This window comes from Paracoccus salipaludis (assembly GCF_002287065.1).
Classification (GTDB): Bacteria; Pseudomonadota; Alphaproteobacteria; order Rhodobacterales; family Rhodobacteraceae; genus Paracoccus; species Paracoccus salipaludis.
In genome coordinates this window covers 445,971-499,839 of the sequence record NZ_NSJZ01000002.1, presented here as the reverse complement: position 1 = coordinate 499,839, position 53,869 = coordinate 445,971, and the positions used below count along the sequence as shown (strand labels likewise).

The 53,869-nt window shown below is 68.4% G+C and carries 49 protein-coding genes, 2 tRNA genes, 1 other RNA gene and 1 pseudogene (1 of these 53 running past the window's edge); 29 read left to right on the top strand and 24 right to left on the bottom strand.

Annotated features, from left to right (window positions below):
- Window positions 1-16: 16 nt before the first annotated feature.
- Window positions 17-193 (top strand): annotated as a pseudogene (locus tag CK240_RS05035) (IS5/IS1182 family transposase); the annotation flags it as partial.
- A 152-nt stretch (window positions 194-345) separates the two neighbouring features.
- Here CK240_RS05035 and CK240_RS05030 read toward each other — a convergent pair.
- The 3 genes from CK240_RS05030 to CK240_RS05020 all read right to left on the bottom strand — a co-directional run bounded on the left by CK240_RS05030 (window position 346) and on the right by CK240_RS05020 (window position 1,252).
- Window positions 346-422: transfer RNA gene (locus tag CK240_RS05030), tRNA-Arg, on the bottom strand.
- Between the two features lie 48 nt (window positions 423-470).
- Entirely contained in the window at window positions 471-944 is a 474-nt protein-coding gene (locus tag CK240_RS05025; RefSeq protein WP_420818603.1) for a GNAT family N-acetyltransferase, read from the bottom strand.
- A complete protein-coding gene (locus CK240_RS05020) occupies window positions 941-1,252 on the bottom strand; it encodes an ETC complex I subunit (protein ID WP_095639215.1) in 312 nt (103 codons plus the stop codon). The genes CK240_RS05025 and CK240_RS05020 overlap by 4 nt, the downstream gene beginning before the upstream one ends.
- A gap of 208 nt (window positions 1,253-1,460) precedes the next feature.
- Here CK240_RS05020 and CK240_RS05015 point away from each other — a divergent pair, with 208 nt between their 5' ends.
- Both CK240_RS05015 and uvrB read left to right on the top strand, forming a co-directional pair.
- A complete protein-coding gene (locus CK240_RS05015) occupies window positions 1,461-2,147 on the top strand; it encodes a superoxide dismutase family protein (RefSeq protein ID WP_240517293.1) in 687 nt (228 codons plus the stop codon).
- A 115-nt stretch (window positions 2,148-2,262) separates the two neighbouring features.
- Entirely contained in the window at window positions 2,263-4,452 is a 2,190-nt protein-coding gene (gene uvrB / locus CK240_RS05010; protein ID WP_095639213.1) for an excinuclease ABC subunit UvrB, read from the top strand.
- A 29-nt stretch (window positions 4,453-4,481) separates the two neighbouring features.
- On the opposite strand, the gene parA is transcribed toward uvrB, so the two are convergent.
- Window positions 4,482-5,138, bottom strand: a complete 657-nt coding sequence (gene parA, locus CK240_RS05005; protein ID WP_095639212.1) for a ParA family partition ATPase — start codon at window positions 5,136-5,138, stop codon at window positions 4,482-4,484.
- Between the two features lie 152 nt (window positions 5,139-5,290).
- Between parA and CK240_RS05000 the strand changes: the two genes are divergently transcribed.
- The gene (locus CK240_RS05000; RefSeq protein ID WP_095639211.1) at window positions 5,291-6,340 is read left to right on the top strand and encodes a dipeptidase; all 1,050 of its coding nucleotides are present in this window, start codon (window positions 5,291-5,293) and stop codon (window positions 6,338-6,340) included.
- Window positions 6,341-6,345: 5 nt separating this feature from the next.
- Here CK240_RS05000 and CK240_RS04995 read toward each other — a convergent pair.
- Window positions 6,346-6,420 (bottom strand) — tRNA-Thr (locus tag CK240_RS04995).
- 158 nt (window positions 6,421-6,578) lie between these two features.
- Between CK240_RS04995 and CK240_RS04990 the strand changes: the two genes are divergently transcribed.
- Window positions 6,579-7,454, top strand: a complete 876-nt coding sequence (locus CK240_RS04990) for a hypothetical protein (RefSeq protein ID WP_095639210.1) — start codon at window positions 6,579-6,581, stop codon at window positions 7,452-7,454.
- 151 nt (window positions 7,455-7,605) lie between these two features.
- On the opposite strand, the gene CK240_RS04985 is transcribed toward CK240_RS04990, so the two are convergent.
- Window positions 7,606-7,857, bottom strand: coding sequence for a DUF2312 domain-containing protein (locus CK240_RS04985; protein WP_095639209.1), 252 nt, complete (start codon window positions 7,855-7,857; stop codon window positions 7,606-7,608).
- 103 nt (window positions 7,858-7,960) lie between these two features.
- Between CK240_RS04985 and CK240_RS04980 the strand changes: the two genes are divergently transcribed.
- A complete protein-coding gene (locus tag CK240_RS04980; RefSeq protein WP_095639208.1) occupies window positions 7,961-8,185 on the top strand; it encodes a hypothetical protein in 225 nt (74 codons plus the stop codon).
- 7 nt (window positions 8,186-8,192) lie between these two features.
- Entirely contained in the window at window positions 8,193-8,642 is a 450-nt protein-coding gene (gene dtd, locus CK240_RS04975) for a D-aminoacyl-tRNA deacylase (protein ID WP_095639207.1), read from the top strand.
- Window positions 8,643-8,645: 3 nt separating this feature from the next.
- On the opposite strand, the gene ligD is transcribed toward dtd, so the two are convergent.
- The 4 genes from ligD to CK240_RS18610 all read right to left on the bottom strand — a co-directional run bounded on the left by ligD (window position 8,646) and on the right by CK240_RS18610 (window position 13,163).
- On the bottom strand, window positions 8,646-11,063 hold the full coding sequence (ligD, locus tag CK240_RS04970) for a DNA ligase D (RefSeq protein ID WP_095639206.1): 2,418 nt from the start codon (window positions 11,061-11,063) through the stop codon (window positions 8,646-8,648).
- Window positions 11,064-11,954: a non-homologous end joining protein Ku gene (ku, locus tag CK240_RS04965; RefSeq protein WP_095639205.1), complete on the bottom strand. Its 891-nt coding sequence runs from the start codon at window positions 11,952-11,954 to the stop codon at window positions 11,064-11,066.
- Window positions 11,955-12,027: 73 nt separating this feature from the next.
- Window positions 12,028-12,390 carry a cell division protein ZapA gene (locus CK240_RS04960; protein ID WP_095639204.1) on the bottom strand — a complete coding sequence of 121 codons (363 nt, stop codon included), beginning with the start codon at window positions 12,388-12,390 and terminating at the stop codon, window positions 12,028-12,030.
- Complete coding sequence (locus CK240_RS18610) at window positions 12,390-13,163, bottom strand: hypothetical protein (protein WP_167649961.1); 774 nt, start codon at window positions 13,161-13,163, stop codon at window positions 12,390-12,392. Before CK240_RS18610 ends, CK240_RS04960 begins: the two co-directional genes overlap by 1 nt.
- A gap of 219 nt (window positions 13,164-13,382) precedes the next feature.
- Between CK240_RS18610 and ileS the strand changes: the two genes are divergently transcribed.
- Window positions 13,383-16,307: an isoleucine--tRNA ligase gene (gene ileS, locus CK240_RS04950; RefSeq protein WP_095639203.1), complete on the top strand. Its 2,925-nt coding sequence runs from the start codon at window positions 13,383-13,385 to the stop codon at window positions 16,305-16,307.
- A gap of 130 nt (window positions 16,308-16,437) precedes the next feature.
- Here ileS and folE2 read toward each other — a convergent pair whose 3' ends face one another.
- A complete protein-coding gene (gene folE2 / locus CK240_RS04945; protein ID WP_095639202.1) occupies window positions 16,438-17,400 on the bottom strand; it encodes a GTP cyclohydrolase FolE2 in 963 nt (320 codons plus the stop codon).
- Between the two features lie 61 nt (window positions 17,401-17,461).
- Window positions 17,462-18,628 carry an O-succinylhomoserine sulfhydrylase gene (metZ, locus tag CK240_RS04940; RefSeq protein ID WP_095639201.1) on the bottom strand — a complete coding sequence of 389 codons (1,167 nt, stop codon included), beginning with the start codon at window positions 18,626-18,628 and terminating at the stop codon, window positions 17,462-17,464.
- A 150-nt stretch (window positions 18,629-18,778) separates the two neighbouring features.
- Here metZ and CK240_RS04935 point away from each other — a divergent pair, with 150 nt between their 5' ends.
- The 3 genes from CK240_RS04935 (at window position 18,779) to CK240_RS04925 (ending at window position 22,914) form a co-directional block, all read left to right on the top strand.
- On the top strand, window positions 18,779-19,822 hold the full coding sequence (locus CK240_RS04935) for a TerC family protein (RefSeq protein ID WP_095639200.1): 1,044 nt from the start codon (window positions 18,779-18,781) through the stop codon (window positions 19,820-19,822).
- A 71-nt stretch (window positions 19,823-19,893) separates the two neighbouring features.
- Window positions 19,894-22,290 (top strand): ATP-dependent helicase, encoded by a 2,397-nt coding sequence (locus CK240_RS04930; RefSeq protein ID WP_095639199.1) that lies wholly within the window; start codon window positions 19,894-19,896, stop codon window positions 22,288-22,290.
- 21 nt (window positions 22,291-22,311) lie between these two features.
- On the top strand, window positions 22,312-22,914 hold the full coding sequence (locus CK240_RS04925; RefSeq protein WP_095639198.1) for an inner membrane-spanning protein YciB: 603 nt from the start codon (window positions 22,312-22,314) through the stop codon (window positions 22,912-22,914).
- A gap of 237 nt (window positions 22,915-23,151) precedes the next feature.
- On the opposite strand, the gene rpmG is transcribed toward CK240_RS04925, so the two are convergent.
- From rpmG to CK240_RS04910, 3 genes are all read right to left on the bottom strand, one after another.
- Window positions 23,152-23,319 (bottom strand): 50S ribosomal protein L33, encoded by a 168-nt coding sequence (gene rpmG, locus CK240_RS04920; protein ID WP_011750518.1) that lies wholly within the window; start codon window positions 23,317-23,319, stop codon window positions 23,152-23,154.
- A 126-nt stretch (window positions 23,320-23,445) separates the two neighbouring features.
- Window positions 23,446-23,840, bottom strand: an RNA gene (gene rnpB, locus CK240_RS04915) — RNase P RNA component class A.
- 41 nt (window positions 23,841-23,881) lie between these two features.
- Window positions 23,882-24,835: a DUF1223 domain-containing protein gene (locus tag CK240_RS04910; protein WP_167649960.1), complete on the bottom strand. Its 954-nt coding sequence runs from the start codon at window positions 24,833-24,835 to the stop codon at window positions 23,882-23,884.
- 229 nt (window positions 24,836-25,064) lie between these two features.
- Here CK240_RS04910 and acnA point away from each other — a divergent pair, with 229 nt between their 5' ends.
- The 5 genes from acnA to CK240_RS04885 all read left to right on the top strand — a co-directional run bounded on the left by acnA (window position 25,065) and on the right by CK240_RS04885 (window position 31,827).
- Complete coding sequence (acnA, locus tag CK240_RS04905; protein ID WP_095639196.1) at window positions 25,065-27,848, top strand: aconitate hydratase AcnA; 2,784 nt, start codon at window positions 25,065-25,067, stop codon at window positions 27,846-27,848.
- 151 nt (window positions 27,849-27,999) lie between these two features.
- A complete protein-coding gene (locus CK240_RS04900; protein WP_095639195.1) occupies window positions 28,000-29,217 on the top strand; it encodes a glutathionylspermidine synthase family protein in 1,218 nt (405 codons plus the stop codon).
- A gap of 4 nt (window positions 29,218-29,221) precedes the next feature.
- Window positions 29,222-29,881: a DUF1190 domain-containing protein gene (locus CK240_RS04895; protein WP_095639194.1), complete on the top strand. Its 660-nt coding sequence runs from the start codon at window positions 29,222-29,224 to the stop codon at window positions 29,879-29,881.
- 81 nt (window positions 29,882-29,962) lie between these two features.
- A complete protein-coding gene (eda, locus tag CK240_RS04890) occupies window positions 29,963-30,604 on the top strand; it encodes a bifunctional 4-hydroxy-2-oxoglutarate aldolase/2-dehydro-3-deoxy-phosphogluconate aldolase (protein WP_095639193.1) in 642 nt (213 codons plus the stop codon).
- A gap of 5 nt (window positions 30,605-30,609) precedes the next feature.
- Complete coding sequence (locus tag CK240_RS04885) at window positions 30,610-31,827, top strand: MFS transporter (RefSeq protein ID WP_095639192.1); 1,218 nt, start codon at window positions 30,610-30,612, stop codon at window positions 31,825-31,827.
- Window positions 31,828-31,830: 3 nt separating this feature from the next.
- Here the strand turns inward: CK240_RS04885 and xseA are convergent, their stop codons facing one another.
- Window positions 31,831-33,516 (bottom strand): exodeoxyribonuclease VII large subunit, encoded by a 1,686-nt coding sequence (gene xseA, locus CK240_RS04880; protein ID WP_095639191.1) that lies wholly within the window; start codon window positions 33,514-33,516, stop codon window positions 31,831-31,833.
- Between the two features lie 177 nt (window positions 33,517-33,693).
- Between xseA and purD the strand changes: the two genes are divergently transcribed.
- Window positions 33,694-34,956 (top strand): phosphoribosylamine--glycine ligase, encoded by a 1,263-nt coding sequence (purD, locus tag CK240_RS04875; protein WP_095639259.1) that lies wholly within the window; start codon window positions 33,694-33,696, stop codon window positions 34,954-34,956.
- 59 nt (window positions 34,957-35,015) lie between these two features.
- Here the strand turns inward: purD and CK240_RS04870 are convergent, their stop codons facing one another.
- Window positions 35,016-36,035, bottom strand: a complete 1,020-nt coding sequence (locus CK240_RS04870) for a ribose-phosphate pyrophosphokinase (RefSeq protein WP_095639190.1) — start codon at window positions 36,033-36,035, stop codon at window positions 35,016-35,018.
- A 100-nt stretch (window positions 36,036-36,135) separates the two neighbouring features.
- On the opposite strand from CK240_RS04870, the gene CK240_RS04865 reads away from it, so the two are divergent.
- On the top strand, window positions 36,136-36,726 hold the full coding sequence (locus CK240_RS04865; protein ID WP_095639189.1) for a 2-hydroxychromene-2-carboxylate isomerase: 591 nt from the start codon (window positions 36,136-36,138) through the stop codon (window positions 36,724-36,726).
- Window positions 36,723-37,496: an alpha/beta fold hydrolase gene (locus CK240_RS04860; RefSeq protein ID WP_095639188.1), complete on the top strand. Its 774-nt coding sequence runs from the start codon at window positions 36,723-36,725 to the stop codon at window positions 37,494-37,496. The genes CK240_RS04865 and CK240_RS04860 overlap by 4 nt, the downstream gene beginning before the upstream one ends.
- 3 nt (window positions 37,497-37,499) lie before the next feature.
- On the opposite strand, the gene CK240_RS04855 is transcribed toward CK240_RS04860, so the two are convergent.
- The 7 genes from CK240_RS04855 to CK240_RS04825 form a co-directional block, all read right to left on the bottom strand.
- A complete protein-coding gene (locus CK240_RS04855; protein WP_240517281.1) occupies window positions 37,500-37,877 on the bottom strand; it encodes an H-type lectin domain-containing protein in 378 nt (125 codons plus the stop codon).
- 91 nt (window positions 37,878-37,968) lie between these two features.
- Complete coding sequence (locus CK240_RS04850) at window positions 37,969-38,418, bottom strand: F0F1 ATP synthase subunit epsilon (protein WP_095639186.1); 450 nt, start codon at window positions 38,416-38,418, stop codon at window positions 37,969-37,971.
- A 9-nt stretch (window positions 38,419-38,427) separates the two neighbouring features.
- A complete protein-coding gene (atpD, locus tag CK240_RS04845; protein WP_095639185.1) occupies window positions 38,428-39,897 on the bottom strand; it encodes a F0F1 ATP synthase subunit beta in 1,470 nt (489 codons plus the stop codon).
- A 22-nt stretch (window positions 39,898-39,919) separates the two neighbouring features.
- Window positions 39,920-40,798: a F0F1 ATP synthase subunit gamma gene (locus tag CK240_RS04840; RefSeq protein WP_095639184.1), complete on the bottom strand. Its 879-nt coding sequence runs from the start codon at window positions 40,796-40,798 to the stop codon at window positions 39,920-39,922.
- 13 nt (window positions 40,799-40,811) lie between these two features.
- On the bottom strand, window positions 40,812-42,347 hold the full coding sequence (gene atpA / locus CK240_RS04835) for a F0F1 ATP synthase subunit alpha (protein WP_090754713.1): 1,536 nt from the start codon (window positions 42,345-42,347) through the stop codon (window positions 40,812-40,814).
- On the bottom strand, window positions 42,347-42,913 hold the full coding sequence (locus CK240_RS04830; RefSeq protein ID WP_095639183.1) for a F0F1 ATP synthase subunit delta: 567 nt from the start codon (window positions 42,911-42,913) through the stop codon (window positions 42,347-42,349). Before CK240_RS04830 ends, atpA begins: the two co-directional genes overlap by 1 nt.
- Window positions 42,914-43,238: 325 nt before the next feature.
- Window positions 43,239-44,048 (bottom strand): methyltransferase domain-containing protein, encoded by an 810-nt coding sequence (locus tag CK240_RS04825; protein WP_095639182.1) that lies wholly within the window; start codon window positions 44,046-44,048, stop codon window positions 43,239-43,241.
- A gap of 97 nt (window positions 44,049-44,145) precedes the next feature.
- On the opposite strand from CK240_RS04825, the gene gloB reads away from it, so the two are divergent.
- From gloB to CK240_RS04775, 10 genes are all read left to right on the top strand, one after another.
- Window positions 44,146-44,886, top strand: coding sequence for a hydroxyacylglutathione hydrolase (gene gloB / locus CK240_RS04820; RefSeq protein WP_095639181.1), 741 nt, complete (start codon window positions 44,146-44,148; stop codon window positions 44,884-44,886).
- A 186-nt stretch (window positions 44,887-45,072) separates the two neighbouring features.
- Window positions 45,073-47,388 (top strand): ATP-dependent Clp protease ATP-binding subunit ClpA, encoded by a 2,316-nt coding sequence (gene clpA, locus CK240_RS04815; RefSeq protein ID WP_095639180.1) that lies wholly within the window; start codon window positions 45,073-45,075, stop codon window positions 47,386-47,388.
- Window positions 47,389-47,551: 163 nt separating this feature from the next.
- Window positions 47,552-48,448, top strand: coding sequence for a polyphosphate kinase 2 (ppk2, locus tag CK240_RS04810; RefSeq protein ID WP_205957753.1), 897 nt, complete (start codon window positions 47,552-47,554; stop codon window positions 48,446-48,448).
- Between the two features lie 9 nt (window positions 48,449-48,457).
- Complete coding sequence (locus tag CK240_RS04805) at window positions 48,458-48,775, top strand: DUF1330 domain-containing protein (protein ID WP_095639178.1); 318 nt, start codon at window positions 48,458-48,460, stop codon at window positions 48,773-48,775.
- Window positions 48,776-48,821: 46 nt separating this feature from the next.
- Window positions 48,822-49,277 (top strand): tellurite resistance TerB family protein, encoded by a 456-nt coding sequence (locus tag CK240_RS04800; protein WP_095639177.1) that lies wholly within the window; start codon window positions 48,822-48,824, stop codon window positions 49,275-49,277.
- A gap of 66 nt (window positions 49,278-49,343) precedes the next feature.
- Window positions 49,344-50,159 carry an ABC transporter ATP-binding protein gene (locus CK240_RS04795; protein WP_095639176.1) on the top strand — a complete coding sequence of 272 codons (816 nt, stop codon included), beginning with the start codon at window positions 49,344-49,346 and terminating at the stop codon, window positions 50,157-50,159.
- Between the two features lie 23 nt (window positions 50,160-50,182).
- A complete protein-coding gene (locus CK240_RS04790) occupies window positions 50,183-50,980 on the top strand; it encodes a transporter substrate-binding domain-containing protein (RefSeq protein WP_095639175.1) in 798 nt (265 codons plus the stop codon).
- 50 nt (window positions 50,981-51,030) lie between these two features.
- A complete protein-coding gene (locus CK240_RS04785) occupies window positions 51,031-51,915 on the top strand; it encodes an ABC transporter permease subunit (protein WP_095639174.1) in 885 nt (294 codons plus the stop codon).
- Complete coding sequence (locus tag CK240_RS04780) at window positions 51,912-52,739, top strand: ABC transporter permease (protein WP_095639173.1); 828 nt, start codon at window positions 51,912-51,914, stop codon at window positions 52,737-52,739. The genes CK240_RS04785 and CK240_RS04780 overlap by 4 nt, the downstream gene beginning before the upstream one ends.
- A gap of 4 nt (window positions 52,740-52,743) precedes the next feature.
- Window positions 52,744-53,869, top strand: the 5' portion of a protein-coding gene (locus CK240_RS04775) for a glutamine synthetase family protein (RefSeq protein WP_095639172.1). Its footprint extends 209 nt past the window's final position; the window shows 1,126 of its 1,335 coding nt (coding positions 1-1,126); it begins with the start codon at window positions 52,744-52,746; its stop codon lies beyond the right edge, outside the window.

Genomic DNA, 53,869 nt, shown 5'->3' with positions numbered 1-53,869 from the left:
AACCATCTGACGATGATGGAGCGGCTACCACCGCCGGAGCCGCGTCGAAACGAAGACGCATTGTGTGAAGCTGCTGGGCCAGCGTCTGAATGCCAGGGACTTCGACCGACAGGTTGCCGAGTTTCAGATCCGGGTCGCCGTCCTGAACGGCTTCACCGCACTTGGCATACCCCTCACTGAAGCCGTGGGATGAGTCTGCCCCGGCAAAAGGGAAACCTCGACCCGCAGCCGATTTGTGCAACAGAGCCACGCTGGCCGCGTCCGTTCAGGTCATGATCATCCGCATCCGGCCCCGATCAAGGCCGTGCCCCCTTGAAACCTGACTACTCTGCAACGTTCGTGTCCTGGCGACCCCGGGAGGGCTCGAACCCCCAACCTTGGACTTAGAAGGTCCCTGCTCTATCCAGTTGAGCTACGGGGCCGCGCAGTGCCGTGATTGCGGCAAAGCGGGCCTTGGCGCAAGGCGGAAGCTACAGGGAACGGCTCATGAAGACGCTGTTGGGGTCGGCGCCATAACCCTCGAACGGGCCGCATTCCGCGAAGCCTGCCCCGGCATACAGCGCACGGGCCGCGCGGAAGCTGTCCTGCGCGCCCGTTTCCAGCGACAGGCGCGTCAAGCCGCCTGCCCGCGCCTCGGCGACCAGGGCCTGAAGCATCAGGCGGGAAAGCCCCTGCCCCCGCCGCTCGGCCAGAACATGCATCGACTTGATCTCGCCACCGCTCCCGGACAGCCGCTTCAGCGCCCCCATGCCGACCGGCTCGCCCGTCTCGCGCATCACCAGGAAGGTGATGGAGGGCGAGGCCAGTTCCCCGCGGGGCAGCATGTGGATGGACTCGGGCGGCGTGTCGGCGTGCATCGCCTGCACATGCCGTGCGAACAGAAGGTCAAGATCCGGCGACAGGGGGCTTTCGGCCGCGATCGTGACCGGGCCCCGGTCCCTCAATGCGTCCACGGCAGGCGACGATCGGTGGCGAAGTTCTCGCCATAGCCGCGCGGCCGGACGTTCGGCGCGCGGGGCTTCGGCTCGGTCACGATATAGTCCAGCCCCTTGGACTTCGCATAGGCCTCGGCCTCGGCGCGGGTGTCGAAGCGCAGCCGCACCTGCGACTGGGTGTCCTCGGAGGTCGTCCAGCCCATCAGCGGGTCGAGCGACGGATGGTCCTCGCGGACGAATTCAAGCACCCAGCCCTTGGTGCGCGCCACGCCGGACTGCATGGCATTGCGGGACGGCTGGTAGATGCGGACGCGCATGGGTTCCCCTTCGGCGGCTTGACGCGGGCTGGCCTCTTTTGGCGCAGGTCGCGTGCGCGATCAAGCCGCGTTCCGGATCGGCCAAAGCGGGAACGGCGCGGCCCCCCGGGGCGTTGAGACGGCGCAAGGACAGACAGGAGGATCCTCGATGACCCGTTCCCGCGCACAGGCCCGCACCCTGCCTCACCCTCATGCCCTCGGGGTGCTGATGCTGGGCGCGGCACTCGCCCTGGTTCCCTTTGCAGGCCATGCACAGACAGCGCAGCCCGGTGATGCCGCAGGCGGGCAGGCAGCGCCGATCAAGAACGCATCACCCGCCGCGAACACGGCGGGGCAATCCGCGGGCGGGGCCGCGACCGGTGCAGAGGGCAGCGGCGACTCGGGCCAGGCGGCTTCGGGTTCGGCCGCCGCAGGGGACGCGGCAGCTTCCGGCACGGGTCAGCTTCGGCAGGCGGGCGGGGTCCTGCACAATGCCGAAGGCGGCGACATGGGCACCATCCTTGTTACCGAGACCGAGTCGGGCGTGATGCATTTCGTGCTCGACGTGACCGAGGGCGCGTTGCCGGCTGGTGCCCAGCGGGCGATCCACATCCACGAGAATGGCGTCTGCGAGAGCCCGACTTTCGAAAGCGCGGGCGGCCATCTTCCCGGCGACAACGAACACGGCGTGCACTCGGGCAACGGCCCGCACCCCGGCGATCTGCCCAACATCACGATGGGCGCGGCGGGTGCGCTGCATGTCGAGTATTTCCTGCCCGGCGTGCTGATGGACAATATCCTCGATGACAACGGATCGGCCGTGATCATCCATTCGGGTGTCGACGACTACACGTCGCAGCCTTCAGGGAATGCGGGCGACCGCATCGCCTGCGCAGTGCTCGAACCGGAAAGCTGACGCCCGCACCAGCACCACGCAGGGGGCCGCCTTCCAGGGCGGCCTTTCGCCTTGAAGGGGGCGGGCGGGCGCCCCATCTTCCGTGATCGCCCCTGCTCCGTCCCTCAGGATCGCCATGGCCCACAACAACACGAACGCCCCGATGCCCATGCTGCTGCAGCCACAGCGCCGGGTGAAGCTGGAAGGCGGCAAGCGCTTCGTGATGCAAAGCGAGTTTTCCCCGGCCGGCGACCAGCCCACGGCCATCGCCGAGCTTTCCCAGGGTGTCCTGAACGGAGAGCGGGACCAGGTGCTGCTGGGGGCGACGGGCACCGGCAAGACCTACACCATGGCCAAGGTGATCGAGGAAACCCAGCGCCCGGCGATCATCCTTGCCCCGAACAAGACGCTGGCTGCGCAGTTGTACGGCGAGTTCAAGGGCTTCTTCCCCGACAACGCGGTCGAATACTTCGTCAGCTACTACGACTACTACCAGCCCGAGGCCTACGTCCCGCGCAGCGACACCTATATCGAGAAGGAATCGCAGATCAACGAGGCCATCGACCGGATGCGCCACTCGGCGACGCGCGCGCTTCTGGAACGCGACGACGTGATCATCGTGGCCTCGGTGTCCTGCATCTACGGCATCGGCTCGGTCGAGACCTATTCGGCCATGACGCAGGACATGGTCGTGGGCCAAAGCTACGACCAGCGGGGCTTCATCAACGAGCTGGTGGCGCAGCAGTACAAGCGGCTGGACACGGCCTTCCAGCGGGGTGCCTTCCGGGTGCGCGGCGACGTGGTCGAGGTCTGGCCCGCCCACCTCGAAGACCGCGCCTGGCGGTTCAGCTTCTTCGGCAACGAGCTTGAGGCGATCATCGAGTTCGACCCCCTGACCGGCGCACGCGAGGGCGATTACAAGCAGATCCGCATCTACGCCAACAGCCACTACGTCACGCCTCGGCCGACATTGCAGCAGGCGATCAAGGGGATACGGTCCGAACTTCAGGCGCGACTGCAACAGCTGACCGACGAGGGCAAGCTGCTGGAAGCCCAGCGGCTGGAACAGCGGACGAACTTCGACATCGAGATGCTCGAGGCCACGGGCGTCTGCAACGGCATCGAGAACTACAGCCGCTACCTGACCGGGCGTGCGCCGGGCGAGCCGCCGCCGACGCTGTTCGAGTTCATCCCCGACAACGCCATCGTCTTTGCCGACGAAAGCCACGTCAGCGTGCCGCAGATCGGCGGCATGTATCGGGGCGACTTCCGGCGCAAGTTCACGCTGGCCGAGTTCGGCTTCCGCCTGCCGTCCTGCATGGACAACCGCCCCCTCAAGTTCGAGGAATGGGATGCGATGCGCCCGCAGTCGGTTTTCGTGTCGGCCACTCCCAGCCAGTGGGAACTGGACCAGACCGGCGGCGTCTTCACCGAGCAGGTGATCCGCCCCACCGGCCTGCTGGACCCGGTGATCGAGATCCGCCCCGTCGAGACCCAGGTGGACGACCTGCTGGACGAGGTGCGGCAGGTATCCAGGCAGGGCTACCGCACGCTGGTCACGACCCTGACCAAGCGCATGGCCGAGGACCTTACCGAGTACCTGCACGAGCAGGGCATCCGCGTCCGCTACATGCATTCGGATATCGACACGATCGAGCGGATCGAGATCCTGCGCGACCTGCGGCTGGGCGCCTATGATGTTCTTGTGGGCATCAACTTGCTTCGCGAAGGCCTTGATATCCCTGAGTGCGGCCTTGTCGCTATTCTCGATGCGGACAAGGAGGGCTTCCTGCGGTCCGAGACCTCGCTGATCCAGACCATCGGCCGCGCAGCGCGGAACGTGGACGGGCGCGTCATCATGTATGCCGACCACATCACCGGCAGCATGGAACGCGCCATGCGCGAAACCGAACGCCGCCGCGCCAAGCAGCAGGCCTATAACGAGGCGCATGGCATCACCCCCCAGACCGTCCGCAAGAACGTGGACGACGTGCTGGCGGGGCTGTGGCAGGGCGACACCGACCAGTCGCGGATCACGACCAAGGTGGACAAGCCCCTGGTCGGGTCCAACCTTCAGGCCCATCTGGACGCGCTGCGCACGCAGATGCGCAAGGCCGCCGAGAACCTCGAGTTCGAGGAGGCCGCCCGCCTGCGCGACGAGGTCAAGCGGCTCGAGGCGGTCGAGCTGGTCGTCTCGGACGATCCGTTGGCCCGCCAGACCGCCGTCGAGGAAGCGGCCGAAGCCGCCGTCCGCTCGCAGGGTCGTTCCACTGCGGGCCGCGCCGGCCAGCGCGGCGGGAACAAGCGCAGCAAGCGGCGGGGATAACCCGGGCCCGGCAGGCCGCGACCGGCTGACTAGCGGATGGTGGCAGCGCCCTCGATCCCGGCATGGGCCATGACTTCCTCGGCCAGCGCCGTGATCTCGTCCCGACCGGGACCTGCCGGACCCTCGGCGACGGTGCCGCCGCGCCCCAGGCTTTCGGCGTAGGCCACGCGGTTGGCCAGTTGTCCGTGGGCGACATTCACGCCAAGGGCGGCCGCACTGGCAGCAACCTCGACGCCCAGCCGGGTGCCGGGCCGCGTCCGGTTCAGGACGATCATCACCGGACGCTTCTCGCGCGAGGCGAGATCCAGCACGCCCTCGGTCGCCCACAGGTCCACCTGGCTAGAGGCGACGGGAACCAGCACCAGGTCGGCCACCCGCAACGCCGGGCGCAGGTCGCTTTCGATCTTCGGCGGCGTGTCGATCAGAACCACGTCGAAGCGGCGCTTGAGCTTCTCGCCCTCGTAGCTCGCCCCCCAGGCCGACGAGGTCGAGAACTCGAGCGCGCCGTCCTCGCCGATGGCCTGCAGCCGCTCCATGAACCAGCGGCCAAGGCTGCCCTGCGGGTCGGTGTCCAGCACGGCGACCCTGAACCCCTTGCGCCGCAAGGCGACGGCAAGGTTCACGGTCAGCGTCGTCTTGCCCGAGCCGCCCTTCTGCTGCGCCACGGTGATGATCCGTCCCGCCATGCTGTCCCCGCTGCGAACCCACTCATCCTTGGGTCGCATGCACCCGGCCTCAGGGCAAGCCCGAGGGGCCGGTCCGCATGGCCCGGCTTGCATCCGCGCCGCCGTGGTGGTCTTCGTGCCTGCGCCAGACACAGCCTTGGGACCCGCGCCGCATGATCCCCGTATTCGACGGACACAACGACTTCCTGCAACGCGCGGTGGCTGCGGGCCCCGAGGCCGGTCGGCTCTGGACCCAGGGGGACGGCAGCGGTCACATGGACCTGCCCCGGCTGCGTGCGGGCGGCATGGTCGGCGGCTTCTTCGCCATGTGGGTGCCCGATGCCGAAACCGGCGACGTGGCCGAGTTGCTGCGGCAGAAGGAAAACCCGCCCTTCGACCTGCACCTGCCGCCCGAAGTCCCTTGCGACCAGGCCCTGCCCATGGCCTTCGCCCAGGCCTCGGCGCTGTTCGCGCTGGAACGAACGGGGACCCTGTCGGTCTGCCGCACCGCCGCCGAGATCCGCGCCGCGACCGAAGCCGGCCGTATCGCCGCCATCCTGCACATGGAGGGCGCAGAGCCGCTGGCCGACCTGGATGCGCTGCACCTGTGGCACGCGATGGGCTTGCGCTCGATGGGCTTTGTCTGGTCGCGGCCCACGGCCTACGGCCATGGCGTGCCGTTTGCCTTCCCGTCCCTGCCCGACCGGGGCGAGGGGCTGACCGAGCGCGGCAAGGCCCTTGTGCGCGAATGCAACGCCCTGCGAATCATCATCGACCTGTCGCACCTCAACGAGAAGGGCTGCGACGACGTGGCCCGGCTGACCAACGCCCCGCTGGTCGCCACCCATTCGGGCGTCCATGCGATCTGCGCCAGTTCGCGCAACCTGACCGACCGGCAGCTGCGCCAGGTCGCCGACACGGGCGGCGTGGTCGGCCTGAACTTCAACACCGGCTTCCTGGCCCTCGATGGCCGGCGCGAGCAGTTCCGCGGCTTCGACATCCTCTTGCGCCACCTCGACCACATGCTGGCAATCCTGGGCGACGACGGGGTGGCTCTGGGTTCGGACTTCGACGGCGCGGTGATGCCGGCCGACCTGTCCGACGTCGCCGCCCTTCCCCGGCTGCTCGACGCGATGCTGGCCCACGGCTACGGCCGCGAACTGGTCGAGAAGATCGCCTGGAAAAACTGGCTGTCCCTGGTCGAGCGCAGCTGGGGCGGGTGACTGGTTGGTGCCGGTTGAGGGATTTGAACCCCCGACCCCCTGATTACAAATCAGACGCTCTACCACTGAGCTAAACCGGCCTCGCTTTCAGATACGCGCACGCCTGGGGTGGCGCAAGCGCGGGACCACCTTGCCGCGCATTCCTCGCAAGTTTTTCCCCGCAGCACCGTTCACCCCCTTGACCCTGCGCCGCTGCAAGGCGACGGGACGGGTCGGCAGCAAAGATGAGGTCTGGCCCATGCAGGTCGCCATCCATTTCGGCACCCACGGCACCGAGCCCGAGCGGATGATCCGCACGCTGATGGAAAACCGCGACTGGCTGCTGGCCAACGGGGTCGAGGTGGTTCCCCCGGGCCGCTACAAGGGCGTGCTGGACGAGGCGCTGAGTTCGCTGAAGGGCGGCGAAGCGCCCCCCGAGATGGAGGAGGTCATCTATGACGCGCTGCTCGAGGCTGACAACGTCCAGCGCATGGTGCTGTCGCAGGCCTCGCTGATCGGCGCGCCGGTGCGCTGCCTGTCCGACAGCGGCCTGTTCCCGCAGGCGGCCGCGCGGATGCGGGCGGTGACAGCTCTGTTCCCCTCGGCCGAGGTCGAGGTGTCGCTGGCGATCCAGAACCCGGCGCTGCAGATCCCGCACCTCGTCTCTCGCATGCCCGACCCCTCGTTCGAACGCGTGCTGGGCAAGTGCGACCCGCGGCAGTTGCGCTGGGGCCCCGCCATGCAGCGCATCGTCGAGGCCATGCAGGGTCGCCGGGTGATCGTCTGGTGCTACGAGGACACGCCCCTGATCTGGCCCGAGGCCGTGCGCCGCATCGCCCGGATGCCGGCGGACGTGCCGCTGAAGTCGGGCCTTGCCGTGCTGGGCGACCTGCTGCCCCCCGAGGGCATGGCCGAGCTGAAGGAGGCGCTGACGAAATCCGGTCGCCTGACGGTCGAGGCCCGCCGCGCGATCTTCGCCGAGATGCTGGGCCGCCACGCCAAGCCGGACTCGGTACGCCAGGAAGTCGCGGTGCCGGGCTGGACGCAGGACCTGGTGGACGAGATCACCGACGCCTACGAGGAGGACGTCGCCCTGATCGCCGCCCTTCCCGGCGTCGAGTTCCTCAGCCCCTGACGAGCGCGGGCCAAAAGGAACCTCAACCGCCGCCCCTCAAGCGCGAGCAGTTTCTTCTTCGTGCAAATATCCTCGGGGGTGCGGGGGCAGACAGCCCCCGGCTCCGGCCCATCCGGCTGGCGCTCCGGCGGCTGCCCGAGCGCTCCTGCCGTCAGGCCATCCCTAGGGCGCTCTTGTACATCTCCAGGATCGCCTCTTCCTCGGCGACATCGTCCTTGTCGCGCTTGCGCAGCGCCACGATCTTGCGCATCACCTTGGTGTCGTAGCCGCGCGCCTTGGCCTCGGCCATCAGCTCCTTCTGGCGCTCGGCCACGTCCTTCTTCTCGGCGTCGAGCTGTTCATACTGTTCGATGAACTGGCGCAGCTCTCCGGCTGCGATGCCATAGGCCTGATCGTCGCTCATGTCGCTGTCCTTCGCCGCGGGAATGAGGCGCTGCAATAGGCCGTCTTGCCCGGACGCGCAATCGCCGCTAGGCCGGCAGGGCTTGAGGACTGACGGAGGCGCCATGACCATCCACGACATCCTGATCTGGGGCGGCGCGGTTCTGACTGCGCTGGGACTGGGCGGCATCGTCTGGTGCATCACGGCCGTCGCGCGGGCCAAGCGCGCGCGGCAGGACGACGCGGCCATGCGGGCCACCATGCAGCGCGTGGTGGCGGTGAACATGGGCGCGCTCGCGGCCTCGATGCTGGGGCTGATGGCGGTCGTTCTCGGCATCATGCTGCGCTGAAACGGCAATGCGGGCCCTGATCCAGCGCGTGTCGCAGGCCGAGGTCACGGTCGAGGGCCGCTCGACGGGCCGCATCGGCGCGGGCCTTCTGGTGCTGGTCTGCGCAATGGGGGGCGACGACCATGCCACGGCCGAGCGGCTGGCGGGCCGGGTCGCGCGGCTGCGCATCTTCCGCGACGAGCAGGACCGGATGAACCGCTCGGTCCAGGATATCGGCGGCGCGGTTCTGGTCGTCAGCCAGTTCACCCTGGCCGCCGACACCCGCACCGGCAACCGGCCCGGCTTTTCCACCGCCGCACCGCCGGACGAAGGTGAGCGGCTCTATCTCGCCTTTGCCGAGGCGCTGCGCGCCCAGGGGCTGCCGGTCGAGACGGGCGAGTTCGGGGCCGACATGAAGGTTTCGCTGGTCAACGACGGGCCGGTGACGATCTGGATGGACTCGGCCGACCGGAGCTGAGCCTCACGCTTCGATCAACCTCCGCGCCACGGCTTCAAGCGAGACCGGCTTCCCGCGCCGGGGGGCGATCTTCGGGGCAATCTCGGCAGCCGTCCGCAGGTCGTAACCGTTGGCCGAACTCTCGCTTTCCAGCGCCTCCCAGGACAGCGGCATGGCGACCGGCGCCCCTGCCCTTGCGCGGACGGAAAACGGAGAGATCGCAGTGGCTTGCTCCTCATTCCTCAGCCAGTCCACGAAGATCTTGCCGCTCCGCTTGGCTTTGGACATCGTGGCGACGTAGCGCTCGGGCTCTTGGGCCGCCATGAGGTGGGCGAAGGTGCGGGCGAACAGCTTGACCGTTTCCCAGGTCGCCGTTCGACGCAGGTCGGCGACGACATGGATGCCCTTGCCGCCCGTCACCATGGGCCAGGTCGGCAGGCCCAGCGCCGCAAGCCGGTCGCGGAACTGAAAGGCCGCCGCCTTGACCGCGTCGAAGCCCAGCCCTTCGTCGGGGTCGAGGTCGAAGACCAGCCGGTCGGGCCGGTCCGTGCGGTCGCGCCGCGTGCCCCGGATGTGGTATTCCACCACGCCCATCTGCGCCCCCGCAACCAGCCCGGGGACGGAGGCAACGTAGATCGCGGGCTCCTCCTCGCCTTCGATCTGGGTCTGGCGCATCTCGGCGGGAAAGCCCCTGCCTGCGTGCTTCTGGAAGAACCGCTCGCCGCCCATGCCCTCGGGCAGACGCACCAGCGCCAGCGGACGGTCGGCGCAATGGGGCAGCATCAGGGGCGCGATCCGCTCGTAATAGGCGGCGAGGTCGCCCTTGGTCACGCCTGCCTTGGGGAAGACCACGCGGTCGGCGCTGGTGACGGTCACGCCCGCGATCTTGAGGCTGCGGCCCGAGGGCTTCTCGACGCGGATGACAGGACCGGGCGGAGTCGGCGGCATCTTGTCCTCGCGCAGTCCCAGAAAGCTTGCGTGGCGCAGGATGTCATCGCGCGTCATTTCCGCATAGCGGACTTCGGCGACCAGCCGGGGCTCGATCCAGCTGGCGCCACGGGATTCCGCCTTCGGGACCCGTGTGGGCGCCGTCCTGCGGACCAGCGGGCGCATGAGCGCGGCAAGCTCCGCCTGCGTTTCCGCCGAGAACCCGGTGCCGACGCGCCCGCGATAGCGCAGGGCGCCGTCCGGCCCGTCGGGGCTGGCCAGCAGCAGCGAGGCGAAGGGTCGCCCGGCGCTTTCCGACGGCGTCCAGCCGATCACGGTCATGGCCGTGCGGTGTTCGCATTTCGTCTTGCGCCATGCGTCGCTGCGACCCGGCACATAGGGCGCGCGGGCGAGCTTGCTGACGATCCCCTCGCCCCCCGCCGCGCAGATCGCCCCCAGCGCGGCGGCTCCGTCGCCCGGCACCGCCTCACTCAATTGAACCAGCCCCAGCGGCGGAACATCGGCCAGCAGCCGCTCCAGCGCGGCGCGACGCTCGACCAGGGGCTGGTCGCGCAGGTTGTGGCCTTCCAGTTCCAGCAGGTCGAAGGCCACGAAGCCGAAGGGCCCGCCCGCCGTGATCGCCTGTTGCAGCGCCGAAAAGCCGAAGGCGCCCGCGCCCGCCACGATCTCGCCGTCAATCAGCGCGGACCGGGGCGGCAGTTCGGCCAGCGCCGGGATCAGCGAGGCAAAACGGGCCGTCCAGTCCAGCCCGTTGCGGGTGCGGATGACCGGCCCGCCCTCGCCCAGATGCACCAGCCCGCGATAGCCGTCGATCTTGATCTCGTGCAGCCAGTCCTGCCCCGAGGGCGGCGCCTCGACCAGCCGCGCGAGCATCGGTTCGGCCTGCTCGGGCAAGGGCAGCGGCTCGGTGGGGCCGAAAGGCTTTGCAGGCGCCTCGCCTGCGATTTCGGCGAAGCTGCGGTTGGTCGAGACGCTGGTCCTGTAGCGCTCCACCGGGTCGGGTCGATGAGCGGCCGCATCCTCGGCCTTGACCAGCAGCCAGTTCTCGCGCCGCTCGGACGGCTTGCCCTTGATCCGCACCAGATCCCAGGTGCCCGTCAGCCGCCGCCCGTAAAGCTGGAAGCGCAGATGGCCCTTGGAAAGCCCGCGCTCCGCGTCCTCGAGGGGGCGCCAGTGGCCCAGGTCCCACAGCATGACCGTGCCCGCGCCATACTGCCCGCCCGGGATGACGCCCTCGAAGGTGAGATAGGGGATCGGGTGGTCCTCGGTCCTGACCGCCAGCCGCTTTTCGGCGGGGTCAAGCGAGGGGCCGCGCGTGACGGCCCAGCTCAGCAGCACGCCGTCCCATTCCAGCCGCAGGTCCCAGTGCAGCCGCGTGGCGTCGTGGTTCTGCATCGAATAGCGCAGCGCCCCGGCCGAGGGCGCGCCGGCCTCGAAGGGCTCGGGCGTGGCCCCGGGGTCACGCCTGGCGCGATAATCGTCCAGCCGCGCCAATCAGCTTGCCTTGCGCGCCGGACGCTTGGCCGGGGCCTTGGCGGGCGCGTCCTCGGCCTTGGACTTCGCGCGCGAGGGTGCCTTGCCCTCCTTCTCGGGCGCGGACCCGCCCGAGGCCTTCAGGCTTTCCCGCAGCGCCTGCATCAGGTCCACGACGTTGTCCGACGACGGCTTGTCGTTGCCGGCGGTCACGCGGGGCGCACGGCCCTTGCGCTTGTCCTCGATCAGCTGCCGCAGGGCGCGGTCGAAGTTGTCATGGAAGGCCGAGGCGTCGAAGGGCGCGGTCTTCTTGTCGATCAGCGCCGTCGCCACCGTCAGCAGGTCCGAGTCGGTCTCGTCATCCTCGATGGTGTTGAACAGGGGTTCCGCGTCCTTGATCTCGTCGGCGTAGAACAGCGTCTCCATCAGTAGCCCGTCGCCGCAGGGGCGCACGGCGCACAGGTGTTCGCGCCCGTGCAGGGTCAGTTGCCCGAGGCCCGTCTTCTCGGACTTGCGCAGGGCGTCGCGCACGACGCGATAGGCATCCTCGGCCAGTTCGTCCGCGGGCACGATGTAATAGGGCTGGTCGTAGTAGAGCGGCGAGATCTCGTTGGTGCCGACGAACTGCACGAGTTCGAAGGTCTTCTTCGTTTCCAGCTTGATCGCGTCGATCTCCTCGGGCTGGATCAGCAGGTATTCGTTGTCGCCCAGCGCATAGCCCTTGAGGATCTCGTCGGTCGAGACCTTGCCGACGCCGGGCACGACCTTCTCATAGTTCACCGGCTTGCCCGAGGGACCGTGGATCTGGCGGAAGCTGATGCGCCGGCCCGATTTGGTGGCGGCGTGGATCTCGACCGGGATCGACACCAGCGACAGCCGAAGCTGGCCCTTCCAGATCGCGCGCGACGCCATGTGCCATCCCCCTGTCCGTTCCAGGGGGAAACGCCGCGTCCTGTCCGGCGGTTTCCTGTGCCGCCGCGGGCGCTTAGGGGACGAGCGATTCTTCCGCCTTGTCGGCCAGCGACTCGGCGCGCGCGGCAAGCTCGGCCATCGCCTCGGCGACGCGGGGCGGGATCACCGGCACCTCGACGCGCGGCGGGTTGGCCTTGAGCCGCCCCAGTTCGCGCTCGGCCGAGGCCAGGCGGTCTTCCAGCGTCGAGGTGCGGTCGGCCAGCATCAGCCCCGCCAGCAGCAGCAGCCGCTGTTCCGGCATCCGCCCGGCCTGTTCCAGGATCGTGCGCGCCTCGGTGTCCAGCATGGCGGCGGCGCGCTTCAGCAGCCGCTCTTCGCCTTCCTGGGCACTCAGCTCATACTGCTTGTGGCCGATGGTGAACTCGACGACGGGCATCAGCGGTAATCCTTTTCACTGTCGGCGGCTTCGGGACGGGCCGCGCCGGTGCGGGGCGGCTGGTCCTCGGCCCCGAGGTCCAGCACAGGCTCATCCTCGGGCAGCGGGTCCTCGTCGAGCACCACGCTGAGTTCCCGCACCGATGCCGTGAACTCCTCCTCGGGCAGTTCCGCCTCGTCCTCGTCATCCGGCAGGGGACGGGGCGGCGGTTCATGACCGGGGAAGGTCGCGTCGGACGCGTCGGCGTCTGCCCGCGCCCAGTTCCGCGTGGAATGGCTGCGCGGGGTCGTGGTCACGCCCAGCATCCGGTCCAGCGCGTCGAGGATCTCGCCCATCTGGGCGACCTCGGCCTCGCGCGCGGCCCGCAGCGCCTCGACCTCGGCCTGCAGCGCGGCCAGCGCCGCGGCCTCGCCGTGCTCGGCCCAGACCTCGGGGCTGGCCGACGCCTCGATCAGCGCGCGGTTGGCCTGCGCCAGTTCGTCATTCGCGGCCGCCAGGCGCGCCGCCTGCCCGCCCGCCGCCGCAAGCCGTTCGTGCGCCTCGGCCAGCCGCGCCTGCATCGCCTCGAGCGTGGCGGCCTGCCGGTCGTGCAGCGCGGCGATCTGCGGGGAAAGACCCGCGTCCGTCCCCTGGGCGGATGCGGAACTGGCGGGCCGTGGGGCGGGCGCCTGGGTCTGCATCGTGGCCATGCGGTGGGCCGCACGTTCGACGACATCGTCCAGGCGGTCCAGGGCGGCGATCAGCCGTCGCTCGGCGGCGGAAAGGTCTTTCATCGACTGGCCTCAATCTGCTCGTCCCTTTGTGGCAAAGCCGGGCGGGCAAGACAAGGCAGCGGCGTTTCCCAAGGCGCTTGCCGCCACGCGGCGCGGTTCCTATAACGCGGCCGATGCATTTTGTGGCGCGGATATCCCGAATTAGCGGCCCGGTGGCGTGAGGTTTCGCGCCGCCGGGATGACGCCTGCCCGACCGCTTTTCCCAAGGATCCCTGCCGCATGAGCGCCGACCAGACCACCCCCGACTACCGCGACACCGTCTTTCTTCCCGAAACCGATTTCCCAATGCGCGCGGGCCTTCCCCAGCGCGAGCCCGAGTGGCTGGCCCGCTGGGAGCGCCTCGGCGTCTACGACCGGCTGCGCGCCCAAGCCGGGGATCGCAAGCCCTTCGTGCTGCATGACGGCCCTCCCTATGCGAACGGGCATCTGCATATCGGGCACGCGCTGAACAAGGTGCTCAAGGACTTCATCGTCCGCAGCCAGCAGATGATGGGGCGCGATGCGCGCTATGTGCCCGGCTGGGACTGCCATGGGCTGCCGATCGAATGGAAGATCGAGGAGGAATACCGCAAGGGGGGCCGCGACAAGGACGCCGTGGACGTGGTCGAGTTCCGCCAGGAATGCCGCCGCTTCGCGGAAGGCTGGGTGGACGTCCAGCGCGAGGAGTTCAAGCGCCTCGGCATCACCGGCAAGTGGGACGACCCCTATCTGACCATGGACTATCACGCCGAGGCGGTGATCGCGGGCGAGTTCATGAAGCTCCTGATGAACGGCTCGCTCTACCAGGGCTCGAAGCCCGTGATGTGGTCGCCGGTCGAACAGACCGCCCTGGCCGAGGCCGAGGTCGAATACCACGACCATACCAGCCATCAGGTCTGGGTGGCCTTCCCCGTCGCCTCGCAGCGCGACTTCGCGCCCCTGGACGGCTGCATGAGGACGGACCTGCTGGGCGCCTCGGTCGTGATCTGGACGACGACGCCTTGGACCATCCCGCAGAACCGCGCCGTCGCCTTCGGACCGGGGATCGCCTACGGACTGTATCAGGTGACCGGAGACAAGGCGGGCACCTACCTGCTGGCCGACCAGCTTGCGCCCGGCGTTTTCGCCGCCGCCAAGCTGGAGGCCGACGCATGGCAGCGCCTGCGCGATGTGTCGTCCGAGGAACTGGCCTCGCTGGTCCTTTCCCACCCTTATCGCGGGATCGAGGGCGGCGCGGGCGAATGGGATTATGACGTGCCCCTGCTGCCCGGCGATCACGTGACCGAGGACGCGGGCACCGGCTTCGTCCACACCGCCCCCAGCCACGGCGAGGACGACTATCAGATGGGCCTGAAATACGGCCTGCCGATGACCTACAACGTCCTGCCCGACGGTAGCTACCGCGCCGACCTGCCGGTCTTCGGCGGGCAGGCGATCCTGACGCCGGACGGCAAGGAAGGCCCCGCCAACGTCGGCAACATCAAGGCGCTGGCGGCTCAGGGCGCGCTGCTGGCCAAGGGCAAGCTCAAGCACTCCTATCCGCATTCGTGGCGGTCAAAGGCCCCGCTGATCTACCGCAACACGCCCCAGTGGTTCGCCGCCATCGACAAGCCGCTGGCCGACGGCATGGGCCAATACGGCGACACGATCCGCGCCCGGGCGCTCGCCTCGATCGACCAGCTGGTACAGTGGACGCCGCAGACCGGGCGCAACCGCATCTTCTCGATGGTCGAGAACCGCCCCGACTGGGTGCTGTCGCGCCAGCGCGCCTGGGGCGTGCCGCTGACCTGCTTCACCCGGCGCGGCGCCAGGCCCGACGATGCGGACTTCCTGCTGCGCGATGAGACCGTCAACGCCCGCATCTTCGAAGCCTTCGAGAAGGACGGCGCAGATGTCTGGTATCGTTCCGATTTCAAGAACCAGGTTCTGTCCGGCATCGTGAACCCCGACGACTACGACCAGGTCACGGACGTGCTGGACGTGTGGTTCGATTCCGGCTCGACCCATGCCTTCGTGCTGCGCGACCGCGCCGACGGCTCGCCCGACGGGATCGCGGACCTTTATCTCGAAGGCACCGACCAGCATCGCGGCTGGTTCCAGTCCTCGCTGCTGCAGGCCTGCGCGACCCGGGGGCGCGCGCCCTATCGCGGCGTGCTGACCCACGGCTTCACGCTCGACGAGAAGGGCATGAAGATGTCCAAGTCGCTGGGCAACACCGTCGTCCCGGCCGAGATCATCAAGCAGTATGGCGCCGACATCCTGCGGCTGTGGGTGGCGCAGTCGGACTATACCGCCGACCAGCGGATCGGACCCGAGATCCTGAAGGGCACCGCAGACGCCTATCGCCGCCTGCGCAACACCATGCGCTTCATGCTGGGCGCGCTGGCCGGGTTCTCGGATGCCGAGCGGATCGCCCCCGCCGAGATGCCGGAACTGGAACGCTGGGTCCTGCACCGGCTGGCAGAACTGGATGCCCGCGTGCGCGAGGGCTACACCGCCTATGACTTCCAGGGCGTGTTCCGGGCGCTGTTCGACTTCGCCACGGTGGACCTGTCGGCCTTCTGGTTCGACATCCGCAAGGACGCGCTTTACTGCGACGCGCCCGACAGCCCCCGCCGCCGCGCGGTCCGCACGGTGATGGACGCGCTGTTCCACCGCCTGACGCTGTGGCTGGCGCCCATGCTGCCCTTCACGACCGAGGACATCTGGCTGTCGCGCCGCCCGTCCGAGGAGGACAGCGTCCACCTGCACGACTTCCCCGAGACTCCCGCCGAGTGGCGCGACGAGGCACTCGCCGCCAAGTGGGACGCGATCCGCCGCGCTCGCCGCGTGGTGACGGCCGCGCTGGAACTCAAGCGCGCGGACAAGACCATCGGCGCAAGCCTCGAGGCCGCGCCCGTGGTCCATGTCGAGGATGCCGCACTGCTCAAGGCGCTGCGCTCGGTCGATTTCGCCGATATCTGCATCACCAGTGCGATCAGCCTGACCGCCGACCCGGCCCCGGCCGAGGCCTTCCGCCTGCCCGAGATCCCCGGCATCGGCGTCGTCTTCGAGGAAGCCGAGGGCGAGAAATGCCAGCGCTGCTGGAAGATCCTGCCGGACGTGGGCAGCCACGATCATCCGGCCACCTGCGCCCGCTGCGACGAGGTGCTGGACGCGGCGTGAAAGAAACCGGGTGCGCGGAGAACGCGCACCCGCCCCGCAGCTCGAGGCGCGGCCCGAGCCCGGACGGATCTTCCGTTCTTCCTGACCCAAATACCCCGGGGTCCGGGGCAGCGCCCCGGCCTTGACTGGCTCAGGCCCGCAGCCCCGCAAAGGTCATCGGGTCAAGGCTGACCTGGGCGAAGGTCGGGCCCTCGGTCAGCAGGCTGACGGCATCGTGGGAATGCAGCGATTCCTGGTGGCTGGCGATCACGCGGAAGTCGCCCACGCGGGGTTCCAGTTCAAGCTCGTGGGCGAAGGCGCGCACGGCATCCTCGACGAAGATCGGGTTCGCGGCGTTCAGTTCCGCGAAGGCCTGCTCGTCCTCGCGCTTGACCATCACCTGCGTTTCCGTGGCCACGGCGCGGCGGCACAGCGCCACCATGTCCTCGAACCACAGCTTTTCCTCGCCCTCCATCACCGCCGAGATGCGGGCGACGGACCGCTGGGAATGGGGCGTCGCCAGCTGGCTTCGGGACTCGCGGGCATGTTCGGACAGTTCCAGCGAACAGGGGCAGGTCGAGGAATAGACATAGTCGAAGTGCATGACCTTCAGGCGCTGCCCGCCCTGGTCGATAAGCTCCATCGCGATGTCATAATACTGCCAGCCTTCCAACCCCGACCGCAGCGATTCGACCCGCATCGGATAGGACAGCCGCATCTGCAGCCGGGCGTCGAAGGAATCGAGGTGGTCCTTGTAGTCGCTGACCGCCGCCGCCAGCACGCCCAGCGAGAACTGCTTTTCCGCATGGGCGTAGAAGGACCGCATGATGCGGCTCATGTTGATGCCCTTGCGGTCGGCGTCCAGGCTGACGGTGCCGGTCACGCTGGTTTCCAGCACGATCTCGCCCCCGTCCTTCCGGCGATAGCGGATCGGCAGGCGGAAGTTCGAGATGCCGACGTGCTGGATGACCTTGCGGGCGCCCACGATCAGGCTCGCCGGGCCGTTCTGCAGGTCGGGCAGGCTGGCGCGATACTGTTCGTCCACCTTGAAGTCGGCCGGATAGGTCCGGCTGAGCGCGGGATAGACGGGAACGAACGGCTTGTTGCGGGTCATGGGCGCGTCCAGGGCAAGGGTTGGCCCGAATATGGTGAACCGGCCCCGAAAGGCTAGAGGCTCAGGCCAGCGCCCCCAGAAGATCGGCGATCAGGTCGTCCTCGTGTTCCAGCCCTACGGACAGGCGCACCAGCCCCGGCCCGATGCCCAGCGTGGCGCGATCGGCCTCGCTCAGCCGCTGGTGCGTGGTCGTGGCCGGATGGGTGGCGATGGACTTGGCGTCGCCCAGGTTGTTCGAGATCGACACCAGTTCCAGCCGGTTCAGCATGGCAAAGGCGGCCTCCTGCGAGCCGAGGTCGAAGGCGACCATCGTGCCGCCCGAGCCCATCTGCCGCATGGCAAGCTGGTGCTGGGGATGCGAGGGCAGCCCCGGATAGATCACCGGCAAACCGGCGCCCTGGAGCGCCTGGGCCACGGCCAGCGCGCTGTCGGCCATGGCGCGCACGCGCAGGTCCATCGTGGTCAGCCCGTTCAGCATGATCCAGGCGTTGAAGGGGCTGATCGCGCCCCCCGTGTGCTTGAGATAGGGCTCGGCCACGTTCCGCACGAAGTCGCGGGTGCCGCAGATCACGCCGCCCAGCGCCCGGCCCCCGCCGTCCACATGCTTGGTCGTGGAATAAACGACCACATCCGCTCCCTGCTCGACCGCGCGGGAAAAGACCGGGGTCGCGAAGACGTTGTCGGCCACGACCAGCGCGCCCGCCGCATGGGCGATCCCGGCGATGCCGGTGATGTCCATGACTTCCAGCGTGGGGTTCGAGACCGTCTCGAAGAAGCAGGCCTTCGTCCCCGGCGTCACGGCCGTGCGCCACTGGTCAAGGTCGGTGCCGTCCACCAGCACCACGTCCACGCCGAATTTCTTCAGCACGTCCAGGACGTAAAGGCAGGAACCGAACAACTGGCGCGAGGCCACCACGCGGTCGCCCGGGGCAACCATGCTCATCAGCGCGCCGTTCACGGCGGCCATGCCGGACGCGGTGGCAAAGGCGTCCTCGGTCCCTTCCAGCGAGGCCATGCGGTCCTCGAACATCCGGCTGGTGGGGTTGCCGTAGCGGGCATAGATGAACTCGTCGGAACCCACCTTCTGGAACCGCGCCTCGGCCTGCTCGGCGGTGTCATAGGCGAAGCCCTGGGTCAGGAACAGCGCCTCGGCCATCTCGCCATACTGGCTGCGACGGATGCCGTGGTGGACGGAACGGGTGCGGGGGTGAAGCTTGCGATCGGCCATGCGGGGCCGATACTCCCATGGCCGAAAAAGCGCAATCACCCCCTTGACGCTTCCGAAGCCGGCTCTAGGTTCAAGACTTGACCGGGCCCCTCTGGCGATCTCTGCGGATCGTGATGTCGGTCACATCACGCAACTCATGCAGAGGACGACATGGAGCTGACCTCCCTTTTTCTTGGCAAGCCCGTTTGGCTGTGGGCGATCTTCCTGGCACTGGTGCTGGTGCTTCTGGTGCTGGACCTCGGCGTCCTGAACCGGGGCCAGCGCGAGATCGGCGTACGCAAGTCGCTGCTTCTTTCGGCCTTCTACATCGGCATCGGCCTGGCCTTCGGCGGCTTCGTCTGGGCGCAGCTTGGCCAGCAGTCGGCCGTCGAATACTGGACCGGCTTCGTGGTGGAAAAGTCGCTGGCGATGGACAACGTCTTCGTCATCGCCACGATCTTCGGCTTCTTCGCCGTGCCCCGCCACCTGCAGCACCGGGTGCTGTTCTGGGGCATCCTGGGCGTGATCGTCCTGCGCGCGATCATGATCGGCTTCGGCGCGGCGCTGGTGCAGCGCTATGAATGGGTGCTGCTGGTCTTTGCCGTCTTCCTGATCTTCACCGGCATCAAGATGCTGTGGTCGGGGCACGAGGACGAGGGCGACCTGTCGCAGAACCGCGCCCTGCGCTGGATGCAGCGCCACCTGCGCGTGACCGACGGCTTCGTGGGCAACCGCTTCTTCGTCCGCCAGCCCGGCCGGTCGGGCAAGCTGCAGCTGTTCGTCACGCCGCTGTTCCTGGCGCTGATCGTGATCGAGTTCGCCGACCTTGTCTTCGCCGTCGACTCGGTGCCCGCGATCTTCGCGATCACGACCGACCCCTACCTGGTCTATACCTCGAACATCTTCGCCATCCTGGGCCTGCGGGCGCTGTATTTCGCGCTGGCCGCGATCCTGCACCGCTTCGCCTATCTCAAGCCCGCGCTGGCCGCGCTGCTGATCTTCATCGGCGGCAAGGTGATCGTGGCCGAGATCCTGGGGATCGAGAAGGTGCCGCCGATGATCTCGCTGGCCGTGACCTTCGCCATCCTGGCCGCGGGCGTCATCGTCTCGCTGGTCAAGACCGCGCCGGGTCATGATGCCGCGCTGAAGAAGGACGAGGCGGCCGAGCGTCTGGCCGGGAAGGCCGTGGGGCAGCAGGGCAATCCTGTTAACTGAGGCCCTGCAAACGTGAACGGAATGGGAACGCGGGCTTTGCAGAAAGGCCCGCGTTCTCTATGTTGCAGCCCATGAGCCAGTTCGACGATCACGACGCCTTCGAGGCCGCCGCCCGACCCTCCCTGTCCCAGCGCGCGATGGTGGGCCGGGGCGCGCCCTATCTGGACGGGCTGAACCCGGCGCAGCGGCTGGCGGTGGAAACGCTGGACGGCCCCGTGCTGCTGCTGGCGGGCGCCGGCACCGGCAAGACCCGTGCGCTGACCACGCGAATCGCGCATCTGCTGATGCAGGGCCGTGCCACGCCCGGCCGCATCCTGGCCGTGACCTTCACCAACAAGGCCGCGCGCGAGATGAAGGAGCGGGTGGCCCGCCTGATGGGCGAAACGGTCGAAGGGATGCCCTGGCTCGGCACCTTCCATTCGATCAGCGTCAAGATCCTGCGCCGCCATGCGGAACTGGTGGGCGACGGCACGCTGCATCTGAAATCCAGCTTCACGATCCTGGACACCGACGACCAGATCCGGCTTCTGAAGCAGCTGATCGCGGCCGAGAACATCGACGACAAGCGCTGGCCCGCGCGGATGCTGGCCGGGCTGATCGACGACTGGAAGAACCGCGCGCTGACGCCCTCGCGCGTGCCCGAAGGCGAATCGCACGCCTATGACGGCAAGGGCGCGGCGCTTTACGCGCAATACCAGCGGCGGCTTCTGGAACTGAACGCCGTCGATTTCGGCGACCTGCTGCTGCATTGCGTGATGATCTTCCAGGCGCACCCTGACGTGCTGGCGCAGTGGCAGGAGCGCTTCCGCTATATCCTCGTGGACGAATACCAGGACACCAACGTCGCGCAGTACCTGTGGCTGCGGCTGCTGGCGCAGGCACATCGCAACATCTGCTGCGTGGGCGACGACGACCAGTCGATCTACGGTTGGCGCGGGGCCGAGGTCGGCAACATCCTGCGGTTCGAGGCGGATTTCCCCGGCGCGCAGGTCATCCGGCTGGAACAGAACTACCGCTCCACCCCGCACATCCTCGCCGCCGCCTCGGGGCTGATCGCGGCGAACAAGGGGCGCCTCGGCAAGACCCTCTGGACCGAGCATACCGAAGGCGAAAAGGTCCGCCTGATCGGCCACTGGGACAGCGAGGCCGAGGCCCGCTGGATCGGCGAGGAGATCGAGGCATTCCACGGCGGTCACCGCCACTCCGTCGGCCGGCGCAGCCTGAACGACATCGCGATCCTCGTGCGCGCGTCCCACCAGATGCGGGCCTTCGAGGACCGCTTCATGACCATCGGCCTGCCCTATCGCGTGATCGGCGGCCCCCGCTTCTACGAGCGGCAGGAAATCCGCGACGCGATGGCCTATTTCCGGCTGGCCGTCAGCCCCACGGACGACCTGGCCTTCGAGCGGATCGTGAACACCCCCAAGCGCGGGCTGGGCGACAAGGCGCTGCAGACGATCCAGCGCGAAGCGCGGGCGGAAGGGTTGTCGCTGCTGGAAGGCGCGGCGGCCGTGGTCGCCTCGGGTGCGCTGACCGGCAAGGGCGCGGCCAACCTGCGGCAGTTCACGCAGTTCATGGGCCGCTGGCACGCCGACGCGCTGGATACGACCGTGAACCACGTCGAACTGGCCGAACGCATCCTGGACGAATCCGGCTATACGGCGATGTGGCAGAACGACCGCTCGCCCGACGCACCGGGGCGGCTCGACAACCTCAAGGAACTCGTCAAGGCGCTGGAGGAGTTCGACAACCTCCAGGGCTTCCTGGAACATGTCGCGCTGGTCATGGACGCCTCGGACAGCGAGCAGGCCGAGGAGGTCTCGATCATGACCCTTCACGCCGCCAAGGGCCTGGAATACCCCATCGTCTTCCTGCCGGGGTGGGAGGACGGGCTGTTCCCCAGCCAGCGCAGCATGGACGAATCCGGCCTGAAGGGGCTCGAGGAGGAACGCCGCCTCGCCTATGTCGGCCTGACGCGCGCCGAGGAGCTTGCGACCATCACCTTCGCCGGCAACCGCCGGATGTACGGGCAATGGCAGTCGTCCCTGCCCTCACGCTTCATCGACGAACTGCCCGAGGAGCATGTCGAGGTGCTGACGCCCCCCGGCCTTTACGGCGGCGGCTTCGGGGCCGCGGCGCAGGTCATGGGCCAGCCCTTCGCGCAGTCGGCCATGCATGACCGCGCCAGCCGCGCCGATGTCTACAACTCGCCCGGATGGAAGCGGATGCAGGAACGCGCGGCGGCGCGCCCGGCCCCCTCGCACCGCCCGCCCATCGTGATCGACGCCGAGCCCGCTGCGCGCTTTGCCGTGGGTGACCGGGTGTTCCACCAGAAGTTCGGCACCGGCAGCGTGATGGGCATCGCCGAGGACACCTTGACGGTCGAGTTCCCGGCGGGCTTCAAGACCATCAAGGCGGCTTACGTCCAGCCCGCCTCGGACGCGGCGTCGGACGACGTGCCCTTCTGAGACAGAACGAAAAGGCAGCCCATGTCACCCAAGCTGAAGGCCGCGCTCGACTACGGGCCGCTGATCGTGTTCCTCGCGGTGTTCCTGCTCTACCGCGACCAGGACGTCGTGTTGTGGGGCCAGACCTACCCCGGCCTGATCCTTGCGACGCTGGTCTTCGTGCCGCTGACGGTGCTGGCCAATGCCGTGCTGTGGAAGAAGACGGGCGAGCTGTCGGTCATGCAGCTCGTGACGCTGGTCGTGGTGGTGGTCTTCGGCGGGCTGACGATCTGGCTGAACGACCCGCGCTTCATCAAGATGAAGCCGACGCTGATCTACCTGACCTTCGCGGCGCTGCTGGCGCTGGGCGCGATGCTGGGCCGCAACTGGCTGGGCCGCGCGCTGGGCGAGGCCATCCCCCTGTCGCCCGAGGGCTGGCGCATCCTGACCCACCGCATCATCTGGTTCTGCCTCGGCCTTGCCGCGCTGAACGAGGTGATCTGGCGCACGCAGAGCGACACCACCTGGGTGGTCTTCAAGACCGTGGGGCTGATCGTCCTGACGATGCTGTTCTTCGTCGGGAACGCCCCGCTGTTCAATCGCCATGCCCTGCAGGCGCAGGACAACGGCGATTCGCCGCGCTGACAGCCCCGGCTCTGCGCCCCGCACCTGCGGCTCGCCTAGCCCCTGAGGCCATGTGGCAAGCTCGGCCACCCCGCATGGCCCGGCACTATCCGGCGCCCGGACCGGCCGCCGGTCTTCTGTCTTGAAATATCCCGGGCAGGCGCAAGGCGCCGGGAGCAAAGCCCCCCTATTCCGCAACGAAAAAACCGCGCCACGGTCACACCGGGCGCGGTCCTGATCCTTGCGGAACGGCAGATCTTACTTGATCTTGCCTTCCTTGTATTCGACGTGCTTGCGCACGACGGGGTCGTACTTGTTGACGGTCATCTTCTCGGTCATGGTCCGGGCGTTCTTCTTGGTGACATAGAAGTGCCCGGTGCCCGCCGTCGAGTTCAGACGGATCTTGATCGTCGTCGGCTTCGCCATTGGTCCTGCTCCTGCTTCGGGGCGGCCAGTGGCCCGTCCGATAACCCCGTGAAATCTGTGAAGCCCGCCTTTTAAGGCGAACGCTGCCCAAGTCAACCCGAATCTGCGCGAAAGCCCTTGGTAATCATGCGCGGATGGCCTGTAAGCCGGGTTCTGTCCGGGGGTGCCCTTTTCGAGGGGGCGCCCCGTGGATGACCATTCCTCTGGTCCCGCCGTTGCCGACGGGCTCTAGCTGCCAACCCGGATCTGCTGGGGCGCAGGCAGCCCTGCGGGGTTGCCCCCGCGCGCGATCCCTATTCGGCATTGCTCCTGGTGGGGCTTGCCGTGCCGGTCCGGTTGCCCGTCCCGCGGTGGGCTCTTGCCCCACCGTTTCACCCTTGCCCCCGGCTTGCGGGGGCGGTCTGTTCTCTGTGGCGCTTTCCCTGGGGTTGCCCCCGCCGGGCGTTACCCGGCACCATGCCTGCATGGAGCCCGGACTTTCCTCGGACGCATCAAGCGCCCGCGGTCATCCGGCCATCCGCGCAAGCGCGCAGATAGGGGGCCGTCGCCCCCGGGTCAAGCGTCAGTCCAGCCGCACCGCCGCGAGGATCGGCCCCGGCTCTCCACCCGCCAGCGCCTGCTGGACAAGGATCGCGTGCTGCGTGTCGTCGGGATAGGCATCGTCCGGGTCGTTCCCCGGCCGCACGGTCAGGCGCAGCGGCTCTCGCGCGGGCCAGCGGGCCAGCAACTCGCTGTCCACCACGATGTTGCGGTAATCGATGGTCCGGCCCCGGTTTTCCCCGGCCTTCACCTGAACCGAGCGCTGCGGAAGATAGCGCACAAGCGCGATGTCCACGCCGCCCGGAACCGTGACGCGCGGCGTGAGGTCGATGACATGCACCTCGCCCTCGACCGTCGCCGTCACCATGATCGCGGGGGGCCGCGCCGCGTGTTCGTCGATCAGGGCCATCAGTGCGGCGCGATGCAGGCTGAGCAGCGTGTCCTGGCCGTCGATGATGATCTGGGGGGTATAGACGCCCCGCTCGCCCGCGGCCTCGGCATAGGCCTCCTGCCGGGCGGCGTGCTGGGGCCGGGCGAAGGCATCGGCCCAGCCGAGGTAGTCCCAGTAGTCGACATGCCAGCTGAGCGTCAGCACGCCGGGATCGTCCGACATCGCCCCGATCAGCGCGTCGGCCGGGGGGCAGGACGAACATCCCTGCGACGTGAAAAGCTCGATCACCACCGGAGGGCTGCCGGTCGGCCCCAGGCGGCCGCGCCCCATCGCCCCGCGTTCGGCACCGCCGAATGCCGGACGCTCCGGGGCCAGCGAGAAGGCGCCTTCGGGCAGTTCGGTCCCCTCGCCCTCGGGCGCCTCGATGACCGCGATTCCGGCTTCGGCGGCGGGAACCGCTGGTCCGCCGCCCTGCCCCGGCGCCATGTCCTGTGCGCCCGAGGGCGCCGCCAGGACGGCCAGGGCGAGGCCGAATGCCGCTGCAAGCCCCACGGGGCGGAAGCGATGGATCGAAATATCTGTCATTCCGTCCCGCTTAGGCCACAGTCGCGTCCGAGACCAAATCAATGCTTCGTTAGCATCCGTCCGCGCCCGTGACCGGCGCGGTCGCCCTTGAAAACCGCGCCGAATATGTATACCACGGCATACAAACAAATGCCGGGCGAGTCTCGATGTATCCTTGCGCTTGCACCGCTGGATGAGTCGGGGCAATCCGGGCGTTGCCTGCCACCTGAGCCCTTGAGGAAGCAAAGCCATGCCAATCGTCACTGGAACCGATACCGCCAAGACCCGCCGCGAGCTGGTCGTCGGCGACCAGACCGTGGCCTATTACTCGATTCCCGCGGCCGCCGAGGCGGGCCTGGGCGACTTCTCGCGGCTGCCGGCCTCGCTGAAGGTCGTGCTGGAAAACCTGCTGCGGTTCGAGGACAACGGCTTCACCGTCAGCGTGGACGACATCAAGGCCTTCGCGGACTGGGCGCAGAACGGCGGCAAGTCCGACCGCGAGATCGCCTATCGCCCGGCCCGCGTGCTGATGCAGGACTTCACCGGCGTTCCGGCGGTCGTCGACCTTGCCGCGATGCGCGACGGCATCAAGGCGCTGGGCGGCGACGCGCAGAAGATCAACCCGCTGAACCCGGTCGATCTGGTCATCGACCACTCGGTCATGGTGGACGAGTTCGGCAATCCGCGCGCCTTCCAGCGCAACGTTGACCTGGAATACCAGCGCAACATGGAACGCTACCAGTTCCTGAAATGGGGCCAGGGCGCGTTCAACAACTTCCGCGTGGTGCCTCCGGGGACCGGCATCTGCCACCAGGTGAACCTGGAATACCTGGCGCAGACCGTCTGGACCGACACGGACCAGGGCGGCGCGACCGTGGCCTACCCGGATACGCTGGTCGGCACCGACAGCCACACCACCATGGTCAACGGCCTGGCGGTCCTCGGCTGGGGCGTGGGCGGGATCGAGGCCGAGGCCGCGATGCTCGGCCAGCCGATCTCCATGCTGATCCCCGAGGTCGTAGGCTTCAAGGTCACCGGCGCGCTGCGCGAGGGCGTGACGGCCACCGACCTCGTGCTGAAGGTCGTCAAGATGCTGCGCGACCACAAGGTCGTCGGCAAGTTCGTCGAATTCTACGGCGAGGGCCTGGACAACATGCCGCTGGCCGACCGCGCGACCATCGCCAACATGGCCCCCGAATACGGCGCGACCTGCGGCTTCTTCCCGGTCGATGACGAGACCCTGCGCTACCTGCGCCAGACCGGCCGTGACGAGGCCCGGATCGCGCTGGTCGAGGCCTATGCCCGCGCCAACGGAATGTGGCGCGAGCCGGGCTTCGAGCCGGTCTTCACCTCGACCCTGCACCTGGACCTGAACGACGTGGTGCCCGCCATCTCGGGGCCGAAGCGCCCGCAGGATCACGTGGCGCTGGATCAGGCGGCGCAGACCTTCAAGGCCTATATCGCGAGCCTGCCCCCCGCGCCGACCGCCACGGTCGCGCAGAAGGTCAAGATGACGGCCGAGGGCGGCGCGCCTTCGCCCCAGCCCGGCGACATCCCCGGCACCACCGGTGAAGGCGCCATCGCCGCGGCGGCGGTCGAGGGGCAGGACTATGCGCTGCGCGACGGCTCGGTCGTGATCGCGGCGATCACCTCCTGCACCAACACGTCGAACCCTTATGTGCTGATGGCCGCGGGCCTGGTCGCCAAGAAGGCCAACGAGCTGGGCCTGTCGCGCAAGCCCTGGGTCAAGACCTCGCTGGCCCCCGGATCGCAGGTCGTGGCCGAGTATCTGGAGGCCGCCGGCCTTCAGGAACACCTGGACGCGATGGGCTTCAACCTGGTGGGCTTCGGCTGCACCACCTGCATCGGCAACTCGGGCCCGCTGGAACCCGCGATCTCCAAGACCATCAACGAGAACGACCTGGTGGCCGTGTCGGTCCTGTCGGGCAACCGCAACTTCGAAGGCCGGATCAGCCCCGACGTGCGCGCGAACTATCTCGCCTCGCCCCCGCTGGTCGTGGCCTATGCGATCGCCGGCGACATGAACATCGACATCACGCGCGAGCCGCTGGCCCAGACGGCCGACGGCCGCGACATCTACCTCAAGGACCTGTGGCCCTCTTCGCAGGAGATCTCGGACCTCGTGGACCGGATCGTCACGCGCGAGATGTTCCAGACCAAGTACGCCGACGTGTTCAAGGGCGACGAGCGCTGGCAGGCGGTCGAGACGACGGACAGCGAAACCTATGACTGGCCGCCGACCTCGACCTACATCCAGAACCCGCCCTACTTCCAGGGCATGTCGCAGGAGCCTGGCGTGATCTCGGACATCGAGGGCGCGCGCGTGCTGGCGATGCTCGGCGACATGATCACCACCGACCACATCAGTCCCGCGGGTTCGTTCAAGCCGAGTTCGCCCGCCGGCCAGTATCTGTGCGAACGCCAGGTCGCGCCCGCCGACTTCAACAGCTACGGTTCGCGCCGGGGCAACCACGAAGTCATGATGCGCGGCACCTTCGCCAACATCCGCATCAAGAACGAGATGCTGGACGGCGTCGAAGGCGGCTACACCAAGGGCCCCGACGGGCAGCAGACCTCGATCTACGACGCCGCGATGGCGTGGAAGGACCAGGGCGTGCCGCTGATCGTCGTGGGCGGCGTCGAATACGGCGCGGGCTCGTCGCGCGACTGGGCGGCCAAGGGCACCAACCTGCTGGGCGTCAAGGCCGTGATCGCCGAGTCCTTCGAGCGCATCCACCGTTCGAACCTCGTCGGCATGGGTGTGATCCCCTTCGAGTTCACCGGCGGCGACAACCGCAAGACGTTGGGCCTGAAGGGCGACGAGGTGATCTCGATCCACGGGCTGGCGGGCGAGTTCAAGCCGCTGTCGCTGGTGCCCGCCACGATCCGCTATGCGGACGGGACCGAGAAGACCGTGCAGCTGAAGGCCCGCGTCGATACCGAGGTCGAGATCGAATACCTCAAGAACGGCGGCGTGCTGCATTACGTGCTGCGTAACCTCGCCCGCTCGTAAGACGCCTGCATCCGACACCGACCCCGGCCCTCGCGGCCGGGGTTTTTTCATGTCCGCACGAGGACTTGAGGCGGGCCGGTCCGGGCACCGCACTTGCATCCCCGGGCGGCGCTTGCCACATCGGGACGATGACAAGCGGAACGACGTGACGATGCAGAAGCTTTCCCTTCCCGAGCGGCCCGGCTGGCGCGACCGCGCGACCGAGCTGGGGTTCACCTTCGCCGACATGGGAGGAGAGCCCTACTGGGACGAGACCTCGGCCTATCGTTTCACGCTCCGCCAGATCGAGGATGACATCGAGGCGCCGGGGACCGAACTGCACGCCATGTGCCGCGAGGCCGTGGCCCATGCCGTCGCCTCGGAAGAATGGATGACGCGGCTTGATATCCCGCGGCCCTACTGGGATTTCGTCGAACGCAGCTGGTCCAACGGCGAGCCCGAGCTTTATGGCCGCTTTGACCTGGCCTATGACGGCAAGGGCCCGGCCAAGCTGCTGGAATACAACGCCGACACGCCGACCTCGCTTTATGAATCCGCGTCCTTCCAGTGGCTGTGGTTCGAGGAAAGCCGCGATGCAGGTGTCCTTGGCCCGAACACCGACCAGTTCAACCGCATCCACGAGGCGCTGGCCGAACGCTGGGCCGCCATCTGCGCGCCGGGCGAGGACATCCACTTCGCCGCAGACCGCGACAACCCCGAGGATTACGCCACGGTCGAGGCCCTCGCCTGGGCCGCGCGCGAGGGCGGCCTGGGCGCGCATTTCACGCCCCTGTCAGGCATCGGCATCACCGACCAGGGCCAACTTGCCGATGACCAGGACCGGGTGATCGGGACGCTGTTCAAGCTGTATCCGTGGGAGGACATGCTGCGCGACGACTTCGCGGCGAACCTCCAGCCCTCGGGCGCGCGCTTCATCGAGCCGCCGTGGAAGGCGGTGGTGTCGAACAAGGGGCTGCTGCCCCTGCTGTGGCATCTTTTCCCCAATCACCCCAACCTGCTGCCGGCGTTCTTTCAGGCTGACCTCGAAGCCGCGCGCCGGGGCGGGCAGACGCCCTACTCGGCCGCCATCGCCGAGGCCGAGCCGCTGCTGGCGCAGGGCCATGTCACGAAGCCCATCTTCTCGCGCGAAGGCGCGGGCGTCGTGATCCACGAAGGGGGACGCGAAACCGACCGTGCGCCGGACGACAGCTATTCGCACCACCCGCAGGTCGTGCAGGCGCTGGCGCCCCTGCCCGCCTTCGACGGCTTCCACCCCGTCCTCGGCGCCTGGATCGTGGGCGAGGACTGCGTGGGCCTGGGCGTCCGAGAGGACCGCGCCCGGATCACCCACAACCTGTCCCGCTTCAAGCCGCATTTCATCGAAGGGTAAGGCCATGACCGATCTTGCTGACCGCCCCGAGGAAGCCCTTGCCCCGCGCCGCAAGCGCTCGCGGCACGTGGCGCTGCTGCTGGCCGGGGCCGCCGTGCTGACCCTGGCAGGCTGCGAGGACGACGCCGTGGACGCCCAGGCCTTCCCCGACCTCAACAGCTGCATCGCTGCCGCCCAGAAGGACGGCCTCTGGTTCACCGAGGAAGACTGCCGGACGCAGTTCGCCGCGGCCGAGCAGGCCCATCTGGAAACCGCCCCCCGTTATGAATCGCAGGAACTGTGCGAGCAGCAGCATGGCCAGGGCGCCTGCGGGGCCGATCCGGCTGCCGGCGATCCCGCGACAGCGCAGCAGCAGGGGGGCGGGGGTTTCAGCTTCATGCCGCTGCTGGTCGGCTACATGATGGGGTCCATGCTGTCGCGCGGCGGCGGCATCTTCAGCCAGCCGATGGTGCGCACGCCGACCGGCTATTCGACGCCCTCGGGCAACCAGACCTTTGCCAGCAACTCGGGCTCGGGCCGGGTGCCCGCCACGACCTTCAACCGCGCGCCCACCACCGTCGGCCAGCCGCCGATGAGCCGGGCGCAGGTCGCCCAGCGCGGCGGCTTCGGCGCGGGCGCCACGGCACGGACCGCCACGGGCGGGACGCGGGGCCTTGGCGGCTGACATCCGGGTGCAGCGGCAGCCGCCCTTGCGCCCGGCGCGAGCCCGGCGCAGGGTCATGCTGGATTTCCGAAAGGCGCGCCCATGACCCCCCAAAGCCAGTCTGCCCGCATCCGCGAGATCTGCGCCATGGCGCCGGTCATCCCGGTGATCGTGATAAAGGACGCCGCCTGGGCCGAGCCCCTGGCCCGCAGCCTGGTCGCCGGCGGCCTGGCGGTGCTGGAGGTCACGCTGCGCACCCCTGCCGCGCTGGAGGCCATTACCGCAATGGCACGGGTCGAGGGCGCGATCGTAGGGGCAGGCACCGTCATCACCTCGCAGGACGTTCATCGCGCCCAGGCTGCCGGCGCGCGATTTGCCGTCTCGCCCGGGCTGACCGACACGCTGGCCGACGCATGCGAGGATTGCGCGCTGCCGCTGCTGCCGGGGGCCGCCACGGCGTCCGAGGCGATGCAGGCGGTCGAGGCGGGGTTCGATACGCTCAAGTTCTTCCCGGCCGGGCCCGCGGGCGGTCCCGCCTATCTCAAGGCGCTGGCGGGTCCCCTGCCCGGCATCCGCTTCTGCCCGACGGGCGGCGTTTCGGCCGCGAACGCGCCCGAGTACCTTGCCCTGCCGAACGTCCTTTGCGTCGGCGGCAGCTGGATCGCGCCCGAAGAGATGATGCGCCAGGGCGACTGGTCCGGGATCGAGGCGCTGGCGCGGCAGGCGGCGGGCCTGCGGCCTTGAGCGCAATGACCGCCGATACCCCGGACAGCCGCCGCCTCGCCTGGGGAAATGTCGCGGTGCTGGTGCTGGCCCAGGCCATCCTGGGCGCGCAACTGTCGATGGTCTTCATCACGGCGGGCCTCGCGGGCGCCATGATCGCCCCGAACCCCTGCTTCGCCACGCTGCCGGTGTCGATGGTCATGCTCGGCTCGGCCATCTCGGCGCGGTTACTGTCGGGCTTCATGGCGCGGCACGGGCGGCGGGCGGGGTTCACCATCGCCTCGCTGGTCGCGGCCATCGGCGCGGGCATTGCCTTCGCGGGGCTGGAACGCGGCAACTTCGCACTGTTCACCTTGGGCTGTACGCTGATCGGGGCGCAGATGTCGGCGCAGGGCTTCTATCGCTTCGCGGCCGCCGACGTGGCGCCCGAGGCGCTGCAGCCCAAGATGATCAGCCTCGTGCAGGCGGGCGGGCTCGTCTCGGCGCTGATCGGCCCGAGGCTCGCCACCGCGACGGCCGAGGCGAGCGCCATCCCCTTCGCCATGACCTTCGCCGCGATCATCGGGCTGAACCTGCTGGGGCCCTTCATCTACGCGATGCTGCGCATCCCGGTCCTGCCGCAGTCCCGCGCCGGTGCAGGCGGCGGCCGCAGCCTGTCAGAGATCCTGCGCACGCCCGGCATCGTGGTCGCCATGATCTGCGGCACGGTCTCCTACGCCCTGATGAACCTGGTGATGACCTCGACGCCCCTGGCGATGGTCGGCTGCGGCTTTGCCGTCGCGGACGCATCCGGCGTGACGCAGGCGCACATGATCGCCATGTTCGGGCCTGCCTTCTTCACCGGCCACCTGATCGCCCGCTTCGGGGCCGAGCGGATCGTCACGGCCGGGCTGGTCATCCTTGCCGGGGCGGGCGCAGTCGCCCTGAGCGGCGTGGAGCTTGACCATTTCTACCTGGCGCTGGTCCTGCTGGGGCTGGGCTGGAACTTCGGCTTCATCGGCTCGACCGCGATGCTGACCGCGCAGCACACGCCCGAGGAACGCGGGCGCGTGCAGGGCATCAACGACGCCATCGTCTTCGGGGGCGTGTTCCTGGCCTCGCTGTCCTCGGGCGCCCTGATGGGCTGCGGCGGCGGGACCGCGCAGCAGGGCTGGTCGGCGGTCAACCTGATGATGCTGCCCTTCCTGACGCTGGCGGGCGGGGCGCTGATCTGGATGGCCCTGCGCCCGCGCGACACGCGCTGAGGCTCAGAACAGGGAACCCTGCGCCGGCGGCTTCTTCGCGCCACGGCGCGGCGCGGGGGTGCTGCCTTCGGGATGCACCCTCACCCGCCCGTCGTGGAACTCGAGTTCCAGCGAGGCGGCCTTGCCTGCCACCGCCGCCGAGGTGACCAGCCCCTCGGGACCCCGCACGATGGCAAAGCCGCGCCGCAGGGTCTCGGTATGGCCAAGGGTCTGGCGCAGGCGGTCCAGCGCCTCAAGCTGGCCCCGCCGCTCGGCCGTCAGGCGGGGGGCGAGCGCGGCCAGGCGGCGCGCGGCTTCCTGCGCCCGCGTCTGCCCCTCGGTCTGCTCGCGCCGGATCTGCGCCTGCGCGCGGTCCAGCCGTGTGGTTAGGGCAGAAAGACGTTCCGCCACCTTGGTGGTTGCGCGTTTACCCGCGCTGTCCAACCGAGGCTGCATGTCCTCCAGCCGCCGCGCAGCCTGCGCCTGCAACATCCGCACCGCACCCGCACGGACCACGGGCAGCGCCGAGCGCCTGCGCTGCTGATCCCGAAGGCGCTCCTGCTCCAGCGCGCGCCCTGTCCGTTCCACCGCCGCGCGGCGGTCGGCCATGAAGCCGCGCAGGGCGAACAGCGGCAGGTGCAGCGCCTCGATGCTGCGGCGGCGGTCGCGGGCAAAGGCGCGCAGGACGGGCTCCAGCCGGGGGCCGGTCAGGTCAAGCCGCTGTCGGGCGGGGGCGGTCAGCGCCTGCGGGCGGCCCAGGGCGCGGCCCAGATCCCCCAGCCGCTGGGTCGGGCGGTCCAGCCGCGCGCGCGTGCCGCGCAGCAGGCGCACCTGCGTCTCGGCCAGCCGCGCGGACAGGTCGGCCAGCACCGGCACGGCCATCTCGGCCGCTGCCGTGGGCGTGGGCGCCCGCAGGTCCGATGCGAAGTCGATCAGCGTCGTGTCGGTTTCGTGCCCCACGGCCGAGATCAGCGGGATCGTTCCGGCCGCCACGGCGCGGACCACCGCCTCGTCGTTGAAGCCCCACAGGTCCTCGACCGAGCCGCCGCCCCGCGCCACGATGATGAGGTCCGGGCGCGGCACCGGCCCGCCGGGGCGGATCGCGTTCAGGCGCGTGATTGCGTCCGCCACCTGCGGCGCGCAGGCCGTGCCCTGCACCGCCACCGGCCAGATCAGCACGCGGCTGGGAAAACGGTCCCGCAGCCGATGAAGGATGTCGCGGATCACCGCGCCCGTGGGCGAGGTCACGACGGCGATCACGTCCGGCAGATAGGGAATGGGCCGCTTGGCGGCAGCGTCGAACAGGCCCTCGGCCGCAAGCACCTTCCGGCGCTGTTCCAGCATCGCCATCAGCGCGCCGAGGCCCGCGGGTTCGACCTGCTCGACGATCAGCTGGTACTTGGACTGGTTGGCGAAGGTGGTCAGGCGCCCGGTGACGATGATCTCCATCCCCTCCTCGGGGCGGTGCGCCAGCCGGGCGGCCTGCATCTTCCAGCAGACGGCGGCCATGCAGGCGTTGTCGTCCTTGAGGTCGAAGTAGAGATGCCCCGAGCCGGGCCGGGAAACGCGCCCGACCTCTCCCCTGACGCGGACGCGTCCGAACTCGCCCTCGATCACGCGCTTCACGGCGCCCGAGATTTCGGAAACGGTCAGGGGCGGGGCGTTGCTGCCGGCTGGGGCGCCGGGCGCGTCGTCTTCGAAAAGGTCCATGGAGGATAGATGGACCGGCCGGGCCGAAGGGGCAAGCGCCGGACCGGGGCGCTGCCCATGAACGGGGCCCCTGCCTCATTCATCCCGGGATATCCGTTCAAGGAAGAAGCCCTGTGCGCGCCTTGTCCGGGGCGAGGCTTTCGGCCACAAGCACGCGCAAGAATGGAGGTCTTGCGCATGAACATCCTGATCCTCGGCGGCGGCGGACGCGAACATGCGCTGGCCTGGGCCATCCGGCAGAACCCGAAATGCGACCGGCTGATCGTCGCGCCGGGGAACGCCGGGATTGCCGCCATCGCCCGCTGCGCCGAACTGGCGATCGAGGATGGCGCGGCAGTCGTCGCCTTCTGCGAGGAGCACGCGATCGACCTCGTGGTGATCGGACCCGAGGCGCCGCTGGCCGCAGGCGTGGCCGATGCGCTGCGCGCGGCCGGGATCGCGGCCTTCGGGCCGTCGCAGGCCGCGGCGCGGCTTGAGGCATCCAAGGCCTTCACCAAGGATATCTGCGACGCCTGCGGGGCGCCGACCGCCGCCTGGGCCCGCTTCGACGAGGCCGAGGGCGCGCGTGAGTACATCCGCCGCATGGGTGCGCCCATTGTCGTCAAGGCGGATGGGCTGGCGGCCGGCAAGGGCGTCACCGTCGCCATGACCGAGGCCGAGGCGCTGGGGGCCGTCGATGCGGCCTTCGGCGGCGCCTTCGGGGCGGCGGGCGCCGAGGTGGTGATCGAGGAGTTCATGGAAGGCGAGGAGGCCAGCTTCTTCGTCCTCGTGGACGGCACGACCTGCCTTCCCGTCGGCACAGCGCAGGACCACAAGCGTGTGGGCGAGGGCGACAGCGGCCCGAACACCGGCGGCATGGGCGCCTATTCCCCCGCCCCCATCCTGACGGAAGACCTGCAGGCACGCGTCATGGCCGAGATCATCCAGCCGACCGTCGAGGAGATGGCGCGGCGTGGAACACCCTTCCAGGGCGTCCTTTACGCCGGGCTGATGATCAGGGACGGGCGCGCGCGGCTGGTGGAATACAACGTCCGCTTCGGCGATCCCGAATGCCAGGTGCTGATGATGCGGCTGGGCGCGCAGGCGCTGGACCTGATCCAGGCCTGCGCGGAATCGCGGCTGGACGGTGTCAGCGTGACCTGGGCCGACGACCATGCCCTGACCGTGGTGCTGGCGGCCGACGGCTACCCCGGCGACTATGCCAGAGGAACCGCGATCCGGCTGCCGGATGACCTGGCCGAAAGCTCGTCGGCCATGATCTTCCATGCGGGCACGGCGGAACGCGAGGGGCGACTGGTCTCGGCCGGGGGCCGGGTGCTGAACGCGACGGGCCGGGGCGCCACGCTGGCCGAGGCCCGCGACCGCGCCTATGCGCTGACCGAGGCGGTGGACTGGCCCGAGGGGTTCTTCCGCCGCGACATCGGCTGGCGGGCGCTGTGACGACAAGGGGCGCGTGATCGTCACGCGCCCCTTGTCCTTGAGGTCGAAAAATGCGCGGCTCAGACGGCGGCGTACATTCCTTCATAGATCGGCTGCAGCGTTTCCAGCTCGAACAGCGAGGACACCGAGGTTCCGTTCCAGGTGGACATGATCGCCTGTGCGAACAGCGGGGCGGTCGGCACGATGCGGATGTTGCGGGCGTTCTTGACCGGCTCGGGCTGGCTGATCGAGTCGGTGATGACCAGCGACTTCATGACCGAGCCTTCGATCCGCCCTACCGCCGGGCCGGACAGCACGCCGTGCGTGATATAGGCGTGGACCTCGGTCGCGCCGTGGTCGGCCAGCAGTTGCGCGGCCTTCACCAGCGTGCCGGCCGTGTCGCAGATGTCGTCCACGATGATGCAGGTCTTGCCCTCGACATCGCCGATCACGGTCATCTCGGCAATCTCGCCCGCCTTCTCGCGGCGCTTGTCCACGATGGCCAGCGGCGCGTCGATCCGGGCCGCGATCTCGCGCGCCCGTGCCACGCCGCCCACGTCGGGCGAGACGATCATCAGGTCGTCCATGCGGCCCTTGAAGTGGTGCATGATGTCCAGCGAGAAGATCGGCGCGGCATAAAGGTTGTCCACGGGGATGTCGAAGAACCCCTGGATCTGGGTCGCGTGCAGGTCCAGCGTCAGGATGCGGTCCACCCCGGCCTCGGTCAGCAGGTTCGCCACCAGCTTGGCGCTGATCGGCGTGCGGGCCTTGGCGCGGCGGTCCTGCCGGGCATAGCCGAAATAGGGGATGACCGCCGTGATCCGGTTGGCCGAGCTGCGCCGCAGCGCGTCGGCCATGATCAGCAGCTCCATCAGGTTGTCGTTGGCCGGGTTCGACGTGGACTGGATGATGTACATGTCCTCGCCACGGACATTCTCGTAGACCTCGACGAAGATCTCCTGGTCGTTGAACCGCTCGACCCGCGCGTTCACCAGATCCACGTTCATGCCGCGGTGCATCGACATCCGCCGTGCGATTCCGGTGGCCAGCGGGCGATTGGCATTGCCCGCGATCAGCTTGGGTTCGGTCATTGCAGGCATGGGAGTCCTTGGTCGCTAGGGTCGCCCGGCCGGGATTCGCCGGATTGCGCCCCGATTAGCACCGCGATAGCGTCCGGGCAAACCGCAGGAGGGCCGTAACGTGGCGCAGATCGACTATTACCTCAGCACGATCAGCCCCTGGGCCTATCTCGCGGGCGACCGGCTGGAAAAGATCGCAGAACGCCACGGTGCGACCATCACCTACCGGCCCATCGACGTCATGCAGCTTTTCGACCGCACCGGGGGCACGCGGCCGCAGAGCCGCCATCCCTCGCGCATGGACTATCGCCGGCAGGAACTGACGCGCTGGTCCGAGCACCTGGGCCTGCCGATCAGGATCGACGTGCCGATGACGAACCCCGCCCCTGCCGCCTATGCGATCATCGCCGCGCAGGAGGCGGGGGGCGACGTGGCGGGGCTGGTGCGGGCGGTCCTGTCGGCCCGCTTCGCCGAAGGACGCGACATCGCCGAGGACGAGGTGATCCGCGCGGCGCTGTCGCAGGCGGGCTTCGACCCCGGCCTTGCCGACCGGGGGCTGTTCGTGGGCGCCGAAACCTATGGCCGCAACCTCGAGCGCGCGATCGAGGCGGGCGTCTTCGGGGTGCCCTTCTTCCACGTCCTCGACACGGACCAGCGGTTCTGGGGCCAGGACCGGCTCGACTTCCTGGACCGGCATCTGGCCACGCTGTGAGCGCGGTTCATGTCCGGCACTGGCCGGGCGATCCGTCGCGCCCGGCTCTGGCGATCCACTGCATGATGGGCAGCGGCCGCGCCTTCGATCCCATGGCGCGGCGGCTTGGCGGCCGCGTGGACCTGACCGCCTTCGACCTGCCCTCGCACGGGCGCAGCGGGGCATGGCGGCCTGCCGAGGGCGAGGACTACCACACGACCGTGACCCGCATGGCCGAGGGGCTGCTGGGCGAGGGGCCGGTGGACCTGATCGGCCATTCCATCGGGGCCACGGTCGCGCTGAGGCTGGCCGTCGCGGCCCCGGGGCGTGTCCGCTCGCTGACGCTGATCGAGCCGGTGCTGTTCGCGGCCTCGCGTTCGGGGCACAGCCTCGACGACGAGCTTGCCGCCCTGGCCGCCGCCGGAAGGATCGAGGCCGCCGCGCGGCTGTTCCTGGGCATCTGGGGCGCGCCCGGCGGGTTCGAGGCGCTGCCGCGCAGCCTGCAGCAGGCGGCGGTCGAGCTGATGCCGCTGGTGCTCGAAACGGATGCCGCGCTCAGCGCCGATGTCCATGGCATCCTGCGGCTGGGCGGGCTCGAGGCTGTCCGGGCCCCTTCCCTGCTGATCGCAGGCGCGGACTCGCCCGCCGTGGTGGGCGAGATCTTCGACACGCTTGCCGCGCGCCTGCCCGATGCGCGCCGGGCGACCGTGCCGGGCGCGGGGCACATGGCCCCCGTGACCCATCCCGCCGAGGTGACAGCGCTGGTGGCGGGCAACCTCGACCGCGCCTGAGGCTCAATCGACGGCGAAATCGTCCACGTGATCGGTGGGGCCGATCGCCAGCCAGTCGGCCCGCACCCGCGCGACGCGGGTGTCGCCCCAGGTGCGGAAGACCAGCGTGAAGCCGGTGGCCGTCACCTCCTCGGCCGCGATGTCCACGCGCTGGTTCGCCTCGACCGAGATGTCCCACATCGACAGGCCGACATGGACCGCGGGCAGGCCGAGAAAGGGCGTCGGGAAGCTGACCGGGACATGTTGGACCCTCGCGCCCGTTCCGGTCCACATCGGCCCGTTGTCCTCGAAGGCCGAGAACAGGAACGCCCGGCCCTGTTGCACGCCAACGGCAGTATGGCTGAACCGCAGCATCCGTCCCCCTTGTGCAAACCCCGTCATGCCTGCCGACTTCAAGGGACTTAAACAACAACACCCCGCCCGACGGAACGGGCGGGGTGTCTGTCTTTTCTTCTATCCGGCGAAATCGGGCTTATTCCGGGACCGTGGACTGGTTGGGGTCCAGCCCGATATGGGTTCCCAGCGCCTGCATGTCGCCCAGCATCTTGGCCGAGGCGGCCACGACATCATCGCCGACCGACTCGCGGCGCGACTCGACGCCCCGATGCGCGCGATGCGCGTCGCGCATCATCTCGTTGTAGACGTCCTGAGTCAGCTCGGCCCGCGGGTGGCCCCGCTCGGCCAGCAGGCTGACCGACTCGCCATTGATCTCGGCGAAGCCGCCCGTCACGGCGAACTCGGTCGCCGTGCCCTGCGCGTCCACCACCGTGACGATGCCCGGCCGAAGCGTGACGATCGTCGCGGCGTGACCCGGCATCGCCGTCAGGTCGCCGTCCGTGCCCGGCAGGCGAACCTCGCGCACCGGGACCGAGACGAGCCTGCGTTCCGGCGAAACGAGGTCGAACTGCATCGTGTCGGCCATGTCGCCCCCTTACGCCGCGTCAGCGGCGAGGCGCTGCGCCTTGGCTTTCACGTCCTCGATGCCGCCGACCATGTAGAAGGCCGCTTCCGGCAGGTGGTCGTATTCGCCGGCCACGACCGCCTTGAACGAACGGATCGTGTCGTCCAGCGGGACCTGCACGCCGTCCGAGCCGGTGAAGACCTTGGCCACGTCGAAAGGCTGCGACAGGAAGCGCTGGATCTTCCGGGCGCGGGCCACGGTCAGCTTGTCCTCTTCCGACAGTTCGTCCATCCCGAGGATGGCGATGATGTCCTGAAGCGACTTGTACTTCTGCAGGATGCCCTGGACGTCGCGGGCGACCTGGTAGTGCTCTTCGCCGACCACGGCCGGGTCGAGGATCCGGCTGTTCGAGTCAAGCGGGTCCACGGCCGGGTAGATCCCCAGTTCCGAGATCGCGCGCGACAGAACGGTCGTGGCGTCGAGGTGGGCGAAGGTCGTCGCGGGCGCCGGGTCGGTGAGGTCGTCGGCCGGAACGTAGACGGCCTGGATCGAGGTGATCGAGCCCTTCTTGGTCGAGGTGATGCGTTCCTGCATCGCGCCCATGTCGGTCGCCAGCGTCGGCTGGTAACCCACGGCGGACGGGATGCGGCCCAGAAGCGCCGACACTTCCGAACCCGCCTGGGTGAAGCGGAAGATGTTGTCCACGAAGAACAGCACGTCGGTGCCGGTCGCGTCGCGGAACTGTTCCGCCACGGTCAGACCGGTCAGGGCCACGCGCATCCGCGCCCCCGGAGGCTCGTTCATCTGGCCGTAGACCAGAGCCACCTGCGACTCGGCCAGGTTGTCCGGCTTGATGACGCCCGATTCCACCATCTCGTGGTAAAGGTCGTTGCCTTCACGGGTCCGCTCGCCCACGCCGGCGAACACGGAATAGCCCGAGTGCACCTTGGCGATGTTGTTGATCAGTTCCATGATCAGAACGGTCTTGCCCACGCCGGCGCCGCCGAACAGGCCGATCTTGCCGCCCTTCGAGTAAGGCGCGAGCAGGTCGATGACCTTGATGCCGGTGACGAGGATTTCCGAGCTGGTCGCCTGCGCCGCAAAGTCCGGTGCGGGCTGGTGGATCGCGCGGGTCTCGGTCGCCTGGACCGGGCCGCGCTCGTCCACGGGCTCGCCCACGACGTTCAGGATGCGGCCCAGGGTCGCCTCGCCCACCGGAACCGAGATCGGCCCCCCGGTGTCGGTCACGGCCGCGCCGCGGACCAAGCCCTCGGTCGCGTCCATGGCGATGGTGCGGACGGTGTTCTCGCCCAGGTGCTGGGCGACTTCCAGGACCAGCTTGCGGCCGTTGTTCTCGGTGTCCAGCGCGTTCAGGATCGCCGGCAGGTGATCGTCGAACTGGACGTCGACGACCGGACCGATGACCTGGGTGATCTTGCCCTTGGCGCCGGCGCGCGACGGTTCGTCGGCCAGGATGTTGCGGGCTTCAGCCTCTGCCATCTTCTTACCTCTTTGTTTCCCGTCAGAGCGCTTCGGCGCCCGCGATGATTTCGATGAGTTCGGTGGTGATCGCCGCCTGACGCGAGCGGTTGAACTGCGTCGTCAGCCTGTCGATCATCTCGCCCGCGTTGCGGGTCGCGTTGTCCATGGCGGTCATCCGCGCGCCCTGTTCGGACGCTGCGTTTTCCAGCAGCGACGCGAAGACCTGCGTCGTGATGGACCGCGGCAGCAGCTCGGACAGGATCGCCTCCTCGCCGGGCTCGTAGTCGTAGAGCGCCGAGGCGCCCTCGCCCGCCTGCCCTTCCTCGACCACGGCCGGGATGATCTGGCGCGCGGTCGGGACCTGGCTGATGACGGATTCGAAGCGGCTGTAGAACAGCGTGGCCACGTCGAAGTCGCCGCCGTCAAAGCGCTCGAGGATCTCGCGCGCGATGTCGCGGGCGTTCTCGTAGCCGATGCGCTTGACCTCGGACAGATCGACGTGATGCACGAAGAACTGGCCCATGTCGCGGCGCAGCTGCTCGCGGGCCTTCTTGCCCACGGTCATGATGGCGACCTGCTTGCCCTGGCCCAGCAGCTCTTCGGCATGCTGGCGCGCCAGCTTGACGATCGAGCTGTTGAAGCCGCCCGCAAGGCCACGTTCCGACGTCAGCACCACCAGAAGGTGGCGCCGGTCCTCACCCGTGCCGGCCAGAAGGCGCGGCGCCCCTTCCGACCCGGCCGCCGCAGCCGTCAGGCCGGCCATGACGGCCGACATGCGCTCGGCATAGGGACGCGCGGCTTCCGCCGCGTCCTGCGCGCGGCGCAGCTTCGCGGCGGCGACCATCTGCATCGCCTTGGTGATCTTCCGCGTGTTCTTGACGCTTCCGATCCGGTTCTTGAGAGCCTTGAGGCTGGGCATCTGTCCCCTCTCCTCAGGCGTAGGTCTTGGCGTAGGCGTCCAGGACCGACTTCAGCCGAGCTTCCGCGTCACCCTTGATCTTCGGGTCTTCGCGGGTCAGCCAGTCGAGGACGTCCGCGTGCTGGTTGCGCAGGAACGAGATCAGGCCCTCTTCCCAGCGACCGACCTCGCGCACCGGGATGTCGTCCAGGTAGCCCTTGGTGCCGGCATAGATGACGGCGACGATCTCGGCGTTGGTCAGCGGCGAATACTGCGGCTGCTTCATCAGCTCGGTCAGGCGCGCGCCGCGGTTCAGCAGCTTCTGCGTCGCGGCATCCAGGTCAGAACCGAACTGCGCAAAGGCAGCCATCTCGCGGTACTGCGCCAGTTCCAGCTTCACCGGGCCGGCGACCGACTTCATCGCGTTGGTCTGGGCGGCCGAGCCCACGCGCGACACCGACAGACCGGTGTTCACGGCCGGGCGGATGCCCTGGAAGAACAGGTCCGTTTCCAGGAAGATCTGGCCGTCGGTGATCGAGATCACGTTGGTCGGGATATAGGCCGACACGTCGCCCGCCTGCGTCTCGATGATCGGCAGGGCGGTCAGCGAGCCCGCGCCGAAGTCCTCGTTCAGCTTGGCCGAACGCTCCAGCAGGCGCGAGTGCAGGTAGAACACGTCGCCCGGATAGGCTTCGCGCCCCGGCGGACGGCGCAGCAGCAGCGACATCTGGCGGTAGGCCACGGCCTGCTTGGACAGGTCGTCATAGATGATCAGCGCGTCCATGCCGTTGTCGCGGAAGTATTCCGCCATGGCGGTCGCGGCATAGGGGGCCAGGTACTGCATCGGCGCGGGCTCGGACGCGGTCGCGGCGATCACGGTGGTGTAGGCCATCGCGCCGGTTTCTTCCAGCTTCTTGACCAGCTGGGCGACGGTCGAGCGCTTCTGGCCGATGGCGACATAGAAGCAGTGCAGCGTCTTCATGCCGTCCGCTTCGCGGCCGTTGTAGTTGCGCTGGTTCAGGATGGTGTCCATCGCGATCGCCGACTTGCCGGTCTGGCGGTCGCCGATGATCAGCTCGCGCTGGCCGCGGCCGACGGGGATCATGGCGTCAACGGACTTGAGGCCGGTCGCCATCGGCTCGTGCACCGACTTGCGCGGCATGATGCCGGGGGCCTTGACGTCGGCCACGCGGCGCTCGGTCGCGTCGATCGGGCCCTTGCCGTCGATGGGGTTGCCCAGCGCGTCCACGACGCGGCCCAGCAGGCCGCGACCCACCGGCACGTCCACGATGGAACGGGTGCGCTTGACGGTGTCGCCTTCCTTGATCGAGCGGTCGTCGCCGAAGATCACGACGCCGACGTTGTCGGTTTCGAGGTTCAGCACCATGCCCCGGATGCCGCCGGGGAATTCAACCATCTCGCCGGCCTGCACCTTGTCCAGACCGTGAACGCGCGCGATGCCGTCGCCCACCGACAGCACCTGGCCGACCTCGGCCACCTCGGCGTCCTGACCGAAATTCTTGATCTGATCCTTGAGGATCGCCGAAATCTCGGCAGCCTGGATTCCCATTATCCGACCTCTTTCATGACATTCTGGAGAGAAGCGAGCTTCGAGCGGATCGAGCTGTCGATCATCTGCGAGCCCAGCTTGACGATCATTCCGCCGATGAGGCTTTCATCGACGCGGGTGTTCAGTTTCACGGTCCGGCCGGATTTCTGCGCCAGCGTCTCGGTCAGGCGGCGCTGCTGGTCCTCGGACAGGGGGGCGGCGGTGACGACATCGGCAGTCACCTCGCCGCGCTCCTCGGCGATCAGCTCGCCCAGGCGCTCGACCAGTTGCGGCAGGGTGAACAGGCGGCGGTTCTGCGCCATCAGGCGCAGGGTGTTGGTCATCACGGGCGACAGGCCCATCCGGCCCGCGATCGCGACAATGGCCGATTCCTGGTCTTCGCGCGAATACAGGGGCGAGCCGATCAGGGTGCGCAGGTCGGCGCTGTCATCCAGCGTCGCGCGCAGGCTCTCGACCTCGGTGGAGAGACGGTCGAGGGCGCCTTCCTCCTTGACCAGGTCGAACACGGCTTGCGCATAACGGCCGGCGATGTTTGCGGAAATCGAAGCGGTATTGGCCACGGACACCCCTTTGGTTTGCGCGAAACCCCGCAGGCGGGCCGCCCTTGGGGCGGTCAGTCGCGGGGCGCGGACAACGGCAGGGCAGGCCTGTGGACGGCGCACCCCTGAATCTGGCGCGTCTCTAACAGCACTCACCCTCTGCGCGCAACTGGTCCGCGGGGGTAAAATGACACGTCCGCCCACCGAACCGTCCCACATCCGGGAGGGCGGGCCGGAAGACGAAGGACAGGGGCCGCGGGCCATGCCCGAAGACGTCGCGGGTGCGCTTCAAGCACGTTGGCGCGCCGCCGGTTCCCTTGCGGATCCAAAATGTAGGTCTAGGGGCGAATCGTCACATGTCCGGCGGCTCCATGCCGGTCCTGCCCTGCCCGCCCGAGGGGTGCGGCGCGGGCCGTGCGAGGGGCCTCGGCTTGCGGATGCCGCCCAGCACCTCCAGCGGGCTGGGCACCAGCACCTTCTGCGCGGGACCGGTCATGGCGGGCACCTGCTTGGCGAATTCGGCGATGACGACGCCCGCGATCAGGACCGAGGCGATGCGGGTGCCCGTCCGTTCCCACATCTGGGCGCTTTTCAGCCAGAAGCGCCGGTCCGAGGGGGGGATGTAGACGGCGGCCCCCGTGGCCTCGGTCACAAAGCCCGCGGCGCGCGCCTGCGCCTCGAGCTGGCCGCGCGTGTAGCTGCGCCCGATGCCGAAGGGGGTGGCCTCGCTTTGCGCCCACAGGCCTGCGCGGTTCGGGACCATCACCATCAGCCGCCCGCCGGGACCGAGGACGCGCCAGCATTCCGACAGCACCGCGTCGGCATGGTCCGCCGTTTCCAGCCCGTGCAGCACGATCAGCCGGTCCACGCTGCCCGTTTCCAGCGGCCAGGCGGTTTCCTCGCACAGGACACTGTGGTTGGGCGCGCCCGCGGGCCAGGGCATCACGCCCTGCCGCCACGGCATCAGCGCCGTCACCCGCCGCGCCCGCGCGAGGTAGGGCCGCAGCATCGGCACCGCGAAGCCATAACCCGCCACGGTCATGCCCGAGGCGCGCTCGGGCGGCCACATGGCGGTCAGCCGGTCGCGCAGGATGCGCTGGACCACCCGGCCCAGCGCGCGCTGGTAATAGAAGCTGCGCAGGTCGAGGACGTCGTGATGCATGGCGCCATCAGGGCCCCGCACCGCGTCGGCGTCAAGGCGGTGCCCCCGGTTTGCCAAGCCGCCCGGCCACGCCTAACCTCGCCCCGACAAGGAGGACATCATGGCCGAACTGGTGACGATCCGCTGCCTGACCGACAACTACGCCTATCTGGTCCACGACCGGGGCTGCACGGTGCTGATCGACGCGCCCGAAGCGGGCCCGATCCTTTCGGAACTGAGGGGCCGGGGCTGGAGCCTCGACGCCATCCTGCTCACCCATCACCATGACGACCACATCCAGGCCGTGCCCGAGATCGTGGCCGCGACCGGCGCCCAGGTCTGGGGGAACATGGCCGACACGAGCCGCCTGCCGCCCCTGGACCGCGCCCTGGAAACGGGCGAGTGGACCGAGGTCTGCGGCCAGACCCTGAACGTGATCGACGTGCCGGGCCACACCGTCGGCCATGTCGCCTTCCACATGCCGGACGCGGGACTGGTGTTCACCGCCGACAGCCTGATGGCGATGGGTTGCGGGCGGCTTTTCGAGGGAACGGCCGCGCAGATGTGGTCCTCGCTGTCCAAGCTGGCGGCCCTGCCGGACGATACGCTGGTCTGCTCGGGCCATGATTATGCCCGCGGGAACGGCGCCTTCGCGCTGTCGGTGGACTCCGGGAACCAGGCGCTGCGCCAGCGGCTGGACGCCACGATGGCGGGGGACCGCCCCGCCTCGCCCGCGACGCTTGGCGATGAAAAGGCCACCAATCCCTTCCTGCGCGCAGCCGAACTGGCGCAGCCGGACGAGTCCCCGCTGGACAGCTTCACGCGGCTGCGCGCGGCCAAGGACTCGTTCCGGGGGTGACGGGTGCTTGAAAGCATGAGGCGTCGTGATCACATCTGCCTCAACCTTGGGCTTATCGGCCGCGTCATCTCAACGAATCCCTTGCGCCGCGCCGAAATGCACCAATTCTAAATCTTATCGTGACAGTCTGGTCAGGTGGGATCCTCGCGGGCCCCAGACCGCCAGTCGACTGACAGGAGCAGTGCCGTGCCGTCCTTCTCGACCACCCTGGAACAGGCGATCCATTCCGCCTTGTCGCTGGCAAACCGCCACCGCCATGAACTCGCCACGCTGGAACACCTGCTGCTGGCTTTGACCGACGAACCCGATGCCGTGCGCGTCATGCGCGCCTGCAACGTCGATCTGAACGAACTGCGGCGGATGCTGACCGACTTCATCGACGATGACCTTTCGACGCTGATCACCGACGTGGACGGGTCCGAGGCGGTCCCGACCGCCGCCTTCCAGCGCGTCATCCAGCGCGCTGCCATCCATGTCCAAAGCTCGGGCCGCAGCGAGGTCACGGGCGCCAACGTGCTCGTCGCCATCTTCGCCGAGCGTGAATCCAATGCCGCGTTCTTCCTGCAGGAACTCGACATGACCCGCTACGACGCGGTGAACTTCATCGCGCATGGCGTGGCGAAGAACCCCTCGTTCTCGGAATCCCGCCCCGTCAAGGGCGCCGAGGCCGAGCAGTCCCAGACCGAGGAACGGCAGGGCAAGGAGGATTCGGCCTTGGCCAAGTATTGCGTGGACCTGAACGCAAAGGCCTCGCATGGCGACGTCGATCCGCTGATCGGCCGCGCCGACGAGGTCGAGCGCTGCATCCAGGTCCTGTGCCGCCGGCGCAAGAACAACCCCCTGCTGGTGGGCGACCCGGGCGTGGGCAAGACCGCGATCGCGGAAGGCCTGGCGCTGAAGATCACGCGGGGCGAGACGCCGGACGTGCTGGCGGGCGCCACGATCTTCTCGCTGGACATGGGCGCGCTTCTGGCGGGCACCCGCTATCGCGGGGATTTCGAGGAGCGGCTGAAGGCCGTGGTGAAGGAGCTTGAGGAGCATCCCGACGCGATCCTCTTCATCGACGAGATCCACACGGTGATCGGCGCGGGGGCGACCTCGGGCGGGGCGATGGACGCGTCGAACCTGCTCAAGCCCGCGCTGTCGGGCGGCAAGCTGCGCTGCATGGGCTCCACGACCTACAAGGAGTTCCGCCAGCACTTCGAGAAGGACCGCGCGCTCAGCCGCCGCTTCCAGAAGATCGACGTGAACGAGCCGTCGGTGCCGGATGCGATCAAGATCCTGATGGGCCTGAAGCCGTCGTTCGAGAAGCACCACGACCTGCGCTACACCTCGGAAGCGATCAAGACCGCGGTGGAACTGGCCTCGCGCTACATCAACGACCGCAAGCTGCCGGACTCGGCCATCGACGTGATCGACGAAGCGGGGGCGGCCCAGCATGTCGTGGCCGAAAGCCGCCGCAAGAAGGTGATCTCGCCCAAGGAGATCGAGGCGGTCGTCGCCAAGATCGCCCGCATCCCGCCGAAGAACGTCAGCAAGGACGACGCCGAGGTGCTGCGCGACCTTGAGAAGACCCTGAAGCGGCTGGTCTTCGGGCAGGATGCGGCCATCGAGGCGCTGGCTTCCTCGATCAAGCTGGCCCGCGCGGGCCTGCGCGAACCGGAAAAGCCCATCGGCAACTACCTGTTCGCGGGCCCGACCGGCGTCGGCAAGACCGAGGTGGCCAAGCAGCTGGCCAACACCCTGGGTGTGGAACTGCTGCGCTTCGACATGTCCGAATACATGGAGAAGCACGCGGTGTCCCGGCTGATCGGCGCGCCTCCGGGCTATGTCGGCTTCGACCAGGGCGGCCTGCTGACCGACGGCGTGGACCAGCATCCGCATTGCGTGCTGCTGCTGGACGAGATCGAGAAGGCGCATCCGGATGTCTACAACATCCTTCTGCAGGTGATGGACCACGGGAAGCTGACCGACCACAACGGCCGTCAGGTGGACTTCCGCAACGTGATCCTGATCATGACCTCGAACGCGGGCGCGGCCGACCAGGCCCGCGCGGCCATCGGCTTCGGCCGCGACCGGCGCGAGGGCGAGGACAAGGAGGCGATCGAGCGCACCTTCACGCCCGAGTTCCGCAACCGCCTGGACGCGGTGATCTCGTTCGCGCCGCTGCCGCGCGAGGTGATCGTGCAGGTGGTCGAGAAGTTCATCCTGCAGCTGGAAGCCCAGCTCATGGACCGCAACGTCCATATCGAGCTGACGCCCGAGGCCGCGAACTGGCTGGCCGAGAAGGGCTATGACGACCGGATGGGCGCGCGCCCCCTAGCCCGCGTGATCCAGGAAACGATCAAGAAGCCCCTGGCCGAGGAGCTTCTGTTCGGCCGCCTGATGAAGGGCGGGATCGTCAAGGTGCGGATCGAGGACGACAAGCCCGTCTTCGACATCGAAGGCCCCGGCACGCCGCGGCTGGGCAAGGACCGCACGCCGCTTCTGACGGCCGAGTAGGACAAGAACAGGTGGAAGGCGCCCCTCTGCGGGGCGCCTTTCTCGTTCCGGTGGGGGAACGGTCGCCCCGCAGGTCGGAACCGGCGATTGTCATCATTCGGTTACGTCCTTGTCATAGATCCATGCTTCACCCTCGCCGCGCCTGACCGACAAGGAGATGCACATGGCCAGTGACCTCGACCTGCTTGCGATCGACGAAGGACTCGACGAGGACTTCGAGCTGGATCTCGAGGATGCGCTGCTTCCCTTGCAGATCGCCGCGGCCTATCGCGAAATGCACCCCAACCCGCTGCCGCGCCGGGTCTATTTCCATGAGCTCGTGCGGCTGCAGTCGGAACTGATCAAGCTGCAGGACTGGGTCAGTCACCACAAGGAAAAGGTTGTCGTCATCTTCGAGGGCCGCGATTCGGCGGGCAAGGGTGGCGTCATCAAGCGCATCACCCAGCGCCTGAACCCCCGCGTCGTGCGCACCGTCGCCCTGCCCGCCCCGTCGGACCGCGAAAAGACGCAATGGTATTTCCAGCGCTACGTCCCTCACCTGCCCGCGGGCGGCGAGATCGTGCTGTTCGACCGCAGCTGGTACAACCGCGCGGGCGTCGAACGCGTGATGGGCTTCGCCACCGAGGACCAGGTCGAGCAGTTCTTCCGCGACGTCCCCGAGTTCGAGCGGATGCTGGTCCGGTCCGGCATCCGGCTGGTGAAATACTGGTTCTCGATCACGGACGTCGAACAGCAGATGCGCTTCCTGATGCGCATCCACGATCCGCTGAAGCAGTGGAAGCTGTCCCCCATGGACCTGCAGTCCCGTGTCCGCTGGGAGGCCTACACCAAGGCCAAGGAGGACATGTTCGAGCGCACCTCGATCCCCGAGGCGCCATGGTACATCGTGCCGGGCAACGACAAGAAGCGGGCCCGGTTGAACTGCATCGGCCACCTGCTGGGGTTGATCCCCTACACCGACGTCCAGCACGAGACGATCACCCTGCCCGACCGGGTCTTCAACCCGGATTACGAACGTGATGTCCTGCCGCGCGAACTCTACGTTCCCGAACTCTATTGAAAGCACACCATGCCCAAGGCCTACTGGATCGCCCATGTCAGCGTTGACGACCCCGAGGCCTATGCGGCCTATCGCCAGGCCAACGCGGCCGCCTTCCAGAAGTACGGCGCGCGCTTCCTGGTCCGGGGCGGCGAGCAGCAGGTGATGGAGGGGGCGCTCCGCCCCCGCGCCGTGGTGATCGAGTTCCCGTCGCGCGACGCAGCCGAGGCCTGCTATCGCAGTCCCGAGTACCAGGCGGCGCTGGCGCTGCGGCAGCCCGTCAGCACCGCCGACCTTGCGATCGTGGACGGGTGGGACCAGCCGGACGACACCGGCGGAAGCAACTGATCTTCTTTAACTTGCGAAGGTTTGAAAGGACATCGATAATCAGTCCATGTTCCGTAGCCTTCTACCCCGTCTGCTGGGGGACGCCCCCCGGGAAACCACGCTGTCGCATGATGACGCGGAGGTTGCGATCGCCGCATTGATGGTGCGGATCGCCCGTGCCGACAATCATTACGGCAAGAACGAACGCGCCCATATCGACGCGCTGCTGGCACGCCGCCGGGGCCTGTCCCCGGCCGACGCGGCCGACCGCCGCGCGGCCGCCGAGATGATCGAGGCCGAGGCCCCCGACACCGTCCGCTTCACACGCGCCATCAAGGACCGCATCGCGCTTGAGGAGCGGGCCTGGATCATCGAAACGCTTTGGGAGGTTGCCCTGTCCGACGCCGTCCGCAGCCCCGACGAGGACGCGATGATCCGGCTGGTTGCCAGCCTTCTGGGCGTCAGCGATGTCGAAAGCGCGCAGTTGCGCCAGCAGGTCGCCCAGGCGGCGTCGGGCCGCTGACGGCACGTCCCGCGCGCCCATATCCCCGTTGCAATCCGGCCCGGATTCACGCCAGATGCGCAGGCCATGACAGCGCAAGTCCCTCATCCTCACCGGCCCGCGGAAGACGCAGCGCCCGTTCCGGTCATCCAGATCTGCGGGCTGCACAAGGCCTATGGCGCGCTGCAGGTGCTCAAGGGCGTGGACATGACGGCGCCCCGCGGCCATGTCGTCACGCTGATCGGCTCGTCCGGGTCGGGAAAGTCCACGCTGCTGCGCTGCTGCAACCTGCTTGAGATCAGCCAGGCCGGCGAGATCGTGATCGAGGGCGAGCCCGTCCGCTGGACCGGAACCGGTCCCGACCGCCAGCCCGCCGACCGGGCGCAGGTCCGCCGCTTGCGCACCAATCTTTCGATGGTGTTCCAGCAGTTCAATCTCTGGTCCCACATGACCATCCTGCAGAACGTGATGGAGGCGCCCGTCACCGTGCTGGGCCAGCCGGCCGCTCAGGTCGAGGCGCGCGCCCGCAAGCTGCTGGACAAGGTCGGCATCGGCGACAAGGCCGACGCCTGGCCCGCGCAGCTTTCGGGCGGCCAGCAGCAGCGCGCCGCCATCGCGCGCGCGCTTTGCATGGAGCCGCGGGCGCTTCTGTTCGACGAGCCCACCAGCGCGCTCGACCCCGAACTGCAGCAGGAGGTCGTCAAGGTCATCAAGGACCTCGCGGCCGAGCATCGCACCATGATCCTCGTCACCCATGACATGCGGCTGGCGGCCGATGTCAGCAATCACGTGGTGTTCCTGCACCAGGGCCGGATCGAGGAGGAAGGCCCGCCCGACCAGATTTTCCGCGCACCCCGGACCGACCGGCTGCGCCAATTCCTCAGCGCGACAATGAGCGCCTGAGACATAACCGACGGGAGACTACCATGAAGAACCTGCTGATCGCCGCCGCCGTGTTGGCCCTGAGTGCGGGCGCAAGCCTGGCCGAGCCGCTGCGGATGGGCACCGAGGGCGCCTATCCCCCCTACAACTTCGTCAACGAGAAGGGCGAGGTGGACGGCTTCGAGATCGAGCTGGGCAACGAACTGTGCAAGCGCATCCAGGCGGAATGCACCTGGGTCCGCAACGACTGGGATTCGATCATTCCGAACCTCGTCAGCGGCAACTACGACACGATCATGGCGGGGATGAACATCACCGACGAGCGTCGCAAGTCGATCGCCTTCTCGGACGCCTACACGCCGCCCCCGCCCTCGGCCTACGTGGCGCTGACCGCTGACGCCGACGTGACGGGCATCGTGGCCGCGCAGATCAACACCATCCAGGCCGGCTACGTGGCCGAGTCCGGCGCCACGCTGGTCGAGTTCGCCACCGGCGAGGAAGCCATCGCCGCCGTCCGCAACGGCGAGGCCGACGCCGTCTTTGCCGACCGCGACTTCCTGGTGCCCTTCGAGCGCGACTCGGAGGATCTCGTCTGGGTCGAGGGCAAGGACCGCGTCGTGGTCGGCGAGGGCCTGGGCATCGGGATGCGCCAGTCGGACACCGAGCTGAAGGCGCGCTTCGACAAGGCCATCGGCGAGATGAAGGCGGACGGCTCGCTGGACGCGCTGATCGTCAAGTGGCTGGGCGCAGAGGCCAAGACCTTCGCCGGCATGGCTGCCGAGGGCGCTGCTGCCCCCGCCGCGCCCGCCGCCTCTGCCGTCCCCGCGACCGCGTCGAACTGACCTGCTGAAAGGGGCCGCCGTCCTGACGTGGACGGCGGCCTGCCCCCACCATGTTCGCCATGTGTGCCGACCCCAAGGCCCTTGAAGGGCTAGCCTGGATGCTGTGCTACCTCACCTCGGGGACGCACATGCTGTTCTATGCGTCCTTCGGCACGGTGCTGGGGCTGCTGGCGGTGACCGCGCCCGCGGCGCTGCTGCTGGGCTTTTTGGGGGCGCTGGCCGCGCGTTCGCCCGTGGCGCCGCTGCGCTGGATCGGGCGCACCTATGCCGCCATCGTGCGCGGCGTGCCGGACGTGGTGTTCTTCCTTTTCGTGCCCATCGCGCTGGACCAGGGGATCGAGTGGCTGCGCTCGCGCGTGCTGTGCGATCCGTCCGTTCCCGTCCGGCAGGGCAACGAGTTCGTGGTCTGCGCCGCCGCCAAGATGCCGCTGTCCACAAGCCCCGAATGGGTCCACGACCTTTACGGCATCGCCTTGGCCGTGGCGGCCTTCGCCTTTGTCTTCGGGGCCTTCGCGGCCAACGTCCTTTACGGGGCGATGGGCGCCGTGCCCCGCGCCCAGCTTGAAACGGCCGAGGCCTATGGCATGACCCCGCGCCAGATCGACCGGCGCATCCTGATCCCGCAGATGTGGACCTATGCCCTGCCCGGCCTGTCGAACCTGTGGATGATCCTGATCAAGGCCACGCCGCTCCTGTTCCTGCTGGGGGTCGAGGACATCGTCTACTGGGCGCGCGAACTCGGCGGGTCCAAGACATCGACCTACGCCTATCCGCATGGCGACTGGCGCGTGTGGTATTTCCTGGCGCTGCTGGGCTTCTACCTCGGGATGACCTGGGTTTCGCAGCGGATCATCGACCGGATGGCGGCGCGCCTGTCGCGCGGACAGGCCACCATGGCCGGCGAGGCCATCCGCAAGGCGGGCACCACCGCATGAACCAGTGCCTGCAAACCATCGCGGACTATGGCCTGCGGTCCATCGGGATCGGCGAGCGGCTGCTGCCGCGCACCGACTTCACGCTGTGCCAGCAATTCACGCTGATCGGCTCGGGGCTGATCTGGAACCTGTATTTCGTGGCGTTGTCGCTGACGTTCGGCTTTGTGCTGGCGAACGGGCTGGCGCTGGCCAAGGCCAGCCGCAATCCCTGGCTGCGCTGCCCGGCGAACGGCTTCATCTTCGTCTTCCGGGGCAGCCCCCTGTTTATCCAGTTCTTTCTCGCCTATTCGGCGCTGGTCCTGCTGCCGCGCGACGGGGTGCAGCTGTTCGGCCTGAGCCTTTCGACCGGCTGGCTGACCCGCGCCTGGGCAGGGGCCCTGATCGTCCTGACCCTGAACACCGCCGCCTATTCGGCCGAGATCTTCCACGGGGCGCTGATGAACGTCCCCAAGGGCGACCTCGAAGCCGCCGACGCCTATGGCATGACCGGCTGGAAGCGGTTCCGCCGCATCGTCTGGCCGACGATGATGCGGCTGGCCTGGCCCGCCTATACCAACGAGGCGATCTTCCTGTTCCACGCCACGACGCTGGTCTTCTTCTCGGCCTTTCCGGCGATCCAGCAGATGGGCGACAGCCTCTATTACGCCAGCTATTTCGCCGACAAGACCTTCAATCCGTTCGTGGCCTACCCGATCGTGGCGGGCTACTTCATCCTCCTGACCCTGTGCCTGATCGGGCTTTTCGGGGTCGTCAACCGGCGGCTGAACCGCCATCTGCCGGGCGCGGCGAAGCCGCTGCGCTATCGGCCCAATCTTTTCAGGTGACATCATGGACTGGCTGAGGGAACACCCTGAGGTCAAGACGATCCGCGTGGCGGCGTCCGATCTGAACGGCGTCGCGCGCGGCAAACGGGTGCCCGCACGCTTTGCCGACAAGCTGCTGACGGAAGGGACCAAGTTCCCTTATTCCGTGCTGAACATGGACATCTGGGGCGAGGACGTCGAGGACAGCCCCCTGGTCTTCCAGGCGGGCGACCCCGACGGGCTGCTCATGCCGACCGAGCGCGGCTTCATGCCGATGCCGTGGCTGGACGCGCCCACGGGGCTGCTTCCCTTGTGGATGTTCCACCCCGACGGGCGGCGCTACGACGGCTGCCCGCGTCAGGCGCTGGCCCGCGTCGTGGACCGCTACAAGGCCGCCGGGCTGACGCCGGTCGTCGCGACCGAGCTGGAGTTCTTCCTGATCGACGACAGCAAGTTCGGCGAATTGCAGGTGCCGCCCTCGCCCCGGTCCGGCAAGCGGCGCACCGGGGCGGAAACGCTGTCCCTGCGCGCGCTTGACGCCTTCGACCGCTTCTTCACGCAGCTTTACGACGGCTGCGAGGCGATGGACATTCCCGCCGATACCGCGATCTCGGAAGCAGCTCCGGGGCAGTTCGAGATCAACCTGATGCACCAGCCCGACCCGCTGAAGGCGGCGGACGACGCGTGGCTGTTCAAGATGCTGGTCAAGGGAATCGCCCGCCGCTTCGGCTTCGCCGGGTCGTTCATGGCCAAGCCCTACGACCTGTTCAACGGCAACGGGATGCACATGCATTTCTCGATCCTGGACGCCGAGGGGAACAACATCTTCGACGACGGCACCGAGGCAGGATCGGACAGGCTGCGCCATGCCGTCGCGGGCTGCCTGCGGGCGATGCCGGGGTCCACGCTGCTGTTCGCCCCGCACGAGAACAGCTATGACCGGCTGGTGCCGAACGCTCATGCGCCGACCGGGATCGGCTGGGCCTATGAGAACCGCACCTCGGCGATCCGCATTCCGTCCTCGCATCCCAAGGCGCGGCGGATCGAGCATCGGACGCCGGGCGGCGACGTGAACCCCTACCTGACGGTCGCGGCCATCCTGGGGGCCGCGCTGAACGGGATCGAGGACCGGCTGGACTGCCCGCCCCCGA

What these genes read in the sequence shown, in the direction of transcription:
- CK240_RS05020 (WP_095639215.1), bottom strand. Translation starts at nt 1,252, where the DNA reads ATGCGCGTCCGCATCTACCAGCCGTCCCGCAATGCCATGCAGTCCGGC.
- CK240_RS05015 (WP_240517293.1), top strand. Translation starts at nt 1,461, where the DNA reads ATGCTGGGCGCGGCACTCGCCCTGGTTCCCTTTGCAGGCCATGCACAG.
- uvrB (WP_095639213.1), top strand. Translation starts at nt 2,263, where the DNA reads ATGGCCCACAACAACACGAACGCCCCGATGCCCATGCTGCTGCAGCCA.
- parA (WP_095639212.1), bottom strand. Translation starts at nt 5,138, where the DNA reads ATGGCGGGACGGATCATCACCGTGGCGCAGCAGAAGGGCGGCTCGGGC.
- CK240_RS05000 (WP_095639211.1), top strand. Translation starts at nt 5,291, where the DNA reads ATGATCCCCGTATTCGACGGACACAACGACTTCCTGCAACGCGCGGTG.
- CK240_RS04990 (WP_095639210.1), top strand. Translation starts at nt 6,579, where the DNA reads ATGCAGGTCGCCATCCATTTCGGCACCCACGGCACCGAGCCCGAGCGG.
- CK240_RS04985 (WP_095639209.1), bottom strand. Translation starts at nt 7,857, where the DNA reads ATGAGCGACGATCAGGCCTATGGCATCGCAGCCGGAGAGCTGCGCCAG.
- CK240_RS04980 (WP_095639208.1), top strand. Translation starts at nt 7,961, where the DNA reads ATGACCATCCACGACATCCTGATCTGGGGCGGCGCGGTTCTGACTGCG.
- dtd (WP_095639207.1), top strand. Translation starts at nt 8,193, where the DNA reads ATGCGGGCCCTGATCCAGCGCGTGTCGCAGGCCGAGGTCACGGTCGAG.
- ku (WP_095639205.1), bottom strand. Translation starts at nt 11,954, where the DNA reads ATGGCGTCGCGCGCGATCTGGAAGGGCCAGCTTCGGCTGTCGCTGGTG.
- CK240_RS04960 (WP_095639204.1), bottom strand. Translation starts at nt 12,390, where the DNA reads ATGCCCGTCGTCGAGTTCACCATCGGCCACAAGCAGTATGAGCTGAGT.
- CK240_RS18610 (WP_167649961.1), bottom strand. Translation starts at nt 13,163, where the DNA reads ATGAAAGACCTTTCCGCCGCCGAGCGACGGCTGATCGCCGCCCTGGAC.
- ileS (WP_095639203.1), top strand. Translation starts at nt 13,383, where the DNA reads ATGAGCGCCGACCAGACCACCCCCGACTACCGCGACACCGTCTTTCTT.
- folE2 (WP_095639202.1), bottom strand. Translation starts at nt 17,400, where the DNA reads ATGACCCGCAACAAGCCGTTCGTTCCCGTCTATCCCGCGCTCAGCCGG.
- metZ (WP_095639201.1), bottom strand. Translation starts at nt 18,628, where the DNA reads ATGGCCGATCGCAAGCTTCACCCCCGCACCCGTTCCGTCCACCACGGC.
- CK240_RS04935 (WP_095639200.1), top strand. Translation starts at nt 18,779, where the DNA reads ATGGAGCTGACCTCCCTTTTTCTTGGCAAGCCCGTTTGGCTGTGGGCG.
- CK240_RS04930 (WP_095639199.1), top strand. Translation starts at nt 19,894, where the DNA reads ATGAGCCAGTTCGACGATCACGACGCCTTCGAGGCCGCCGCCCGACCC.
- CK240_RS04925 (WP_095639198.1), top strand. Translation starts at nt 22,312, where the DNA reads ATGTCACCCAAGCTGAAGGCCGCGCTCGACTACGGGCCGCTGATCGTG.
- rpmG (WP_011750518.1), bottom strand. Translation starts at nt 23,319, where the DNA reads ATGGCGAAGCCGACGACGATCAAGATCCGTCTGAACTCGACGGCGGGC.
- CK240_RS04910 (WP_167649960.1), bottom strand. Translation starts at nt 24,835, where the DNA reads ATGACAGATATTTCGATCCATCGCTTCCGCCCCGTGGGGCTTGCAGCG.
- acnA (WP_095639196.1), top strand. Translation starts at nt 25,065, where the DNA reads ATGCCAATCGTCACTGGAACCGATACCGCCAAGACCCGCCGCGAGCTG.
- CK240_RS04900 (WP_095639195.1), top strand. Translation starts at nt 28,000, where the DNA reads ATGCAGAAGCTTTCCCTTCCCGAGCGGCCCGGCTGGCGCGACCGCGCG.
- CK240_RS04895 (WP_095639194.1), top strand. Translation starts at nt 29,222, where the DNA reads ATGACCGATCTTGCTGACCGCCCCGAGGAAGCCCTTGCCCCGCGCCGC.
- eda (WP_095639193.1), top strand. Translation starts at nt 29,963, where the DNA reads ATGACCCCCCAAAGCCAGTCTGCCCGCATCCGCGAGATCTGCGCCATG.
- CK240_RS04885 (WP_095639192.1), top strand. Translation starts at nt 30,610, where the DNA reads ATGACCGCCGATACCCCGGACAGCCGCCGCCTCGCCTGGGGAAATGTC.
- xseA (WP_095639191.1), bottom strand. Translation starts at nt 33,516, where the DNA reads ATGGACCTTTTCGAAGACGACGCGCCCGGCGCCCCAGCCGGCAGCAAC.
- purD (WP_095639259.1), top strand. Translation starts at nt 33,694, where the DNA reads ATGAACATCCTGATCCTCGGCGGCGGCGGACGCGAACATGCGCTGGCC.
- CK240_RS04870 (WP_095639190.1), bottom strand. Translation starts at nt 36,035, where the DNA reads ATGCCTGCAATGACCGAACCCAAGCTGATCGCGGGCAATGCCAATCGC.
- CK240_RS04855 (WP_240517281.1), bottom strand. Translation starts at nt 37,877, where the DNA reads ATGACGGGGTTTGCACAAGGGGGACGGATGCTGCGGTTCAGCCATACT.
- CK240_RS04850 (WP_095639186.1), bottom strand. Translation starts at nt 38,418, where the DNA reads ATGGCCGACACGATGCAGTTCGACCTCGTTTCGCCGGAACGCAGGCTC.
- atpD (WP_095639185.1), bottom strand. Translation starts at nt 39,897, where the DNA reads ATGGCAGAGGCTGAAGCCCGCAACATCCTGGCCGACGAACCGTCGCGC.
- CK240_RS04840 (WP_095639184.1), bottom strand. Translation starts at nt 40,798, where the DNA reads ATGCCCAGCCTCAAGGCTCTCAAGAACCGGATCGGAAGCGTCAAGAAC.
- atpA (WP_090754713.1), bottom strand. Translation starts at nt 42,347, where the DNA reads ATGGGAATCCAGGCTGCCGAGATTTCGGCGATCCTCAAGGATCAGATC.
- CK240_RS04825 (WP_095639182.1), bottom strand. Translation starts at nt 44,048, where the DNA reads ATGCATCACGACGTCCTCGACCTGCGCAGCTTCTATTACCAGCGCGCG.
- ppk2 (WP_205957753.1), top strand. Translation starts at nt 47,552, where the DNA reads ATGGCCAGTGACCTCGACCTGCTTGCGATCGACGAAGGACTCGACGAG.
- CK240_RS04805 (WP_095639178.1), top strand. Translation starts at nt 48,458, where the DNA reads ATGCCCAAGGCCTACTGGATCGCCCATGTCAGCGTTGACGACCCCGAG.
- CK240_RS04800 (WP_095639177.1), top strand. Translation starts at nt 48,822, where the DNA reads ATGTTCCGTAGCCTTCTACCCCGTCTGCTGGGGGACGCCCCCCGGGAA.
- CK240_RS04795 (WP_095639176.1), top strand. Translation starts at nt 49,344, where the DNA reads ATGACAGCGCAAGTCCCTCATCCTCACCGGCCCGCGGAAGACGCAGCG.
- CK240_RS04790 (WP_095639175.1), top strand. Translation starts at nt 50,183, where the DNA reads ATGAAGAACCTGCTGATCGCCGCCGCCGTGTTGGCCCTGAGTGCGGGC.
- CK240_RS04785 (WP_095639174.1), top strand. Translation starts at nt 51,031, where the DNA reads ATGTTCGCCATGTGTGCCGACCCCAAGGCCCTTGAAGGGCTAGCCTGG.
- CK240_RS04780 (WP_095639173.1), top strand. Translation starts at nt 51,912, where the DNA reads ATGAACCAGTGCCTGCAAACCATCGCGGACTATGGCCTGCGGTCCATC.